Annotated in this window: 66 protein-coding genes (2 of these 66 cut by a window edge); 46 read left to right on the plus strand and 20 right to left on the minus strand. The window is 68.6% G+C overall.

The window, feature by feature from the left end:
* From A5759_RS19355 to A5759_RS19370, 4 genes are all read right to left on the minus strand, one after another.
* Window positions 1-764 carry the 5' portion of a DUF2993 domain-containing protein gene (locus tag A5759_RS19355; protein ID WP_068200501.1) on the minus strand. 136 nt of this gene lie to the left of the window's left edge, so only the first 764 of its 900 coding nucleotides appear in the window; it begins with the start codon at window positions 762-764; its stop codon lies off the left edge, out of view.
* Entirely contained in the window at window positions 761-1,576 is an 816-nt protein-coding gene (locus A5759_RS19360; RefSeq protein ID WP_068200503.1) for a carbon-nitrogen hydrolase family protein, read from the minus strand. The genes A5759_RS19355 and A5759_RS19360 overlap by 4 nt, the downstream gene beginning before the upstream one ends.
* A gap of 61 nt (window positions 1,577-1,637) precedes the next feature.
* Window positions 1,638-2,420, minus strand: coding sequence for a methylase (locus A5759_RS19365; RefSeq protein ID WP_068200505.1), 783 nt, complete (start codon window positions 2,418-2,420; stop codon window positions 1,638-1,640).
* 72 nt (window positions 2,421-2,492) lie between these two features.
* Window positions 2,493-2,999, minus strand: coding sequence for a DUF2505 domain-containing protein (locus A5759_RS19370; protein ID WP_068200507.1), 507 nt, complete (start codon window positions 2,997-2,999; stop codon window positions 2,493-2,495).
* Window positions 3,000-3,025: 26 nt separating this feature from the next.
* Here A5759_RS19370 and A5759_RS19375 point away from each other — a divergent pair, with 26 nt between their 5' ends.
* Both A5759_RS19375 and A5759_RS19380 read left to right on the plus strand, forming a co-directional pair.
* Window positions 3,026-4,081, plus strand: a complete 1,056-nt coding sequence (locus A5759_RS19375; RefSeq protein WP_068200509.1) for a UDP-N-acetylmuramate dehydrogenase — start codon at window positions 3,026-3,028, stop codon at window positions 4,079-4,081.
* 15 nt (window positions 4,082-4,096) lie between these two features.
* The gene (locus A5759_RS19380) at window positions 4,097-5,389 is read left to right on the plus strand and encodes an Ig-like domain-containing protein (RefSeq protein WP_068200511.1); all 1,293 of its coding nucleotides are present in this window, start codon (window positions 4,097-4,099) and stop codon (window positions 5,387-5,389) included.
* Window positions 5,390-5,425: 36 nt separating this feature from the next.
* On the opposite strand, the gene A5759_RS19385 is transcribed toward A5759_RS19380, so the two are convergent.
* Together A5759_RS19385 and A5759_RS19390 are read right to left on the minus strand one after the other, a co-directional pair.
* Entirely contained in the window at window positions 5,426-5,674 is a 249-nt protein-coding gene (locus tag A5759_RS19385; protein ID WP_068200513.1) for a hypothetical protein, read from the minus strand.
* A gap of 89 nt (window positions 5,675-5,763) precedes the next feature.
* Window positions 5,764-6,522 carry an SDR family oxidoreductase gene (locus tag A5759_RS19390; protein WP_068200514.1) on the minus strand — a complete coding sequence of 253 codons (759 nt, stop codon included), beginning with the start codon at window positions 6,520-6,522 and terminating at the stop codon, window positions 5,764-5,766.
* 190 nt (window positions 6,523-6,712) lie between these two features.
* Between A5759_RS19390 and A5759_RS19395 the strand changes: the two genes are divergently transcribed.
* From A5759_RS19395 to regX, 6 genes are all read left to right on the plus strand, one after another.
* Complete coding sequence (locus A5759_RS19395; RefSeq protein WP_068200517.1) at window positions 6,713-8,059, plus strand: ROK family protein; 1,347 nt, start codon at window positions 6,713-6,715, stop codon at window positions 8,057-8,059.
* Window positions 8,060-8,095: 36 nt separating this feature from the next.
* Complete coding sequence (gene mshA / locus A5759_RS19400) at window positions 8,096-9,424, plus strand: D-inositol-3-phosphate glycosyltransferase (protein WP_068200519.1); 1,329 nt, start codon at window positions 8,096-8,098, stop codon at window positions 9,422-9,424.
* Window positions 9,421-9,927, plus strand: coding sequence for a YbjN domain-containing protein (locus A5759_RS19405; RefSeq protein WP_064425348.1), 507 nt, complete (start codon window positions 9,421-9,423; stop codon window positions 9,925-9,927). The genes mshA and A5759_RS19405 overlap by 4 nt, the downstream gene beginning before the upstream one ends.
* 109 nt (window positions 9,928-10,036) lie before the next feature.
* Window positions 10,037-10,798, plus strand: a complete 762-nt coding sequence (locus A5759_RS19410) for a phosphoglyceromutase (RefSeq protein ID WP_068200521.1) — start codon at window positions 10,037-10,039, stop codon at window positions 10,796-10,798.
* Window positions 10,799-10,935: 137 nt separating this feature from the next.
* Complete coding sequence (locus A5759_RS19415; protein ID WP_068200523.1) at window positions 10,936-12,120, plus strand: cell wall metabolism sensor histidine kinase WalK; 1,185 nt, start codon at window positions 10,936-10,938, stop codon at window positions 12,118-12,120.
* Window positions 12,117-12,803: a two-component sensory transduction protein RegX gene (regX, locus tag A5759_RS19420; protein WP_068200524.1), complete on the plus strand. Its 687-nt coding sequence runs from the start codon at window positions 12,117-12,119 to the stop codon at window positions 12,801-12,803. The genes A5759_RS19415 and regX overlap by 4 nt, the downstream gene beginning before the upstream one ends.
* A 7-nt stretch (window positions 12,804-12,810) precedes the next feature.
* On the opposite strand, the gene A5759_RS19425 is transcribed toward regX, so the two are convergent.
* Complete coding sequence (locus tag A5759_RS19425; RefSeq protein WP_197506119.1) at window positions 12,811-13,125, minus strand: YciI family protein; 315 nt, start codon at window positions 13,123-13,125, stop codon at window positions 12,811-12,813.
* Window positions 13,122-13,919, minus strand: coding sequence for a hypothetical protein (locus A5759_RS19430; RefSeq protein ID WP_064419925.1), 798 nt, complete (start codon window positions 13,917-13,919; stop codon window positions 13,122-13,124). Before A5759_RS19430 ends, A5759_RS19425 begins: the two co-directional genes overlap by 4 nt.
* A gap of 12 nt (window positions 13,920-13,931) precedes the next feature.
* On the opposite strand from A5759_RS19430, the gene A5759_RS19435 reads away from it, so the two are divergent.
* The 9 genes from A5759_RS19435 to A5759_RS19470 all read left to right on the plus strand — a co-directional run bounded on the left by A5759_RS19435 (window position 13,932) and on the right by A5759_RS19470 (window position 21,709).
* A complete protein-coding gene (locus A5759_RS19435; RefSeq protein WP_064399693.1) occupies window positions 13,932-14,930 on the plus strand; it encodes a Ppx/GppA phosphatase family protein in 999 nt (332 codons plus the stop codon).
* A gap of 26 nt (window positions 14,931-14,956) precedes the next feature.
* Window positions 14,957-16,129: a hypothetical protein gene (locus A5759_RS19440; protein ID WP_068200526.1), complete on the plus strand. Its 1,173-nt coding sequence runs from the start codon at window positions 14,957-14,959 to the stop codon at window positions 16,127-16,129.
* A gap of 15 nt (window positions 16,130-16,144) precedes the next feature.
* Window positions 16,145-16,990 (plus strand): sugar phosphate isomerase/epimerase, encoded by an 846-nt coding sequence (locus A5759_RS19445; RefSeq protein WP_068200528.1) that lies wholly within the window; start codon window positions 16,145-16,147, stop codon window positions 16,988-16,990.
* Window positions 16,991-17,036: 46 nt separating this feature from the next.
* Window positions 17,037-17,909, plus strand: a complete 873-nt coding sequence (locus A5759_RS19450) for a thioesterase family protein (protein WP_064399690.1) — start codon at window positions 17,037-17,039, stop codon at window positions 17,907-17,909.
* Window positions 17,910-17,969: 60 nt separating this feature from the next.
* Window positions 17,970-18,851, plus strand: a complete 882-nt coding sequence (gene proC, locus A5759_RS19455; protein WP_068200530.1) for a pyrroline-5-carboxylate reductase — start codon at window positions 17,970-17,972, stop codon at window positions 18,849-18,851.
* Between the two features lie 127 nt (window positions 18,852-18,978).
* Complete coding sequence (locus tag A5759_RS19460; RefSeq protein ID WP_064351303.1) at window positions 18,979-19,239, plus strand: helix-turn-helix domain-containing protein; 261 nt, start codon at window positions 18,979-18,981, stop codon at window positions 19,237-19,239.
* 131 nt (window positions 19,240-19,370) lie between these two features.
* Entirely contained in the window at window positions 19,371-19,472 is a 102-nt protein-coding gene (locus A5759_RS25720; protein WP_003402602.1) for a 30S ribosomal protein bS22, read from the plus strand.
* Between the two features lie 31 nt (window positions 19,473-19,503).
* Window positions 19,504-20,604: an SDR family oxidoreductase gene (locus A5759_RS19465; RefSeq protein ID WP_068200532.1), complete on the plus strand. Its 1,101-nt coding sequence runs from the start codon at window positions 19,504-19,506 to the stop codon at window positions 20,602-20,604.
* Window positions 20,605-20,641: 37 nt separating this feature from the next.
* Window positions 20,642-21,709 carry a lysophospholipid acyltransferase family protein gene (locus tag A5759_RS19470; RefSeq protein WP_068200533.1) on the plus strand — a complete coding sequence of 356 codons (1,068 nt, stop codon included), beginning with the start codon at window positions 20,642-20,644 and terminating at the stop codon, window positions 21,707-21,709.
* A gap of 21 nt (window positions 21,710-21,730) precedes the next feature.
* Here A5759_RS19470 and A5759_RS19475 read toward each other — a convergent pair whose 3' ends face one another.
* Together A5759_RS19475 and A5759_RS19480 are read right to left on the minus strand one after the other, a co-directional pair.
* A complete protein-coding gene (locus A5759_RS19475; RefSeq protein WP_064425337.1) occupies window positions 21,731-22,264 on the minus strand; it encodes a MaoC family dehydratase N-terminal domain-containing protein in 534 nt (177 codons plus the stop codon).
* 105 nt (window positions 22,265-22,369) lie between these two features.
* The gene (locus A5759_RS19480; RefSeq protein WP_231984700.1) at window positions 22,370-23,179 is read right to left on the minus strand and encodes an HAD family phosphatase; all 810 of its coding nucleotides are present in this window, start codon (window positions 23,177-23,179) and stop codon (window positions 22,370-22,372) included.
* A 120-nt stretch (window positions 23,180-23,299) separates the two neighbouring features.
* On the opposite strand from A5759_RS19480, the gene A5759_RS19485 reads away from it, so the two are divergent.
* The 14 genes from A5759_RS19485 to A5759_RS19550 all read left to right on the plus strand — a co-directional run bounded on the left by A5759_RS19485 (window position 23,300) and on the right by A5759_RS19550 (window position 34,181).
* A complete protein-coding gene (locus A5759_RS19485) occupies window positions 23,300-23,554 on the plus strand; it encodes a glutaredoxin family protein (protein WP_068200536.1) in 255 nt (84 codons plus the stop codon).
* A 141-nt stretch (window positions 23,555-23,695) separates the two neighbouring features.
* Entirely contained in the window at window positions 23,696-25,039 is a 1,344-nt protein-coding gene (locus A5759_RS19490) for a glutamyl-tRNA reductase (RefSeq protein ID WP_068200538.1), read from the plus strand.
* Between the two features lie 3 nt (window positions 25,040-25,042).
* Complete coding sequence (hemC, locus tag A5759_RS19495) at window positions 25,043-25,975, plus strand: hydroxymethylbilane synthase (RefSeq protein WP_064399682.1); 933 nt, start codon at window positions 25,043-25,045, stop codon at window positions 25,973-25,975.
* Between the two features lie 22 nt (window positions 25,976-25,997).
* Window positions 25,998-27,656, plus strand: coding sequence for a bifunctional uroporphyrinogen-III C-methyltransferase/uroporphyrinogen-III synthase (locus tag A5759_RS19500; protein WP_068200540.1), 1,659 nt, complete (start codon window positions 25,998-26,000; stop codon window positions 27,654-27,656).
* Between the two features lie 24 nt (window positions 27,657-27,680).
* Window positions 27,681-28,661, plus strand: coding sequence for a porphobilinogen synthase (gene hemB / locus A5759_RS19505; protein WP_068200543.1), 981 nt, complete (start codon window positions 27,681-27,683; stop codon window positions 28,659-28,661).
* The gene (locus tag A5759_RS19510; RefSeq protein WP_068200545.1) at window positions 28,658-29,110 is read left to right on the plus strand and encodes a hypothetical protein; all 453 of its coding nucleotides are present in this window, start codon (window positions 28,658-28,660) and stop codon (window positions 29,108-29,110) included. Before hemB ends, A5759_RS19510 begins: the two co-directional genes overlap by 4 nt.
* Window positions 29,111-29,130: 20 nt before the next feature.
* The gene (locus tag A5759_RS19515; protein WP_068200547.1) at window positions 29,131-29,502 is read left to right on the plus strand and encodes a hypothetical protein; all 372 of its coding nucleotides are present in this window, start codon (window positions 29,131-29,133) and stop codon (window positions 29,500-29,502) included.
* Entirely contained in the window at window positions 29,499-29,981 is a 483-nt protein-coding gene (locus A5759_RS19520) for a DUF3093 family protein (RefSeq protein ID WP_068200549.1), read from the plus strand. The genes A5759_RS19515 and A5759_RS19520 overlap by 4 nt, the downstream gene beginning before the upstream one ends.
* Window positions 29,978-30,235: a hypothetical protein gene (locus A5759_RS19525; protein WP_068200551.1), complete on the plus strand. Its 258-nt coding sequence runs from the start codon at window positions 29,978-29,980 to the stop codon at window positions 30,233-30,235. Before A5759_RS19520 ends, A5759_RS19525 begins: the two co-directional genes overlap by 4 nt.
* A 115-nt stretch (window positions 30,236-30,350) precedes the next feature.
* On the plus strand, window positions 30,351-31,208 hold the full coding sequence (locus tag A5759_RS19530; RefSeq protein ID WP_068200553.1) for an oxygenase MpaB family protein: 858 nt from the start codon (window positions 30,351-30,353) through the stop codon (window positions 31,206-31,208).
* Window positions 31,195-31,887, plus strand: coding sequence for a TetR/AcrR family transcriptional regulator (locus A5759_RS19535; RefSeq protein WP_082962202.1), 693 nt, complete (start codon window positions 31,195-31,197; stop codon window positions 31,885-31,887). Before A5759_RS19530 ends, A5759_RS19535 begins: the two co-directional genes overlap by 14 nt.
* 44 nt (window positions 31,888-31,931) lie before the next feature.
* Window positions 31,932-32,255 carry a hypothetical protein gene (locus A5759_RS19540; protein WP_064419912.1) on the plus strand — a complete coding sequence of 108 codons (324 nt, stop codon included), beginning with the start codon at window positions 31,932-31,934 and terminating at the stop codon, window positions 32,253-32,255.
* 35 nt (window positions 32,256-32,290) lie between these two features.
* Window positions 32,291-32,773 carry a pyridoxamine 5'-phosphate oxidase family protein gene (locus A5759_RS19545; protein WP_068200555.1) on the plus strand — a complete coding sequence of 161 codons (483 nt, stop codon included), beginning with the start codon at window positions 32,291-32,293 and terminating at the stop codon, window positions 32,771-32,773.
* 49 nt (window positions 32,774-32,822) lie between these two features.
* Complete coding sequence (locus A5759_RS19550) at window positions 32,823-34,181, plus strand: cytochrome P450 (RefSeq protein WP_068200663.1); 1,359 nt, start codon at window positions 32,823-32,825, stop codon at window positions 34,179-34,181.
* On the opposite strand, the gene A5759_RS19555 is transcribed toward A5759_RS19550, so the two are convergent.
* The gene (locus A5759_RS19555; protein WP_066842172.1) at window positions 34,178-34,558 is read right to left on the minus strand and encodes a nitroreductase family deazaflavin-dependent oxidoreductase; all 381 of its coding nucleotides are present in this window, start codon (window positions 34,556-34,558) and stop codon (window positions 34,178-34,180) included. The two genes, A5759_RS19550 and A5759_RS19555, sit on opposite strands and share 4 nt — an antisense overlap.
* Before the next feature lie 95 nt (window positions 34,559-34,653).
* Here A5759_RS19555 and hemL point away from each other — a divergent pair, with 95 nt between their 5' ends.
* The 7 genes from hemL (at window position 34,654) to A5759_RS19590 (ending at window position 41,888) form a co-directional block, all read left to right on the plus strand.
* On the plus strand, window positions 34,654-35,970 hold the full coding sequence (gene hemL / locus A5759_RS19560; protein ID WP_068200666.1) for a glutamate-1-semialdehyde 2,1-aminomutase: 1,317 nt from the start codon (window positions 34,654-34,656) through the stop codon (window positions 35,968-35,970).
* Entirely contained in the window at window positions 35,967-36,602 is a 636-nt protein-coding gene (locus A5759_RS19565) for a histidine phosphatase family protein (protein WP_068200557.1), read from the plus strand. Before hemL ends, A5759_RS19565 begins: the two co-directional genes overlap by 4 nt.
* Window positions 36,599-37,249, plus strand: coding sequence for a TlpA disulfide reductase family protein (locus A5759_RS19570; RefSeq protein ID WP_082962203.1), 651 nt, complete (start codon window positions 36,599-36,601; stop codon window positions 37,247-37,249). The genes A5759_RS19565 and A5759_RS19570 overlap by 4 nt, the downstream gene beginning before the upstream one ends.
* On the plus strand, window positions 37,246-38,097 hold the full coding sequence (locus A5759_RS19575; protein WP_068200558.1) for a cytochrome c biogenesis CcdA family protein: 852 nt from the start codon (window positions 37,246-37,248) through the stop codon (window positions 38,095-38,097). The genes A5759_RS19570 and A5759_RS19575 overlap by 4 nt, the downstream gene beginning before the upstream one ends.
* Window positions 38,094-39,668, plus strand: coding sequence for a cytochrome c biogenesis protein ResB (locus A5759_RS19580; RefSeq protein WP_068200560.1), 1,575 nt, complete (start codon window positions 38,094-38,096; stop codon window positions 39,666-39,668). The genes A5759_RS19575 and A5759_RS19580 overlap by 4 nt, the downstream gene beginning before the upstream one ends.
* Window positions 39,665-40,684, plus strand: a complete 1,020-nt coding sequence (gene ccsB / locus A5759_RS19585) for a c-type cytochrome biogenesis protein CcsB (RefSeq protein ID WP_064425328.1) — start codon at window positions 39,665-39,667, stop codon at window positions 40,682-40,684. Before A5759_RS19580 ends, ccsB begins: the two co-directional genes overlap by 4 nt.
* Window positions 40,685-40,790: 106 nt before the next feature.
* The gene (locus tag A5759_RS19590) at window positions 40,791-41,888 is read left to right on the plus strand and encodes an AAA family ATPase (protein WP_369816242.1); all 1,098 of its coding nucleotides are present in this window, start codon (window positions 40,791-40,793) and stop codon (window positions 41,886-41,888) included.
* A gap of 10 nt (window positions 41,889-41,898) precedes the next feature.
* Here the strand turns inward: A5759_RS19590 and A5759_RS26160 are convergent, their stop codons facing one another.
* On the minus strand, window positions 41,899-42,060 hold the full coding sequence (locus tag A5759_RS26160) for a hypothetical protein (protein ID WP_094287833.1): 162 nt from the start codon (window positions 42,058-42,060) through the stop codon (window positions 41,899-41,901).
* A 52-nt stretch (window positions 42,061-42,112) separates the two neighbouring features.
* Between A5759_RS26160 and A5759_RS19595 the strand changes: the two genes are divergently transcribed.
* Together A5759_RS19595 and A5759_RS19600 are read left to right on the plus strand one after the other, a co-directional pair.
* Window positions 42,113-42,424 carry a DUF4229 domain-containing protein gene (locus A5759_RS19595; RefSeq protein WP_064419905.1) on the plus strand — a complete coding sequence of 104 codons (312 nt, stop codon included), beginning with the start codon at window positions 42,113-42,115 and terminating at the stop codon, window positions 42,422-42,424.
* 192 nt (window positions 42,425-42,616) lie between these two features.
* Window positions 42,617-42,961, plus strand: a complete 345-nt coding sequence (locus tag A5759_RS19600) for an ester cyclase (protein ID WP_068200566.1) — start codon at window positions 42,617-42,619, stop codon at window positions 42,959-42,961.
* Here the strand turns inward: A5759_RS19600 and A5759_RS19605 are convergent.
* From A5759_RS19605 to A5759_RS19635, 7 genes are all read right to left on the minus strand, one after another.
* A complete protein-coding gene (locus A5759_RS19605; RefSeq protein ID WP_068200568.1) occupies window positions 42,958-43,662 on the minus strand; it encodes a hypothetical protein in 705 nt (234 codons plus the stop codon). The genes A5759_RS19600 and A5759_RS19605 overlap by 4 nt on opposite strands.
* Entirely contained in the window at window positions 43,662-44,564 is a 903-nt protein-coding gene (locus A5759_RS19610; protein ID WP_064419902.1) for a hypothetical protein, read from the minus strand. Before A5759_RS19610 ends, A5759_RS19605 begins: the two co-directional genes overlap by 1 nt.
* Complete coding sequence (locus A5759_RS19615; RefSeq protein ID WP_068200570.1) at window positions 44,561-45,553, minus strand: hypothetical protein; 993 nt, start codon at window positions 45,551-45,553, stop codon at window positions 44,561-44,563. The genes A5759_RS19610 and A5759_RS19615 overlap by 4 nt, the downstream gene beginning before the upstream one ends.
* Window positions 45,544-46,017, minus strand: a complete 474-nt coding sequence (locus A5759_RS19620; RefSeq protein ID WP_066842149.1) for a hypothetical protein — start codon at window positions 46,015-46,017, stop codon at window positions 45,544-45,546. Before A5759_RS19620 ends, A5759_RS19615 begins: the two co-directional genes overlap by 10 nt.
* Complete coding sequence (locus A5759_RS19625; protein WP_066842147.1) at window positions 46,007-46,876, minus strand: DUF58 domain-containing protein; 870 nt, start codon at window positions 46,874-46,876, stop codon at window positions 46,007-46,009. Before A5759_RS19625 ends, A5759_RS19620 begins: the two co-directional genes overlap by 11 nt.
* Window positions 46,877-46,883: 7 nt before the next feature.
* Entirely contained in the window at window positions 46,884-47,885 is a 1,002-nt protein-coding gene (locus A5759_RS19630) for a MoxR family ATPase (protein WP_064425323.1), read from the minus strand.
* A gap of 97 nt (window positions 47,886-47,982) precedes the next feature.
* Window positions 47,983-49,146, minus strand: a complete 1,164-nt coding sequence (locus A5759_RS19635) for a sulfotransferase (RefSeq protein WP_082961618.1) — start codon at window positions 49,144-49,146, stop codon at window positions 47,983-47,985.
* Window positions 49,147-49,261: 115 nt separating this feature from the next.
* Here A5759_RS19635 and A5759_RS19640 point away from each other — a divergent pair, with 115 nt between their 5' ends.
* Together A5759_RS19640 and A5759_RS19645 are read left to right on the plus strand one after the other, a co-directional pair.
* On the plus strand, window positions 49,262-49,837 hold the full coding sequence (locus A5759_RS19640) for a TetR/AcrR family transcriptional regulator (RefSeq protein ID WP_064419898.1): 576 nt from the start codon (window positions 49,262-49,264) through the stop codon (window positions 49,835-49,837).
* Complete coding sequence (locus A5759_RS19645) at window positions 49,834-50,931, plus strand: DUF1214 domain-containing protein (protein WP_064427087.1); 1,098 nt, start codon at window positions 49,834-49,836, stop codon at window positions 50,929-50,931. The genes A5759_RS19640 and A5759_RS19645 overlap by 4 nt, the downstream gene beginning before the upstream one ends.
* An 82-nt stretch (window positions 50,932-51,013) precedes the next feature.
* Here A5759_RS19645 and A5759_RS19650 read toward each other — a convergent pair whose 3' ends face one another.
* The gene (locus A5759_RS19650) at window positions 51,014-51,883 is read right to left on the minus strand and encodes a 1,4-dihydroxy-2-naphthoate polyprenyltransferase (RefSeq protein ID WP_064427086.1); all 870 of its coding nucleotides are present in this window, start codon (window positions 51,881-51,883) and stop codon (window positions 51,014-51,016) included.
* A 44-nt stretch (window positions 51,884-51,927) separates the two neighbouring features.
* On the opposite strand from A5759_RS19650, the gene A5759_RS19655 reads away from it, so the two are divergent.
* The 4 genes in view from A5759_RS19655 to A5759_RS19670 are tightly spaced (at most 2 nt apart) and all read left to right on the plus strand, a layout consistent with a single transcriptional unit that may run on beyond the window.
* Window positions 51,928-52,152: a hypothetical protein gene (locus A5759_RS19655; protein ID WP_064399655.1), complete on the plus strand. Its 225-nt coding sequence runs from the start codon at window positions 51,928-51,930 to the stop codon at window positions 52,150-52,152.
* Window positions 52,153-52,154: 2 nt separating this feature from the next.
* On the plus strand, window positions 52,155-52,940 hold the full coding sequence (locus A5759_RS19660; protein WP_068200571.1) for an S-methyl-5'-thioadenosine phosphorylase: 786 nt from the start codon (window positions 52,155-52,157) through the stop codon (window positions 52,938-52,940).
* Window positions 52,937-53,968 (plus strand): NAD(P)-dependent oxidoreductase, encoded by a 1,032-nt coding sequence (locus A5759_RS19665; protein WP_066810726.1) that lies wholly within the window; start codon window positions 52,937-52,939, stop codon window positions 53,966-53,968. The genes A5759_RS19660 and A5759_RS19665 overlap by 4 nt, the downstream gene beginning before the upstream one ends.
* On the plus strand, window positions 53,968-54,091 hold the beginning of the coding sequence (locus tag A5759_RS19670; protein ID WP_064419893.1) for an alpha/beta hydrolase. Its footprint extends 683 nt past the window's final position; the window shows 124 of its 807 coding nt (coding positions 1-124); its start codon is at window positions 53,968-53,970; its stop codon lies off the right edge, out of view. The genes A5759_RS19665 and A5759_RS19670 overlap by 1 nt, the downstream gene beginning before the upstream one ends.

A 54,091-nucleotide genomic window follows, 5' to 3' on the forward strand; every position in this document is an offset into this window, starting at 1 on the left:
TCGGAGGTGAACGCGTCCAACGCCGGCTGGACAGCTTCGCGCGGCAGCGTGAAGCCGAGGCCGGTCAGCTCGATCACCTGCAGCGAGATTCCGCCGTCGGCGACCGTCGGCCGCGCCCTGATCGAGCCAAGTGCACCTTCCAACTCGATCGTGTCGTCGGACGGGTTGGTCGTGACCCCGCTGACGAATGCGCCGATGAGTGGGATCGAATCGGAGATGGTCTGCCGGATGCCCTCCGATGACCAGTTGATATCCGCGACGAGCGAGCCGACCGTGCCGCCCGAGGTGGCCGTGTCCTCGAGGCGGACGTCCTCGATCGTCAACTCGACCTTCATACCCTTGGCGTCGCGGATCTGATTGCCAGCGGTCTCGATGTGGATGTTCGTGTAGTGGCCGGACATGTGCTGGATCAGGAACGGCGGCATGACGCCGAACGATGCGCTGGCCTCGTCTTCGACGACGCATGACGTGACGCCCGCGACGACGTCGTTCGCGCGGTTGCGTGCGTACAGTTCTCCGGCCAGCACGCCCGCCAGCACCAGGGCCACCACGATGACGACCACCAACACGATCGACAGGGGGTCGCGCAACAGGCTCCTGAGTTTCGACTCGGAGCGCGGCGGCTCGCTCTGGCCCGGTTCACTGGGTCCCTGGGGTCCCGGCGGCGGGCCCTGCGGCGGCGGAGGCGGCTGGTCCTGCTGGGGTGGGGGGACCTGGCCCTGCTGCGGCGACGGCTGGTTCGGGCGGGCCCACGGGTCAGTCACGAGCGCGATTCTGCCTTACCGCGACGAGCGAAGTCCGCGCGGTTGCGCAGAACCGCGACCGTCTCGCGTACGTTGCGGCCGTCCTCCAGGTCGATGTCGGTCACCAGCAACTGCGGGTCGTCACCGGCGCTGACCAGCACGTCACCGGTCGGGGACGCCACCAGGCTGCCACCCACACCGGTCGGGCCGAGCGCGGCGACGTCGGGTTCGGGACAGCCCTGGTCGACGGCGGCGACGAAGCCGGTCGTGTCGATCGCGCGGGCCCTCGCCAGCAACGTCCACTGGTCGAGCTTGCCCGGTCCGCTGCCCCACGAGGCGTGCACGGTGATCAGCTGCGCACCACGTTCGGCCAGCTCGACGTAGAGCTCAGGAAACCGGATGTCGTAGCACAGCGTCAGCCCGACTCCCACGCCGTCGACCTCGATCAGGACCGGCTCCTGGCCGGGCGCGACCGTCTTGGACTCCTTGAACCCGAACGCGTCGTAGAGGTGGATCTTCTCGTAGTGCGCGTCGATGCCGTCGCCGGCGGCGATCAGCGTGTTGAGAACGCGCCCGTCACCGGAAGGCACGAACATTCCCGCCACGACGACGATGCCCGCCAGCTCGGCGATGGCCCGCACGGCCGAGGCCCACGGCCCGTCGAGCGGTTCGGCGACCGGGGCGAGCGGCACCCCGAACCGGCACATCGTCGCCTCAGGAAACAGCACCATGCGCGCGCCTGCGTCCGCGGCGCGGCGCGTGTAGTCCTCCACGACCGCCAGGTTCACCGACGGGTCGGTGCCGCTGAGGATCTGCGCGAGGGCAATCCGCATACGGCCCAGCCTACGGCGCTGCGCCGATACGACGATTTCGGACGAGTATCGGGGGCGAGTCTCAGACAGGCGCGACGGTCGGCCAGGGCACGGTGAGCACTCCGTCGCGCATCCGGCGTCGCGCGGGCACGACAGGAAAACCACTGTCGCGCAACAACTCCAGCATCGCGCGCCACCGCACCCGCGGACCGAACACCCCGTGGCCTGCGACGCTGGCCCACGCACGGTCGGCGGCGGTCAGCAATGAGTGCACGGGCTGGCCGTCGACGTTGTGGTGGATCAGTGCCTTCGGCAGCCGCTCGGCCAGGTCGGACGGCCGTTCGATCGCGAACGGGTCGCAGGCCAGCGTCAGGCTCAGCGGCCCGTCGGCGTCCAGCAGGATCCAGCAGGCTCTTCGGCCGACCTCGTCGCAGGTGCCGTCGACGATGAGGCCACCCGGCGCCAACTGTCGCTGCATCGTCGACCACGCATGGTGAACCGATTCGACCGGGTACTGCCGCAACACGTTGAACGCCCGCACCAGGACCGGCCGCATCCCCGCCAATTCGAAACCGCCGAGGCCGAACTGCACAGCGGGGGACCTCGCCGCTTGCGCCGCTTGCACGCGGTCGGGATCGATCTCCAGGCCGACGACGCGAATGTCGTTACGCACCACCTGTAGCCGTGCGGCGAGCTCGAGCGTCGTCACTGGCAAGGCGCCGTAACCGAGATCGATGACCAGCGGATCCTCGGCAGCCGCGAGGGCGGCGCGGACCCGCGGCGCGTGCACGAGCCAGCGGTCACTGCGGCGCAGCCGGTTGTAGCCCGTGGTGCCCCGCGTCAGCTGACCGATGGGCCCGATCATGATCCGAGTGTATGGCCACGCCGGCGGTTCTGCGTCACCGCCCTCGGCGGCACCACCTCTTGAGGTTGCGCCTCAAGCGTTTTCGGCGATCCACAGCGTCGTAAAGCGTTGTTCGGCGATGAGCAGGTCGACGAGCTGGCCGCCGATGAAGTTTTCGATCTTCCCGCCCACCAACGGAACTCGCACCTCCACCTCGACGGTGAACTCCAGCCGCGAGCCGCTGTCCGCCGGGCTCAGGACCGCAGTGCCCGACAAACTTGCCGGCGCCCCGGGAATCGACCCCTTGACCGTCGCGGTGGCCTTCCCGTCGAGCACCGGGCTCCACGCCTCCTCGCGCACAAAGCTCAGGTCTCCGCGGTGGAACTGGGTCACCACACCGGGCAGCCGGTCGGCGCGCAGCGTCTGCGTCGTGACGACATCGATGCCGCCCGGATCGTCGATGACCATCGAGTCCAGCGAGTACATGTCGGCGCCGGAATCGGTCAGCCGCGCGAGCCAGTACCGCTCGTCGCCGAACGCCCGGTGGACCTGCTCGACGGTTCCCCCGTACTCGGCGGCCATGTCGAATGAGCGCGGCATAGCTGGTCAGGCTACCGTTACCGCCCGTGGTCGGTTCGCAACTAGGGGGTGCCTCCGTTGAGGAGCGGGTGCCGCTTGCGCCGCTGACCACGCTGCGGGTCGGACCCGTCGCGCGACGGCTGATCACTTGCGACACCACGCAGAAGGTCATCGACGTGGTCCGCGCGCTCGGCCCCGGCGACGACGCGCTCGTTCTGGCGGGTGGCTCCAATGTCGTGTTGTCCGACGAGCTGACCGACCTGTCGGTGATCCATCTCGCCAACACCGAGATCACCGTCGACGGTGAAGTCCTGCGCGCCGAGGCCGGTGCGGTGTGGGACGACGTCGTGGTCACGTCGCTGGCGCACGGTCTGGGTGGCCTGGAGTGCCTGTCGGGGATACCGGGGTCGGCCGGGGCCACACCGGTACAGAACGTCGGCGCGTACGGCGCCGAGGTGGCCGACACCATCCGACGGGTGCGCCTGCTGGACCGTCGCACCGGCGAAGACGCCTGGGTCCAACCCGACGCGCTGCGGTTCGGCTACCGCACCAGCGTCCTCAAATACGCGCACGACGCGATCGTGCTCGAGGTGGAGTTCGCGCTGGACCCGGCCGGACGCAGCGCGCCGCTGCGCTACCGCGAACTGGCCACCGCGCTGGGCGCCGAACAGGGCACACGCGCCGATCCGCTCGAGGTTCGCGAGGCGGTGCTGGCACTGCGGGCGAGCAAGGGCATGGTGCTCGACGCCGACGATCACGACACCTGGAGCGTGGGCTCGTTCTTCACCAACCCCGTCATCACGACCGCGGAGTTCGATCGGCTCCGCGCCTCGGTCGACGGGCCGGTGCCCAACTATCCGGCCCCCGACGGGGTCAAACTGGCCGCGGGGTGGCTGGTCGAGCAGGCCGGCTTCGGCAAAGGCCATCCGGGCGAAGGTGCCGCCGCCCGGCTGTCGACCAAGCATGCGCTGGCGCTGACCAACCGTGGCGGCGCCACCACCGCCGACGTGATCGCGCTGGCCAGGACGGTACGTGACGGCGTCCGAACGAAATTCGGGATCGAGCTCACAGCCGAGCCTGTCCTGATCGGGTGCTCGCTGTAGGTACGCTCGATCCACGTGAGTACAGCAGAACCCCTACCGCCGGGGTTCAACCGGCGGCGCGCCCTGGCCGCACTGGCGGTCGGCGTCGTCGCGCCGGGCGTGCTGGCCGCGTGCGGCTCCAAGGACGACGGGTCTGCGGCGTCGCAGGACGGTGAAGCGTCCGGAGCCCCCTCGCTGGACTTCACGCCGGCAAACGCCGCGACCGACGTCCCGCCGACCGCGCCCGTCGGTGTCCAGGTCGCCGACGGTTGGTTTCAGCGGGTCTCGTTGACCAACCTCGACGGGAAGGTCGTCGCCGGTGCGCTCAACCGCGACCGCACCGAGTTCACGATCACCGAACCGCTCGGCTACGGCGTGCAGTACACATGGAAAGGCTCGGTCGTCGGCCGCGACGGCAAGGCGGCGCCTGTCGAGGGCTCGTTCTCCACGATCAGCCCCAGCACCCAGGTGAGCGGCCGCTTCCAGCTGGGCGACGGTCAGGTCGTCGGGGTGGCGGCGCCGGTCATCATCCAGTTCGACGGACCGATCAGCGACAAGGCCGCCGTCGAGAATGCGCTCAAGGTCACCACCGATCCGCAGGTGGAAGGCAGCTGGGCGTGGCTGCCCGACGAGGTCGGCGGGTCGCGCGTGCACTACCGCACCCGCGAGTACTACCCGGCGGGCACCAAGGTGAACGTCGACGCGAAGCTCTACGGGGTGCCGTTCGGCGACGGCGCCTACGGCGCGCAGGACATCTCGCTGCACTTCGAGATCGGCCGCCGCCAGGTGGTCAGGGCCGAGGCGTCGTCGCACCGCATCCAGGTGCTCGACGGGGCGGGCGCGGTGATCATGGACTTTCCCTGTAGCTACGGCGAAGGCGACCTGGACCGCAACGTCACCCGCAGCGGCATCCACGTCGTGACCGAGAAGTACGAAGACTTCTACATGACCAACCCGGCGGCCGGTTACGCCAACGTCCGCGAACGGTTCGCCGTGCGGATCTCCAACAACGGCGAGTTCATCCACGCCAACCCGGCCAGCCTGGGTTCGCAGGGCAACTCCAACGTCACCAACGGCTGTATCAACCTGTCGGAGTCCGACGCCCAGCAGTACTTCAACAGCGCGATCTACGGCGATCCCGTCGAGGTCACCGGCACGCGCATCCAGTTGTCCTACGCCGACGGCGACATCTGGGATTGGGCCGTGCCGTGGGAGGAGTGGAAATCGATGTCGGCGCTGTCGGACGCGAACGCTCCGGACCTGCCGAGCACCGCCCCCGCGACGCCGTCGGGCGCACCCGAGCCGGTGAGCGGCCGTCCGGGCGGGTGACGTTCACAATGTCAGCACGCCCGGCGGCTGACCCGCCTATTGACCGTCGGTGCTGAACAGATACCAGCCGCCGTCGCCCGGGGCGCAGAACCAATACGGGTAGGCCCGGTCGAAGTTCGGATCGTTCCAGACGATGGGGGCGTCCGACTGGCATTCGGCCTCGGTGGCCCAGAACCACGGCTGCCCGTTCGCGTCGGTCTCCAGGTAATCAACGGCATGGGCCGTTCCCGCTGCGCCCATCAAGCCCGCGAACGCCAGTGCAGCGACCGCGATTGCCTTCTTCATGTCATCCCACCCTGTCCAGTTGAATTGATTTCGAGTGGAAGATAACGTCCCGCGGCTCAATGATCGACGCGAACGTAGAAAGCAGATCTTCAGAGCCTTCGGTTGAACCGCGATCCGCTGGACCCGCTGACCTGATCGCGCGGCCGGACCACGATCAGATCGAGATCGACGTGCGACGGCCGGCTGGCGACGAAGCCGATGATCTCGGCGATGTCTTCGGCCACCAGTGGAGTGACGCCTTCGTACACCTTCGCGGCGCGGTCCTCGTCGCCCTCGAACCGGTTGAGCGAGAAATCCGTCTTCACCATGCCGGGCGCAACTTCGGTGAGTCGCACCGGCTTTCCGAGCAACTCGCTGCGCAGCGTGCGGTGCAGCACGCCCTGCGCGTGCTTGGCAGAGGTGTAGCCGCCGCCGTTGTCGTAGATCTCCACCGCCGCGATCGAGGTGACCGTGACGATCAGCCCGTCGCCCGACGCGACCAGCTTCGGCAGCAGCGCGCGGGTCACCAGCAGCGTGCCGAGCACATTGACCTCCCACATCCAGCGCCAGTGCTCGACATCGGCCTCGGCGACCGGATCGAGCCCGCGCGCCCCGCCGGCGTTGTTGACCAGCACATCCACCCGGTCCAGTGCAGCCGCCAGCGCCGATACCGCCTCGGTGGATGTGACGTCCGCCACAATCGCGGTGCCGCCGATTTCGTCGGCCAGGGCCTTGAGTGGCTCCTCACGCCGTGCCACGCAGACGACATGAAAGCCAAGGGCTGCAAGGGTTCTCGCGGTCGCTTCACCGATCCCGGCGCTTGCGCCGGTGACCACCGCGACACGACCGTCGGCTTGGAAAGTCGTCATCTGCCCAACCTTAGTTGGCGTGCTAAGTTCACCTCGTGTTGTCCAGTCAGGCCTGTATGCGGCGTGCGTGTTGTTGTTGTCGCACGCCTCGCCGCGCCTGACTGTTTCGAAGACGACATCGCTGTCCTTCTGAATCGCCGGGTGTGGCCCGCACACCGCCGCCGGCCGAATTCTCCCCAAGGACAAGCAGATGAGCACTCCCGTCACCACCCTCCCCGCGAACAACCCCGTGCGCAGCGCGCAGCGCCCCAAGCAGACGCTGACGCCCGTGACCGGTCGGCACCGCCAGGCCCGCACGCGGATCGTCGCGCCGTCACTGAAGGTCGCCGACGCGGCCGCCGCCTCGGTGTTCAGTGCGGCCCGCCTGCGCGGACCAATCGCCCGTGACGCGATCGCGCGGGTCACCGGGCTGAGCATCGCGACCGTCAACCGCCAGGTCACCGCGCTGCTGGAGGCCGGTGTGCTGCGGGAACGCGCCGACCTCGCGGTCTCCGGCGCGATCGGCAGGCCCCGAGTGCCTGTCGAGGTGAACCACGAGCCCTTCCTCACGCTCGGCGTCCACATCGGCGCGAAGACCACCAGCATCGTCGCCACCGACCTGTTCGGCCGCACCCTCGACGTGGTGGAGATGCCAACCCCGCGGGGCCCGCAGGCCGCGGCGCTGACGTCGCTGGCCGGCAGCGCCCGCCGCTACCTGAGCCGCTGGCACCGCCGACGCCCGTTGTGGGTCGGGGTGGCCGCCGGCGGTGTCGTCGACAGTACGACGGGATACCTGGACCACCCGCGGCTCGGATGGTGGGACGCACCGGTCGGGCCGGTGCTCGCCGAGGCGATCGGACTGCCGGTGTCGGTCGCCTCCCACGTCGACGCGATGGCGGGCGCCGAACTCCTGCTGGGGGCGCGCAGGCAACCGTCGACCGCGTGGCCGGAAACGCTGTTCGCCTCCGCGGGCACGAGCCTGTACGTCTATGCCCGCGAGACCGTCGGGTATGCGCTGTCCATCGGCGGGCGCGTGCACTCCCCGGCCAGCGGTCCGGGCACCATCGCCGCGCTGCCCGCACACTCCGAATTGCTCGGCGGCACCGGCCAATTGGAGTCGACCGTCAGTGACGAAGCGGTGCTGATCGCCGCTCGCAAGGCACGCATCATCCCGCTCGAGGGACCAGGCTCGACGATGCAGGCGCTGCTCAAGGCCGCGCGCCAGGGCAGCCAACCGGCGCAGGAACTGCTGGCCGAGCGTGCGCGTGTGTTGGGCGAGGCCGTGGCCCTGCTGCGCGACATGCTCAACCCCGACGACCTCGTCGTCGGCGGTCAGGCGTTCACCGAGTACCCCGAGGGCATGGCCACCGTGGAGGCCGCGTTCGCGCAGCGATCGGTGATGCCCGCCCGCGAGATCCGGCTCACCGTGTTCGGCAACCGGGTTCAGGAGGCCGGCGCGGGGGTGGTGTCGTTGGGCGGGTTGTACGCCGACCCGATCGGTGCCATGCGTCGCGCGCAACCGCGCGTGCCCGAAGCCAGGCCCGAGGTCCCTGCGTAACGGGGCGCTTCGGGCCGACGGTGTAGACATGTCTGTGTGCGCCTAGCAACGGATCCGTCCCGTTCTGATGCCGCCGGACTTCCGGTCCCCAGGCGCGTCGCCGTGCTGTCGGTGCACACGTCGCCGTTGGCCCAGCCCGGCACCGGCGACGCGGGCGGGATGAACGTCTACGTGCTCCAGAGCGCGCTGCAGATGGCTCGCCGCGGGGTCGAAGTGGAGATCTTCACGCGGGCGACCTCGTCGGCCGACCAACCCACTGTGCGGGTCGCGCCCGGTGTGCTGGTGCGCAACGTGGTCGCAGGCCCGTTCGAGGGGCTCGACAAGTACGACCTGCCCACCCAGTTGTGCGCGTTCACCGCGGGAGTGCTGCGCGCGGAAGCGACGCACGAACCCGGTTACTACGACATCGTGCATTCGCACTATTGGCTGTCCGGTCAGGTCGGCTGGCTGGCGCGCGACCGCTGGGCGGTGCCGCTCGTACACACCGCGCACACGCTGGCCGCGGTCAAGAACGCCGCCCTGGCCGAGGGTGACTCACCCGAACCGCCGCTGCGCGCGGTCGGGGAGCAGCAGGTCGTCGACGAGGCCGACCGGTTGATAGTCAACACCGAACATGAAGCGCAGCAACTGGTTTCGGTGCACAACGCCGATCCGACGAGGATCGACGTGGTGCACCCTGGCGTCGACCTCGAGACGTTCACACCCGGCGACCGCAACGCCGCGCGTGCCGCGCTGGGACTCGACACCGACGAGCAGGTGGTCGCGTTCGTCGGGCGCATCCAGCCGCTGAAGGCGCCCGACGTCGCACTGCGCGCCGCGGCCAAACTGCCGGGCGTTCGCGTGCTGGTGGCCGGCGGCCCCTCCGGCTCCGGACTACAGGCCCCCGACGGGCTGATTCGGCTGGCCAACGATCTGGGTATCTCGGACCGGGTGACGTTCCTGCCGCCCCAGTCGCGCGAACAGCTGGTCAACGTGTACCGGGCCGCCGACCTGGTGGCCGTACCCAGCTATTCGGAGTCTTTCGGCCTGGTCGCGGTCGAAGCTCAGGCATGCGGGACGCCGGTGGTGGCCGCCGCGGTCGGCGGATTGCCGGTCGCGGTGCGCGACGGTGTCACCGGGACACTGGTCGACGGGCACGACGACGGCGACTGGGCGCACGCCATCGGCGATGTGCTGGGCCGCGCCGACGCTCTGAGGCCCGCTGCCGCGGCTCACGCGGCGACGTTCTCGTGGGCCCGCACCGTCGACGCGCTGTTGGCCAGTTACGGCCGCGCCATCGCCGACTACCGGGCACGTCATCAGATGCGTGACGGCGCGCGCCGTACGGGTCGGCGGTTCTCGCGGCGGCGGGGGGTACGGGCATGACCAACGCGGCGAAGATCATCGAAGAGGCGTGCAAGGAGAACGGTCTGGTTTGCACGTATCACGAAGGTGCGCGCGGCGGGTTGGCCGGCATCATCGTCGAACTGCCCGGCGAGCGACGGCTCAAGACCAACACGATCCTGTCGATCGGTGAGCACTCGGTACGCATCGAGGCGTTCGTCTGCCGCAAGCCCGACGAGAACCACGAGGGCGTCTACCGGTTCCTGCTCAAGCGCAACCGCCGCCTCTACGGGGTCGCGTACACGCTCGACAACGTCGGCGACATCTACCTCGTCGGGCGGATGTCGCTGGAATCGGTGACCTCCGACGAGGTCGACCGGATCCTCGGCCAGGTGCTCGAAGCCGTCGACAACGACTTCAACACCTTGTTGGAGTTGGGATTTCGCTCGTCGATCCAGAAAGAGTGGGAATGGCGGGTGTCGCGCGGCGAGTCGCTGAAGAACCTGCAGGCGTTCGCCCACCTGATCGACGACGAGGACGACTGATCCTTCCGCCCAGACCGACGTTTTGGCGGGTTTTTTCGACCGAATTCCACCATTTCGTCGGTCTCGGTGCGGGGGGTGGGCAATCCGTCTGCCGTGAGAGGATTGGGCCATGTCTGATTCCCGGGGTGACTGCACGCTGATCCTGCTCCGCCACGGCCAGAGCGACTGGAACGAGAAGAACCTGTTCACCGGCTGGGTCGACGTCGACCTCACCGAGAAGGGCCGCACCGAAGCGGTGCGCGCGGGCGAGCTGATCTCAGAACTCGATCGCCAGCCCGACGTGGTCTACACCTCGCTGTTGCGCCGCGCGATCACCACCGCGAATCTGGCCCTGGACAAGGCCGACCGGCACTGGATCCCGGTGCACCGCGACTGGCGCCTCAACGAGCGCCACTACGGCGCGCTGCAAGGTCTTAACAAGGCCGAGACCAAGGAGCGCTACGGAGACGAGCAGTTCATGGCGTGGCGGCGCAGCTACGACACCCCGCCGCCGCCTATCGAACCGGGCAGCACCTACAGCGAGGACGGCGACCCCCGCTACGCCGACCTGCCCGACGGTCCGCCGCGCACCGAATGTCTCAAGGACGTCGTCGAGCGGTTCGTGCCGTACTACACCGAGACCATCGAGCCCGACCTGCGCGCGGGTAAGACCGTGCTGATCGCCGCGCACGGCAACTCGCTGCGCGCCCTGGTCAAGCACCTCGACGGGATGTCCGACGAGGACGTCGTGAACCTCAACATCCCGACCGGCATCCCGCTGCGCTACGACCTGGACTCCGACCTCAAACCGAAGGTCATCGGCGGCACCTATCTGGATCCCGAGGCCGCCGCCGCCGGCGCGGCAGCGGTCGCCTCACAGGGCGCCAAGTAGTCCGTCAGCCGTCCCAGGCGAACGGACGGTGAACAGCGGGGGTCCGGAGCCCGAATTTCGGTGTTTCGGTATGTGAGTTGTCCCGTTTTGGCCGCACGCTGCTGGGATGACGTTCACCGGGTGCGTACGATTTCGGCGTGAGTGTCGTTTGGGCACTGTTGCTGGCAGCGGTGGTCGCACTGCTCGCTCTGGGGGCCGGTATCGCGCTCGGGGCGCGTTTGAGCCCCCGCCTCACCGATCGCAGACAGCGTCGCACCACCGCGCAGACCGGGGTCACGGTCTCACAGATGCTCTCCCACATCGCATCGCGGGCGCCCACGGGAATCGTGGTGGTCGACCACTTCCGTGACGTCGTCTACGCCAACGACCGGGCCCGCGAGCTGGGACTGGTTCGCGACCGGCTGCTCGACGAGCGGGCCTGGCGGGCCGCCGAGCGCACACTGGCCACCGGCCAGCCCGGCGACGTCGACCTCAGGGCACACAAGCGCGTCAACCCCGGCCGGTCCGGCCTGTCGGTGCGCGGACACGTTCAGCTGCTGACCGACCAGGACCGTCGCTTCGCCGTCGTCTACGTCGACGACCACTCCGAATACGCTCGCATGGAGGCCACCCGCAGGGACTTCGTCGCCAACGTCAGCCACGAGCTCAAAACGCCGGTCGGGGCGATGGGGCTGCTGGCCGAGGCGCTGCTGGCATCGGCCGACGACCCCGAGACCGTTCGCCGATTCGCCGAGCGGATGGTCGCCGAGTCCAACCGGCTGGCCAACATGATCGGCGAGCTGATCGAGCTGTCGCGGTTGCAGGGCGCCGAGCGCCTACCCGACCTCGCGGCCGTCGACGTCGACACCGTGGTGTCCGAGGCGCTGTCGCGGCACAAGGTGCCCGCCGACAACGCAGACATCAAGATCACCACCGACGCGCCCACCGGTTTCCGCGCCCTCGGCGACCAAGCCCTGCTGGTCACCGCGATCGCGAATCTGGTCTCCAACGCGATCGCGTACTCACCGCACGGGTCGTCGGTGTCGATCAGCCGCAGGCGGCGCGGAGACAACATCGAGGTCGCCGTCACCGACCGCGGTATCGGCATCGCCCGCGAGGACCAGGAGCGGGTCTTCGAGCGATTCTTCCGCGTCGACAAGGCGCGGTCCCGGGCCACCGGCGGCACCGGGCTCGGGTTGGCCATCGTCAAACACGTGGCGGCCAACCACAACGGAAGCATCCGGCTGTGGAGTCAGCCGGGAACGGGATCGACGTTCACCCTGTCGATTCCGGCCTATCCCGATCACGAATCGGACGAACGAGAGGACCAGCGAAACCAATGACCAGTGTGCTGATCGTGGAGGACGAGGAGTCCTTGGCTGATCCCCTGGCCTTTCTTCTTCGCAAAGAGGGCTTCGAGGCCACCGTCGTCACCGACGGGCCCGCGGCCTTGGCCGAGTTCGAGCGCTCCGGCGCCGACATCGTGCTGCTCGACCTGATGCTTCCCGGCATGAGCGGTACGGATGTGTGTCGTCAATTGCGTTCGCGCTCAAGCGTTCCGGTCATCATGGTGACCGCCCGCGACAGCGAGATCGACAAGGTCGTCGGGCTCGAACTCGGCGCCGACGACTACGTCACCAAGCCTTACTCGGCTCGCGAGCTGATTGCTCGTATCCGCGCGGTGTTGCGGCGCGGCGCCGAGAACGACGACCTCGGGATCGGTGACGGTGTGCTCGAGGCCGGGCCCGTCCGAATGGACGTCGAGCGCCATGTGGTTTCGGTGAACGGACAGCCGGTCACGATGCCGCTCAAGGAGTTCGACCTGCTCGAGTACCTGATGCGCAACAGCGGCCGGGTGTTGACCCGCGGCCAGCTCATCGACCGCGTGTGGGGTGCCGATTACGTCGGCGACACCAAAACCCTTGACGTCCATGTGAAGCGGTTGCGGTCCAAGATCGAGGCCGATCCGGCCAACCCCGTGCATCTGGTCACCGTCCGCGGCCTGGGCTACAAACTCGAGGGCTGACGCCGGTCTAACCGGTAGTGCCGCCCATGATCTCGGAGACGTCGAACGTGTTGACACCGGCGGTGACCGAGGGGTCGCGCTCGGCGATCGCGAGCACCTCGGCGCGATCGGCGGCGCGCAGCACGCCCAGTCCCCATACGCCTTCGGGATCGGCGACCGGGCCGTAGACGACGACTCGGCCCTGCGCCAACAGTCTCTCCCAGTACTCCTGATGCGCCGCCATCGCCTGCTGCTCGACGGGCGTCATGGTCTGAGCGAAATCCGCTCGGGGCGGGATCAGCCGGAACAGGAACAGCGATGCGGCCCCCGAAGTATCGGTCATCCGGCCAGCCGGGTGGCGGGGTGCACGGCGATGAGCCCTAATCCGCTGCGCCGCTTGCACATCGCCGCGAGCTCCGCGTACGCCTTCTCGCCGAGCAGTTCGGTGAGCTCGGGGCCGTAGGACTCCCAAACCTGCCTGCTGCCGACGTGTGCGTTCGGATCGCCGGTGCAGTACCAGTGCAGGTCGGCGCCGCCTTCGCCCCAGCCGCGACGGTCGTACTCGGTGATCCACGTCTTGAGGATCTCGGTCCCGTCGGGCCGCTCCACCCACTCCTGCGTGCGACGGATCGGCAGCTGCCAGCACACGTCGGGTTTCATGGTCAGCGGTTCGACGCCGAGCTTGAGCGCCTTGCTGTGCAGTGCGCATCCGATACCGCCTGCGAAACCGGGCCGGTTGAGGAAGATGCAGGCGCCCTTGTACTTCCGGGTACGCAGGTTGGGCTTGTCGTCGTAGGAGTCCATCTCGAGGTAGCCCTTCTTGCCGAGCCCCTTCTCGCGGAACTGCCAGTCCTCGTCGGTCAGCGTCTTCACCGCGTCGTCGAGGCGCGCGATGTCGTCGTCGTCGGACATGAACGCCCCGTGCGAACAACACCCGTCATCCGGGCGCCCCTCCACAGTGCCCTTGCACGCCGGGGTACCGAACACGCAGGTCCACCGCGAGAGCAGCCACGTCAGATCGGCGGCGATCAAGTGCTCGGGATTGTCGGGGTCGTAGAACTCGACCCACTCACGGGCGAAATCGAGTTCGACCTCTCCGGGGTGCGGTGCAGTCACGATTCTCAACGGTAGACCCATTAAGTTGGATGAGTGCGATTAGGCGTGCTCGACGTGGGCAGCAATACCGTTCACCTTCTCGTGGTGGACGCGCGACGCGGTGGGCACCCGACGCCGATGAGTTCGACCAAGGCCTCGCTGCGCCTCGCCGAGGCCATCGACAGCGACGGCAAGATCACCCGCAGAGGCGCCGACAAGCTGATCGGCACCATCGACGAATTCGCCAAGATCGCCACGAGTTCCGGCTGCGCGGAGCTGATGGCGTTCGCCACCTCCGCGGTGCGCGACGCGAAGAACTCCGAAGAACTGCTCGCCCGAATTCTCGCCGAGACGGGCGTGGCGCTGCGCGTGCTCGCAGGCGTCGATGAGTCGCGGCTGACGTTTCTTGCGGTGCGACGGTGGTACGGCTGGAGCGCTGGACGGATCATCAACATCGACATCGGCGGCGGCTCGCTCGAACTGTCCAACGGCGTCGACGAGGAGCCGGAGGTTGCGCTGTCGCTTCCGCTCGGGGCGGGCCGGCTCACCCGCGAGTGGCTCCCCGATGATCCGCCGGGCAGGCGGCGGGTGGCGATGCTGCGCGACTGGCTGGCCACCGAGCTGGCCGACGCCGGTGCCGAGATGCTCAAGGCCGGCGCTCCCGACCTGGCGGTCGCATCGTCGAAGACGTTCCGGTCGCTGGCCAGGTTGACCGGCGCGGCGCCCTCGGGGGCCGGCCCGCGGGTCAAACGGACGCTGACCGCCACCGGCTTAAGGCAGCTCATAAATTTCATCTCTAGGATGACCGCGGCTGACCGTGCCGAACTGGAAGGGGTGAGTGCCGATCGGGCGCCACAGATCGTGGCCGGAGCGTTGGTCGCCGAGGCGAGCATGAATGCCCTCGGTGTCGAGAGCGTCGACATCTGCCCCTGGGCGTTGCGGGAGGGGCTGATTCTGCGGAGACTCGACAGCGAAGCCGATGGCAGCGGTCTCGCCGGCGGTACCCACAATCCGGCCTCAGTGCAGACGTTTGTGCGTAATGCTGGACGATAGATGACGAGGCCCGAAGGCAACACACGATGACAGGACCAGAAGACGACCACAGCAACACGCGACCCATCTCGGTCGCGGAGTTGCTGGCGCGCAACGGCACGATCGGTGCCCCGCCGGTCGGCGGGCGGCGCCGTCGTCGCCGCGGCGCCGACTCCGTGACCGTCGCCGAACTGACCGGTGAGATCCCGATCATCCGTGACGACGACGCACCCGCCACGGGGCGTTCGGCCGCCGCGACGGTCGAGGCCCCCGCCGAACCCGAGCCCGTCGCACCCGCCGAGGCCGTGGACGCCGAACCCGCCACCGAGGCTGCTGAGGCCGCCCCCGCCGAGACTGCCGAGACTGCCGAGGCCGCTGCCGCCAACGGCGCCGTCGACCACACCGAGGAGACGGTCGAGGAGGAAGCCCTCGAGGTCCCCGAAGACGAGCCTCTCGAGGCCTCCGACACCGAAACTTCCGACGTCGACTCCGAGGCCCTCGAGGACGAGGCCGGCGCCGCGGCCGGCGCGGACGAGGACAACGACTACGCCGACTCCGACTACCAGACCCACATCGAGCAGCGCGACGCCGACGAGGACCTCGACTTCTTCGCCCCGCCGCGGCGCTCGACCTTCGCGCGCCGGCGCTTCGGCATGCTCGGTCGCAGCGCACCGGCAGAACCCAGCGATGCCCAGGTCGGCGCCGAGGAGATGAGCCCGGATCCGGTCGACTGGGCCGATCCGGACGCCGACGAGGACGAGGCCGCCGACGCGGCGGTCGCCGTGACCGAGCCCGAGCAAGACGATGAGCGCGACGACAGGCCGTCCTACCTGCGTTCTCCCGACGACGCCCTGTTCGGCGGTCCCGACGTCGACGACGATGTCGCCCGGCCGAACAACGGCCTGAGCCCGGCCGACGTCGACCTCGACGAGGAAGACGTCCCGCGTTCGGGTGCGATGTCGTCGTTCCTGCGCGGGGCGATGGTCGTCGGGCAGTGCGTGGTCGCGGTCGCGTTCGGCGCCGGGCTGTTCATCGCCTTCGACCAGCTGTGGAAGTGGAACAGCATCGTCGCGCTGGTACTGGGCGTGCTGGTGATCCTGGGCCTGGTGGTCGGCGTGCGCGTGGTCCGCAAGACCGAGGACATCGGCAGCACACTGATCGCCGTCGCGGTCGGCGCGATGGTGACATTCGGGCCGCTGGCACTGATGCAGGCGGCTTGAGGCGCCCCATCACCCGTGCGTCCAGCCATTAAGGTCGGTCTGTCGACGGCCTCGGTCTACCCGCTGAGAACCGAGGCGGCCTTCGAATACGCAGCCAAGCTCGGCTACGACGGGGTCGAGCTCATGGTGTGGGCCGAGACGGTCAGCCAAGATGTCGACGCCATTGAGCAGCTGTCGAAGCGTTACGAAATGCCGGTGCTCTCCGTGCACGCGCCGTGCCTGTTGATCACCCAGCGGGTGTGGGGTGCCAACCCGATTCCCAAGCTAGAACGCAGCGTGCGCGCCGCCGAGCAACTGGGCGCCCAGACCGTCGTCGTGCATCCGCCGTTCCGCTGGCAGCGCCGCTACGCCGAGGGCTTCTCCGACCAGGTGGCCGAGCTCGAGGAGTCCAGCGAGGTGATGGTCGCCGTCGAGAACATGTTCCCGTTCCGCGCCGACCGCTTCTTCGGGGCGGGTCAGACCTCGATCGAGCGCATGCGCAAACGCGGTGGCAGGCCCGGCCCGGGCATCTCGGCATTCGCGCCGTCCTACGATCCGCTCGACGGCGACCACGCCCACTACACGCTCGACCTGTCCCATACCGCGACCGCCGGCTCCGACGCACTCGAGATGGCGCGCCGCATGGGCGAGGGGTTGGTGCACCTGCACCTGTGCGACGGCAGCGGCGCCTCGACCGACGAGCATCTGGTGCCCGGCCGCGGTACTCAGCCGACGGTGGAGGTGTGCGAGATGCTGGCCGCAAGCGACTTCAACGGCCATGTGATCCTTGAGGTGACCACATCGGGTGCGCGCACCGCCGCCGAACGCGAAGCGCTACTGGTCGAGTCGTTGCAGTTCGCGCGCAGGCACCTGCTTCGCTGACACACCCTGACCTCGTTCCCAACTCGCTTCCAGAAGGATTCACCAGATGGCCGGCTCCACCCTGTTCACCGACGCCATGGCGCTCACCCACGCCGGTGACGGCGTGTATCACGGTGAGCTGAACGAACATTGGACGATCGGGCCGAAGGTGCACGGCGGAGCGATGCTCGCGCTGTGCGCGAACGCCGCGCGGACGGAGCATTCCAGGGGGCTGGAAGGATCGGCCCACGCGCGCAGCGCAGGGGACGAACCGGGGGAGCAGGCGAGTGGTGGCGTGGAACCGATCGCGGTCTCGGGAAACTTCCTGTGGGCGCCCGACCCCGGCCCGATGCAGGTGGTCACAACCGTGCGCAAACGCGGGCGTCGCGTCAGCCTGATCGACGTCGAACTCAGACAAGGCGACCGTACAGCTGTGCGGGCCGCGATCACGCTCGGCGAGCCGGAACATCATGTGACGCCGCTGCTCTCGGTCAATCCCGTGATCCCGTTGATGCAACCGGATCCGCCGCCCGGTCTCGAGCCGATCGGTGAGGGCCACCCGATGGCCGACATCGTGCACCTCGCGCGCGGCTGCGACATCCGGCCCTCGCTGACCACGATGGAACCGCGGTCCGACGGCGGCCCGCCGGTGATCGAGTACTGGGTGCGGCCCAAGGGTGTCGCCCCGGACGTGCTTTTCGCCCTGCTGTGCGGCGACGTGTCGGCTCCTGTGACGTTCGGCGTCAACCGGTTCGGTTGGGCGCCCACCGTCCAGCTGACGGCGTACCTGCGCAGCAGGCCGGCCGACGGGTGGTTGCGCGTGCTCTGCACGACCGTGCAGATCGGCCAGGACTGGTTCGACGAGGACCACATCGTCGTCGACTGCGAGGGCCACATCGTCGTGCAGACCCGCCAACTCGCGATGGTTCCGCAGGGATAGGCGGCAAGCCGCGGAGGGTGGCCGCACACGCGGTGCCCGACCGTCTGCAATGCTTCCGGCATGGCCAGAATCGCGATCGTCGGCGGTGGAAGTATCGGTGAGGCACTGCTGTCCGGGCTGCTGCGGGCCGGACGGCAGGTCAAGGACCTGGCGGTGGCGGAGAAGGATTCGGACCGGGCCCAGTACCTGGCCGACACCTATTCGGTGCTGGTGACGACGGTGGCCAATGCGGTGGACCACGCGAGCTACGTGATCGTGGCCGTCAAACCCGCCGACGTGGCCGGGCTCGTCGACGAGATCGTCGATGCGGCGACCAATGCCGAAAGTGATACGGCCGAACAGGTTTTCGTGACGGTCGCGGCTGGCGTCACCACCGAGTACTACGAGAACAAGCTGCCTGCCGGCGCGCCGGTGATCCGCGTCATGCCCAACGCACCGATGGTCGTCGGCGGGGGAGTCAGCGCCCTGTCGGCCGGTCGCTTCGCCACCCCCGAACAGATGAAGGAGGTCTCGGCGATATTCGACGCGGTAGGCGGGGTGCTCACGGTGCCCGAGTCCCAACTCGACGCGGTCACCGCGATCTCCGGGTCGGGGCCGGCCTATTTCTTCCTGATGGTCGAGGCGCTCGTCGACGCCGGCGTCGACGCCGGGCTGTCGCGATCGGCGGCCACCGACCTCGTCGCACAGACCATGGCTGGGTCGGCCGCGATGTTGCTGGATCGCCTCGACCGGGCCGCCTCCGCGGGCGGTGCCGCCGGCAGCCCGTCGGGTGCCGGAATGGACACCACGCCCGCTCAACTGCGCGCGACGGTCACCTCGCCGGGCGGCACCACCGCGGCCGGTCTGCGCGAACTCGAGAGGGGCGGCCTGCGGGCGGCCGTTGCCAGGGCGGTCGAGGCCGCGAAAAAGCGCTCTGAGCAGCTCGGAATTACATCTGAGTAATTCTTTAAATTACCCACACCCGTCGCAGTAACACCATCTGCCACGCTATTCTCCTCGTGTAAGCACGGGTCGGTGCCAGCGGTGGGGAAGCCGCTGGAACTGCCCGTGCCTGAATGATTGGGTTGCGATGACGTCTATGAACGGGCCATCCTCGCGGGATTCGGCCAGTGGGAAGTCGGCTCGGGACTCCGGATCCGACGGTCAACAGCCACGGGCGCAATTTCTCACCGTCGCCGAGGTGGCGAGCCTGATGCGGGTCAGCAAGATGACGGTGTACCGACTGGTGCACAACGGCGAGCTGCCTGCCGTCCGGGTCGGCCGCTCGTTCCGCGTGCATGCGAAGGCTGTTCACGACATGTTGGAGAGCTCGTACTTCGACGCAGGCTGATCTCCACCGCGTTCCCGGCGCGACCGTCGCCGGCCGTTGGGCGCGTTTCGCGGTTACCTGCACAGCCCGGTAAAGTGGCCGGGTCAGTCAACGATGCTCATCGGGCAGGTAAGGCGTAGGTAGCGGAGTTCATGGGTTCAGTCATCAAGAAGCGGCGCAAGCGCATGTCGAAGAAGAAGCACCGCAAGCTGCTTCGTCGCACCCGGGTCCAGCGCAGAAAACTCGGCAAGTAATCGCCGCCCGCCGCCGCTAGGCTGACCGGACATGGATTCCGAGGGTCGTGCGAACGGAGACGTCAACGGAGCCGACCCGCGCGACGCCGTGCAGTATCCGAAGGTCGTGCTGGTCACTGGGGCGTGCCGCTTCCTCGGCGGCTACCTGACGGCCAGGTTGGCGCAGAACCCGTTGATCAACCATGTGATCGCCGTCGACGCGATCACTCCGAGCAAGGACCTTCTGCGGCGGATGGGCCGCGCGGAGTTCGTCCGTGCCGACATCCGCAATCCCTTCATCGCGAAGGTCATCCGCAACGGTGACGTCGACACCGTGGTGCATGCCGCGGCGGCGTCCTACGCACCTCGCTCCGGGGGCCGCGCGACGCTCAAGGAACTCAACGTGATGGGCGCAATCCAGCTGTTCGCGGCCTGCCAGAAGGCGCCCTCGGTGCAGCGCGTGGTGCTCAAGTCCACGTCGGAGGTGTACGGCTCGACCTCACGCGACCCGGTGATGTTCACCGAGGACACCAGCGCGCGGCGGCCACCGGGGGAGGGCTTCGCCCGCGACAGCATCGACATCGAGAGCTATGCGCGAGGACTGGGGCGTCGTCGGCCCGACATCGCGGTGACCATCCTGCGGTTGGCCAACATGATCGGGCCGGGCATGGACACCGCGCTGTCGCGCTACCTCGCCGGCCCGGTGGTGCCGACGGTCATCGGACACGACGCCCGGCTCCAACTGCTGCACGAGCAGGATGCGCTCGGGGCGCTCGAGCGCGCGACGATGGCGGGCAAGGCGGGCACCTACAACGTCGGCGCGTCCGGGATCGTGATGATGAGCCAGGCGATCCGGAGGGCCGGCCGGATCGCGTTGCCCGTGCCGCGATCGGCGCTGGCGGCGGTGGATTCGCTGAGGCGCGCGACTCGTTACACTGAACTCGATCGTGAGCAGCTGAACTACCTCAGTTATGGCAGAGTGATGGACACATCGCGGATGCGCAACGATCTCGGCTATAACCCGAAGTGGACGACGGTGGAGGCCTTCGACGATTACGTCCGAGGTCGCGGATTGACTCCGATCGTCGACCCACGGTGGGTACGCTCAATGGAGAGTCGCGCCGTTGCCGCGGCGCAACGGTGGGGGCGCTAGGCGCATCAATCTATCGGGTGGGGAGAAGGAAACGACCGTGGCGGGCGAGTCCAAGGCGAAAGTCATTCCGCTGCATGGCAATTCGGGCCGTGCAGCGGCTCAGCGGCGTAATGCCGCACGAGCGCAGGGCTCGCGCCGACATCCCTCGCAGCTGTCGGATCCGGTAGGTGGGGCCTCCGCCGAGGAGATCGCCGCCGTCGTCCGCGAGATCGATGAGCACCGCGGTGGCGTCACGGGCGCACCTCCGGCCGACGAGACGCCCACCGAACTGGCCAAGCAGATCGCCTCGGTCGGCGAGTTCGTGCGCAAGCGGATGACGGGCGAATACACCGTCGACGAGTTCGGGTTCGACGCCCACCTCAATAACGCAATCTTTTTGCCTTTGCTGAGAGTCCTCTTCAAGTCGTGGTTCCGCGTCGAGGTCAGCGGGATCGAGCATCTGCCCGAAACCGGCGCCGCGCTCGTGGTCGCCAACCACGCCGGCGTGCTGCCGTTCGACGGGCTGATGACGTCGGTGGCGGTGCACGACCACCACCCGGCCCAGCGCGACCTGCGCCTGCTCGCCGCCGACATGGTGTTCGACCTGCCGGTCGTCGGTCAGGCCGCACGCAAGGCCGGCCACACCATGGCCTGCACCGCCGACGCGCATCGGCTGCTGGCCGCGGGTGAGCTGACCGCGGTGTTCCCCGAGGGCTACAAGGGCCTGGGCAAGCACTTCAAAGACCGCTACAAGCTGCAGCGATTCGGTCGCGGCGGTTTCGTCTCGGCGGCGCTGCGCACCAAGGCGCCCATCGTGCCGTGCTCGATCGTCGGATCCGAGGAGATCTATCCGATGATTGCCGACGTCAAGCTGCTGGCCCGGTTGCTCGGCCTGCCGTACTTCCCGATCACCCCGTTCTTCCCGCTGGCGGGTCCGGCGGGCATGGTGCCGCTGCCGTCGAAATGGCACATCCAGTTCGGCGAACCGATCGAGACCGCGGACTACGACGAGTCGGCCGCCGACGATCCGATGGTCACCTTCGAACTCACCGACCAGGTGCGCGAGACCATCCAGCAGACGCTGTACCAACTGCTCACCCAGCGCCGGAACACGTTCTTCGGCTGAGCGCGCGAAAAGCCGCTAGCTCTACGAATTACTTTGCTTGGCAATCATTTTCGCGATTGCCTCGTCGCGTGCGGCCGCGATGCGCTGGCTCACCTCGTCGGCTTCGGTGTCCGACTGCGCCTCGCCCATAACCGTGACGACGCTCGTCAGGATGGGGTTGCCGTCGGCGTCGGTTACCTCGCCGCGCACCTCGGTGACGATGGCGCCATGCGATTCGGTGACCGAATCGAGGTAGGAGTCGAAGAACAGCTTGTCGCCGGCCAGGATCGGGCGGTGGAAGGTGATCTTCTGGTCGCGGTGCAGCACGCGCTCCATGTTGATCGGCACGTCGAACTGGTTGAAGATCTCCAGCTGAACGCGCCGACCGGCGACGGCCAGAAAGGTCAGCGGCGCGATCAGCGAGTCGTAGCCGTACTCGGCGGCGGCCTCTTCGGTGAAGTGCGCGGGATGCTCGTCCTTGACCGCCTGTGCGAACTCACGGATCTTCTCCCGGCCGACCTCGAAGTAATCGGGATACCGGTAGTGCGTTCCGATGATGTTCTCTGCGATTGCCATACCTGAACTGCTCCTCGGGTGCGCGCGCTGCCGTCTCTCCTCGTCGGAGTCAGCGGCGCGAGCCTATCAGCGGGTCTCGGCCACCGCCGCGACCAGAGCGGCCCGTCAGCGGCCCTCCTGCCGGCGGGAGACCACCGCCGCCAGCGCTCCTCCGGCCGCGCCGAGCGCCAGCGCCGACGGCACACCGATGCGCGCGGCCTTGCGGGCGGTGCGGAAGTCGCGGATCTCCCACCCCCGCTCACGGGCCAGGTCGCGTAGATCGGCGTCGGGGTTGATCGCCACCGCCGTACCCACCAGCGAGAGCATCGGCACGTCGTTGAAGCTGTCCGAGTAGGCCGTGCAGCGGCGCAGGTTGAGACCCTCGCGGATGGCCAGCGAGCGCACCGCGTGCGCCTTGCCCGTGCCGTGCAGGATGTCGCCGACCAGGCGCCCGGTGAACACCCCGTCGATGGACTCGGCGACCGTTCCCAGCGCCCCGGTCAGGCCCAGCCGCTTGGCGATGGTCGCGGCCAGCTCGTACGGGGTCGCGGTGACCAGCCACACCTGCTGTCCGGCGTCGAGATGCATCTGCGCGAGCGCGCGCGTGCCCGGCCAGATCTTGTCGGCGATGATCTCGTCGTAGATCTCCTCGCCGACCGCCATCAGTTCGGCCGTCGAGCGGCCCTCGATGAAGGCCAGCGCCTTGCGCCGGCCTGCGGCCACATCCTCGCTGTTCTCGCGGCCGGTCAGCTGGAACTTCGCCTGCGCGTAGACGAACCGTGCGACGTCGCCGTAGGTGAAGTACTTGCGCGCGGCCAGGCCGCGGGCGAAGTGCAGCAGCGACGAGCCGTGCACGAGGGTGTTGTCGACGTCGAAGAACGCCGCCGCGGTCAGGTCCGGGGGCGGTGCGGGTGGCGCCGTGGCAGCCTCGGCCATGAGGTCGGTGACGGCCGCCTCTGCGCTCGCCTCACCCGCAAGTTGCTGTTCAGCAGCTTCGCGGTCGCCATTTCGAGACACGGATCAACCCTAAGTCACGGAGGTGGAGATACTGGCGAGGTGGAGCACCAGGTGGAGTTGCTGACGCGCGACGGTTGCACGATCTGCACCGCGGCGGCGGCCCGGCTCGCGGCGCTGGCCGACGAATTGGGCTTCACGCTGGCCGTCACCGATGTCGACGCCGCCGCGGCCGCGGGTCATTCCGGGCTGCGCGCGGAATACGGCGACCGGCTTCCGGTCGTTCTGCTCGACGGCAGCGAGCACAGCTACTGGGAGATCGACGAGCCCCGCCTTCGGGCCGACCTGGCGAAGTGACCGTCCGTTTCTGCGCGAAATTGCGTTCCAGCAGGCCTCCACTCGTGATTCGGCTGCTGGAACGCAATTTCGGCGATAATGGTGGGGAATTTGGTGAGCTAACTGTTCAACGACTACCTTGGATGACGTGGTGATGAAGCCGTGAGCGTGTTGCTTTTCGGGGTTTCGCACCGCAGTGCGCCGGTGTCGGTGCTCGAGCAACTGAGCACCGACGAGTCCGATCAGGCCAAGATCGTCGACCAGGTGCTGCAGTCCTCCCTCGTCACCGAGGCCATGGTGCTGTCGACCTGCAATCGCGTGGAGATCTACGCCGTCGTCGACGCGTTTCACGGCGGGCTGTCGGTGATCGGCCAGGTGCTTTCCGAGCACTCCGGCATGAGCCTCAACGACCTGACCAAATACGCGTATGTGCGGTACGCCGAAGCGGCCGTCGAGCACCTGTTCGCGGTGGCCTCGGGCCTGGATTCCGCCGTCGTCGGAGAACAGCAGGTGCTCGGCCAGGTGCGCCGCGCGTACGCCGCCGCCGAGGCCAACCACACCGTCGGACGCACCCTGCACGAGCTCTCGCAGCGCGCGCTGGCCGTCGGCAAGCGGGTGCATACCGAGACCGGCATCGACGCCGCGGGCGCGTCGGTGGTGTCCGTCGCCCTGTGCACCGCCGAGTCCAAGCTCGGCTCGCTGGCCGGCCGCACCGCGGTGGTCATCGGGGCGGGTTCGATGGGCTCGCTGGCCGCCAAACACCTGACCCGCGCGGGCGTCGACCGCATCCACGTCGTGAACCGCAGCCAGCCGCGGGCCAAACGGCTCGCCGCCAACGTCCGGGAACTGGGCGTCGACGCGCACGCCTTCCCGTTCGATCACCTGCCGCCGCTGCTGACCGACGCCGATGTGGTGGTCTGCTGCACCGGAGCGGTGCGCCCGGTGGTCTCACTGGCCGACGTGCACCGCGGCCTCGCGCACGGCCAAGAGCCCAAGCAGCTGGTCATCTGCGATCTCGGCATGCCCCGTGACGTCGACCCCGCCGTGGCGGGCCTGCCCGGCGTCTACGTCGTCGACATGGAGCGCATCCAGCGCGAACCGGCGGCCCGCGCCGCGGCGTCCGACGCCGAAGCCGCCCGCGCGATCGTCGCCGCCGAGGTCGCCAACTACCTGGCCGGTCAGCGGATGGCAGAGGTCACCCCGACCGTCACCGCGCTGCGCCAGCGCGCCGCCGACGTGGTCGAGGCCGAGCTGCTGAGGCTGGACCACCGCCTGCCGGGCCTGGACGCCATCCACCGCGACGAGGTCGCCAAGACGGTGCGACGGGTCGTCGACAAACTCCTGCACGCGCCGACCGTGCGCGTCAAGCAGCTGGCGAGTGCGCCGGGCGGAGACAGCTACGCCGAGGCGCTGCGTGAGCTCTTCGAGCTCGACCAGCAGGCCGTCGACGCCGTCGCCGGGCCCGAATTGCCTTTGATCGCACCAGATCTCGATAAGGCCGAGTAACGCTTGACTGTAATTCGGATAGGCACTCGCGCCAGTCTCCTGGCGACCACTCAGGCCGGTACGGTCCGAGACGCGCTCATCGCGAACGGACACGCGGCCGAGCTCGTCCCCATCTCCACCGAGGGCGACCGCAACCAGGGCCCGATCGCCGAGATCGGCGTTGGCGTGTTCACCGCGGCCCTGCGCGAAGCCATCCACGACGGCCGGGTGGACGCCGCCGTGCACTCCTTCAAGGATCTGCCTACCGCGGCTGACGCCCGCTTCGTCATCGCCGCGAGTCCCCCCCGCGAAGACCCCAGGGACGCCCTGGTGGCACGCGACGGGCTGGTGCTCGGGGAGTTGCCGCCGGGTTCTTTGATCGGCACATCGAGCCCGCGCAGGGCGGCACAGCTTAGAGCACTGGGTCTCGGTTTGGAAATCCGCCCCCTAAGAGGCAACCTGGATACCAGGTTGAACAGGGTTAGCAACGGTGATCTCGACGGCATCGTAGTCGCACGGGCGGGACTGGCCCGCATCGGGCGACTGGCCGATGTCACCGAGACTCTCGAGCCGGTGCAGATGTTGCCAGCGCCGGCTCAAGGTGCGCTCGCGGTCGAGTGCCGCGCAGGCGACACCGAGCTCGCTGCGCTGCTGGCGGAGTTGGACGACGCCGACACACGCGCCGCGGTCACCGCTGAACGGGCCCTGCTCGCCCGACTGGAGGCGGGTTGTCACGCACCGGTGGGCGCGATCGCTGAGGTGGTCGAGTCCATCGATGAGGACGGCAACGTCTTCGAAGAGGTGTCGCTGCGCGGCTGCGTGGCGGCACTGGACGGATCCGACGTGATCCGCGCGTCCGGCGTCGGCACGACCGACCGGGCCCGGGAGCTGGGGCTCTCGGTGGCCGAGGAGCTGTTCGACCTCGGGGCGCGCGAACTCATGGCGGACGCCAACTGAGCTGTAGAGCGGAGTGACTGAGATGACAGGCCAGACCAGCGGGCGGGGGCGCAAGCCGAAGCCGGGCCGCATCACGTTCGTCGGTTCGGGTCCTGGCGACCCGGGACTGCTGACGACGCGGGCCCACACGGTGCTCGCCAACGCTGCCTTGGTGTTCACCGATCCCGAGGTGCCCGAAGCGGTACTGGCCCTGGTGGGTTGCGAACTGCCGCCCCCGTCGGGGCCCGAGCCGGCCGAGGCCGCCGACAACGGCGAAACCTCGGGTAAGGAAGCACCGACCCTGCCGGGCGGACCGGATATCCGGTCGGCCGTCGGCGATCCGGCCGAGGTAGCCAAGACGCTGATCACCGAGGCCCGCACCGGGGTCGACGTGGTCCGGCTGGTGGCGGGCGATCCGCTGTCGGTGGACGCCGTGATCACCGAGGTGTCGGCGTTGGCGAAGTCGCACCTGAACTTTGAGATCGTGCCGGGCCTGCCGGACACCACCGCGGTGCCCACCTACGCCGGCCTGCCGCTGGGATCGGCGCACACGGTGGCCGACGTCCGCGACCCCGACGTCGACTGGGCCGCATTGGCCGCCGCGCCCGGCCCGCTGATCCTGCACGCGACGGCGTCGCATCTGCCCGACGCGGCGCGCACGCTGATCGAATACGGGCTCACCGACACCACGCCACTGGTGGTCACCGCCAACGGCACCACCTGCCAGCAGCGTTCGGTCGAGACGACGCTGGCCGGGCTGCTGGACAAGGCCACCCTGGCGGGCTCCGAGCCGGCCGGTCCGTTGGCCGGACCGCTCGTGGTGACCATCGGCAAGACCGTGGCCAACCGCACCAAGCTGAACTGGTGGGAGAGCCGCGCCCTGTACGGCTGGACCGTGCTGGTGCCCCGCACCAAGGACCAGGCCGGTGAGATGAGCGAGAAGTTGGTGGGCCACGGCGCGCTGCCGATCGAGGTCCCCACCATCGCCGTCGAGCCGCCGCGCAGCCCCGCTCAGATGGAGCGCGCGGTCAAGGGACTGGTCGACGGCCGGTTCCAGTGGGTGGTGTTCACCTCCACCAACGCGGTGCGTGCGGTGTGGGAGAAGTTCAACGAGTTCGGTCTCGACGCCCGGGCGTTCTCGGGTGTGAGGATCGCCTGCGTCGGCCAGGCCACAGCAGACCGGGTGCGGGCGTTCGGCATCAATCCCGAGCTGGTTCCGGCGGGTGAGCAATCGTCGCTCGGCCTGCTCGACGAATTCCCGCCGTACGACGACGTTTTCGACCCGGTGAATCGCGTGCTGCTGCCGCGCGCCGACATCGCCACCGAGACGCTGGCCGAGGGTCTGCGTGAGCGCGGCTGGGAGATCGAGGACGTCACGGCGTACCGCACGGTGCGCGCCGCGCCGCCGCCTGCGCACACCCGCGAGATGATCAAGACCGGTGGCTTCGACGCGGTCTGCTTCACCTCGAGCTCCACGGTGCGCAACCTGGTCGGTATCGCGGGCAAGCCGCACGCGCGCACCATCGTCGCGTGCATCGGGCCCAAGACTGCCGAGACCGCAGCGGAATTCGGTCTGCGCGTCGATGTGCAGCCCGAGGTGGCCGCCGTCGGACCGCTGGTGGAGGCGCTCGCCGAGCACGCCGCCCGGCTGCGGGCCGAGGGCGCACTGCCGCCGCCGCGTAAGAAGAGCCGCCGCCGCTGACCGCAACACCGAAGGTGGGTTTGCATGGGCTTTCCTAGGCATCGCCCCCGCAGGCTGCGCACGACTCCGGCGCTGCGGCGACTCGTCGCCGAAACCACCTTGGAGCCACGGCAACTCGTGCTGCCGATGTTCGTCGCCGACGGTATCGACGAGCCACGCCAGATCTCGTCGATGCCCGGTGTCGTCCAACACACCCGCGACTCGCTGCGTCGCGCCGCCGAAGACGCGGTCGCCGCCGGTGTGGGTGGCCTGATGCTGTTCGGCGTGCCGCGCGACGCGGACAAGGATCCCACCGGCTCCGTCGGCGTCGCCGAAGACGGCATCCTCAACGCCGCCCTGCGCGACCTGGCCAGTGACCTCGGCGACGACACCGTGCTGATGGCCGACACCTGCCTCGACGAGTTCACCGACCACGGCCACTGCGGAATCGTGGACGCGTCGGGCAGGGTCGATAACGACCTGACCAACAAGCGCTACGTGGAACTCGCTGTGGCGCAAGCGGATTCAGGGGCACACGTGGTCGGGCCGAGCGGAATGATGGACGGCCAGGTCGCGGCGATCCGCGACGGGCTGGACGCCGCCGGGCACACCGACACCGTCATCCTGGCGTACGCCGCGAAGTTCGCCTCGGGTTTCTACGGGCCGTTCCGGGAAGCGGTGGGATCGAGCCTGCGCGGCGATCGTCGCACGTACCAACAGAATCCGGCCAACGCGCGCGAGGCGTTGCACGAGGTGGAACTCGACATCGACGAAGGCGCCGACATCGTCATGGTCAAGCCCGCGATGGGCTACCTCGACGTGGTGCGCGCGGCCGCCGACCTGTCGCCGGTTCCCGTGGCCGCCTACCAGGTCTCCGGTGAGTACTCGATGATCAGCGCCGCAGCCGCCAACGGCTGGATCGACTTGCAGACGGTGGCTCTGGAGACGCTGACCAGCATCCGGCGGGCCGGGGCAGACATCGTCCTGACGTACTGGGCGGCCGACGTCGCCGGTTGGCTGGCGTGAATCCCGAACCGCAGGGCCGACCGGATGAGGCCGGCCAGCAGCCCGAGTCGGGTGGCCGCCCGGACGACGTCGACACCGGCTTCTGGCTCTGGGTGGTCGCGGTCGTCCTGATGGTCGTCGGCCAGGTCGTCGACCTGCTGGTCAGCGAACGCGCCGACGGCCTGCCCGCACCGGTGCTGGCCCTCTCGGCGGTGTTCATCGTGATCCTCGGCGCCGTGGCGCTGACGTTCCAATTCCTGATGCGCCAGGGTTACCGGTGGGCCCGCACCGTGCTGACCGGCGCAGGTATCGCGGCGGTCGTGTACGCCGTGAGCAGCCTGTTCGGCGAGGAACGGCCACCGGCGGCCGCGCTCGCCTACGCCGTCACCGCCATCCTCGGTTCGGTGCTGATCGTGGGCGGTGTGTACCTGCTGCACCGTAAAGACGCCAACGACTACTTCACCCGGTGACCCGATAGGCTGACCCGACCATGACCGCTCCTGCGCCGCGAGCCCGCGTCGTCACTGCCGCCTTCTGGTGCTGGGTTGTCGCCGCGGTGATGTTGATGCTGGGCGGGCTGATCGCCGCCTCGGTCAATCTGCCGCCGCTGTTTCGCGGCGCGGGGGTCCTCACCGCCGTCGCCGGTGCGGGAATGGCGTTCCTCGCGGGCCGCAGCCGCGCGGGCGATGTCCGGTTCCGCCGCGCCGGCGTCGCGTTGGCGCTGACCATCGTCGTGTTCGTGGTGCTGCTCGCGATGCGCGGCGTCGTGCACATCGTGACGGTGCTCGGGCTGCTGCCCCTGATCGCGGGCGCCGTCCTGATCACCCGGCCCAGCGCGAACGCGCAAGAGGAAGCGACGTGACCGACAAGCAGACCGCGCCGCAGGTGCTGTTCTACGAGCAGGGGGCCAGTTGGTGGTGGTTGGCCGCCGGCCCCGGTGCGGCGATCGCGATGGGACTGATCCAGGCGTCAGCCGGCTACGGGTTCCAGTGGGTGGTTCCCGGGATGTTCCTGGTGCTCGTCAGCGGCTTCCTCGCGATACAGGTCAAGGCCGCCCGTATCCACACCTCGGTCGAGTTGACACCCGAGACGCTGCGGCAGGGCACCGAGCGCATCAGTACCGACGAGATCGTCCGCGTCTATCCCGAGGCCACCGGTTCGGAGCCGCCGAAATGGCAGTCGGCGCGGGCGCTGGGCGAGCTCACCGGTGTGCCGCGCGGCCGCACCGGTATCGGGCTGAAGATGACCAATGACCGCACCGCGCAGGCTTGGGCCCGCAAGCATCAAACGCTGCGGCAGACGTTGACCCAGCTCATCGAAGAGCGCATTCCGCCGGCATGACGGTCCGCGCAGCGCTCGAGCTGGTGCTGGCCGTCGCCGCCGCGGTGGGCAGCGTGCTGAGCTGGCTTGCGGCCCCGACGACGGTCGCGGTCCCGCCGGTGCTCGAAGGCGAACCGCAGACAACCTCGGTCGAGTACAGCGCGCCGATGGTGGGGCTCGCGCTGCTGCTGGCCGCGGTCGCCGGTGTGTTCGTGGTGCTGGCCATCGCGCATTGGCGCCGCGATCGGCGCGCTGCCCCTTCGCCCCGCGAGTGACCGCGTTTGCCGGTGACACGCCGAGCGATCCCGTGCAAAACAGGTCGCTCGCGGGAAGTGAGAGGCCGCTCACAGCCGCTTGGTACAAAGTGCAAAATTTGTAACACTGTGTCACATGACCGAATTGGTGGAGACAGACAGGCCCGTCGACGATGCGCTGCCGCTGGGCCCGCAGTCGCTGGTGTGGCGCTACTTCGGGGACAACCGGATGTACCTGATCGGGCCGCGCCCCGCGGTGCTGCAGAACATGCTGGCCGAACTCGGCCAAGGCGTCCTCGACCACTCGGTGTTCTTCGACGACACCGCCGCGCGGGTCAAGCGCTCGCTGCCGCCGATCTTCAACACGGTCTACGGCTCCGATGAGGACCACCCGGGCGCCCAGGTGCGCGACTTCCACACCGACATCAAGGGCAAGATGCCCGACGGGGCCCGGTACCACGCCCTGGATCCGGAGACCTACTTCTGGGCGCACGCGACGTTCGTCGAACAGGTGTTGTACTTCGCCGACACCTTCGTCAAGCGGCTGAGCCGCGAGGAGAAGGAGCAAATCTATCTCGAGTCCAAGACGTGGTACCGCCGCTACGGCGTGAGCGACCGGCCGATGCCCGCCACCTACGACGAGTTCGAACGGTACTGGGACCGCATGCTCGACGAGATCGTCGTCGCACACAAGACCGCGGTCTACGGCGTCGGCTACGTCACGAAGGGTTTCCCGCGCCCCAAGGGTGTCCCGGCGTGGGCGTGGAAGCTGATCGCGCCGGTGTTCAATCCGCTCGCGGCGTTCCTGACCACCGGCGGACTGCCGCCCCGCGCGCGCGAGCTGCTGCAACTGCCGTGGAGTGAACGCCAGGAGCGCCGCTACCAACGGTTCGCGGCGTTGTGGCGGTCGCGCCCGGTCAACTGGGTGTGGGATCGTCTGCCCATGAGTTGGCGCTACAACAGCTACGCCCAAAAGGGTTATGCCCGGGCCTGACCCGGCCAACGGGTCTGATACGTCGCCCGCGACGGGGCTTGATTCGTCGCCCGCGACGGGCCTTGATTCGTCGCCCGCGACGGGGCTTGATTCGTCGCCCGCGACGGAAGCCATCCTGGACGCCGCCGTCATCGAGTTCGAGCGGCACGGCTTCCGGCGGGTCGCACTCGACGACGTCGCCCGCCGCGCAGGCGTCAGCCGGACCACGATCTACCGGCGGTTCGCCAACCGCGACGAGCTCGTGGCCGCGGTGATCGAACGCGAGAACATCGCGCTGTTCGCCGACATCGCCGAAGAGGTCAAACGGGTTGGGCCGCAATCGAACTATTACGTCGAGGCGTTCACCCTGTCGATCCTGAAGTTCCGTCGCCACCGCGTGCTGTACCGGATATTGACCGACGATCCCGCGCTGCTGCTCGAACTGGCCCGCACGCACTACGACGCCGCGATCATCCGGATGGCCGCAGCGTTGCGGGTGATCTTCCCCGCTGGATTCGCCGAGCGGATCGGCGAGGAGGCCGTCGAGGAATTGGCCGACACGATCCTGCGGTATGCGGTGATGGTGTTGCTGCTGCCCAGCTCCCAGCCTCTGGAGTCCGCCGACGACATCCGCGCTTTCGCTCGCAAACACTTCCTTCCCAGCCTGCCCACCGCTTTGCGAACCGTGCCCACCGGTTAGGCGAACTGCGTTTCGTATTTCGGCTCTCCGGGCAGTCATGGTCCATGACCAGCGAACAAGGCCAGGAGAACGAAGGGTTCATCGAGGAGCAGCGCAAAGCCGAACCGGAGACCGACGAACACCACCAGGTCACCAGCGAGCAGGAAACGCCGCCGCCCACCGAGAAACCCGAAGTGACCGACGAGCATCGGGAAAAGGCCAAAGAGATGCACAAGGCCTACGAAGAAGAGAGGCCGACCACGAAGATGCCGGGCAGCGGTGGCGCCGTCGCGGGTACCGCGGTGAACGACTGGCTCGACGATGACGGAAACCCGAAGTTCAGCAAGGAATCTGCGGGCAGCGAAGCATCCGAGGGCAGCGGTACCTGATTGTCCGAGCGGTCGCGTGCCTACGCTAGGCAACCGTGACCTCTCTGGAACAGATCGCGCCGGCGTTCATCGACATGGCCCACTCGATTGTGTGGGCCTCGGTTGCCACTGTCGACGCGAACGGCCGGCCGCGCACTCGCATCCTGCATCCGTTCTGGGAGTGGGACGGGACCGATCTCCTCGGCTGGATCGCCACCGTGCCCTCTCCGGTGAAGAAGAACCACCTCGCGGTGCACCCGGAGGTCTCGGTGAGTTACTGGACCACCAATCACGACACGTGCAGCGCGGAGTGTCTGGTCGAGTGGTACGTCGACGACGAAACCAGGGCCGCGGTGTGGGAGAAGTTCGCCACCGCCCCTGCACCGGTGGGTTACGACCCTCGGATCATCCCGATGTGGCAGGACGGGCCGACCTCCGAGCAGTTCGCCGCGCTGCGGTTGGCGCCGTACCGCATCCGGGTCATGCCCGGGACGGTGATGACGAAAGGTGAAGGCGCACTGCTCACCTGGTCGGCGTGAATATCGCGTACCGGTGCCGAGCGGCCGCGACCTGGGCGATGATCTGCACATGACCACCACGCTCGACGTTTCGGCGTTGCCGCTGGTGCCGAAGAACCCGCTGCCGATCTGGCGGTTGGTCCGACTTCTCCGCAGGCTCGACATCGGCCAGGACGTCATCCGCGACGCCGGCGGACCGATCACGCGCATACAGGTCGCGCCGAAGTGGCTGTATCAACCGATCGTCGCCGTCATGTCGCCCGCCGGTATGCGCGACATACTCGGACGCCCCGATGGCTCGTCTGAGCGATGCATCTACCACGACGAAGTCCGCAACATGGCAGGCGACAGCCTGTTCGTGCTGCCCAACGAGCTGTGGCGGCCGCGCAAACGGGCTCTGCAGCCGGTGTTCACCAAGCAGAACGTCCGCAATTTCGGCGGCTACATGTCCGCGGCCGCCCAGGCATTCGTCGACCGCTGGCCCGAGGGCGGTGAGCTCGACCTCGACGTCGAGTGCCGCCGCGTCGCGATGCAGTCGTTGGGACATTCGGTCCTGGGTGTCGACCTCAACGAGCGCGCCGACACGATCGCCCGCTGCATGCACGTCGCGTCCTCCTACACCGCCGACCGCGCACTGCGGCCGGTGCGGGCGCCGCGCTGGCTGCCCACGCCTGCTCGGCGCCGGGCGCGCCGCGCGGTCGCCGAGATGAGGGAGATCACCGACGAGATGGTGCGCGCATGTCGCGACGACCCGACGCGCGACGCCCCGCTCGTGCGGGCGCTGATGGCGGCCAGGGATCCCGAGACCGGGGTGCCGCTCTCAGACGACGACATCTCCAACGACCTGCTGATCTTCATGCTCGCCGGGCACGACACGACCTCGACTGCGCTCACCTTCTCGCTGTGGGCGCTGGGACGTCATCCCGACATCCAGGACCGCGTCGCCGCGGAGGCCGCAGCCATCGGCGTGCGGGAGCTGACCCCCGACGACGTGCCCCGGCTGACGTACACCGTGCAGGTGTTGCACGAGGCGATCCGGCTGTGCCCGCCGGCGGCCGGGGTGGCCCGGCTGGCCACCCGCGACATCGCGGTCGACGGTTACCGCGTCGAGGCGGGCACCCTCGTGGCGCTCGGGCTCTACGGACTGCATCACGATCCAGCGCTCTGGCCCGACCCGATGGTCTTCGACCCCGAGCGGTTCAGCCCCGAGAACGCCGCGAACCGCGAGCGCTGGCAGTTCCTGCCGTTCCTCGCCGGCGGGCGCCCGTGCATCGGCGAACACTTCGCACGGCTGGAGACGACACTGGCGCTGGCCACGATCGTGCGGGCCGCCCGGATCGAATCGCTGGACAGCACATTCGAGTGCGACGTGCCGTTCACCACCATCGCCAAGGGCCCGATCCGGGCCCGCCTGTCACCGCGCGATTAAACCCGCGTCAGCAGGACGGCCTGGTCGAACGGCAGCAGCCCGAACAGGGGCCGCATCCACCCGGTGACCGACGGCGCCGCCTCGGCTTTCGTCACCACCCGGGGGTCACGGACGCCGAACGTCCGGCCATACCTTCTCATCCGCCCACCGCCCGCTGCGGTGATGTTCTTCAACCAGTCCCGGTCCGGGCCGTAGGTGAGCAGAACGGCCACCCCGTCAGCGGTCGGGAACACCGTCAGCGGGGTCCGGTACGGCCTACCCGATTTGCGCCCGGTGTGCTCGAGGATGCCCATCGACGGAGCCCACCCCGCCCACAACCGCTGGATCGGATTGGTGACCCGGCGGTTAAACCGGGCGAGCCACTGCGGGAGCTGCATGGCCCCCATCCAAGTCGGAAGCCGCACGCGGCTCAAGCGCGTGCCCACTACACCCTGTAGTTGACGGTTTGCACCCGGCTGGGACACTGGTGGCCATGCGTGCTGACCAGATCACCACCGAGGTGTCGGCGCGGTTGTTCGCCGAGGCGTCGGCCGTCATCCCGGGCGGGGTGAACTCACCCGTGCGGGCGTTCACCTCGGTCGGCGGCACCCCTCGGTTCATCACCTCGGCCAACGGTTACTGGCTGACCGACGCCGACGGCAACCGCTACGTCGACCTGGTCTGCTCGTGGGGACCGATGATCCTCGGCCATGCGCATCCGGACGTGGTCGCCGCGGTGCAGCGGGTCGTGACCGACGGCCTGTCCTTTGGTGCGCCGACCCCCTCGGAGTCGGAATTGGCCGCCGAGATCATCAGCCGGGTCGCGCCGGTCGAGCGGCTGCGGCTGGTGAACTCCGGTACCGAGTCCACGATGAGTGCGATCCGGCTGGCGCGCGGCTACACCGGTCGGGCCAAGATCGTGAAGTTCTCCGGCTGCTACCACGGCCACAGCGACGCGCTGCTCGCCGACGCCGGCTCCGGTGTCGCCACGCTCGGGCTGCCGTCCTCGCCGGGTGTGACGGGCGCCGCCGCAGCCGACACGATCGTGCTGCCCTACAACAACGTGGCCGCCGTCGACGAGGTCTTCGCTCGGTTCGGCGACGAGATCGCCTGCGTGATCACCGAAGCCAGTCCGGGCAACATGGGCACGGTGGCCCCGCAGGACGGTTTCAACGCTGCGCTGCGCCGCATCACGGCCGACCACGGTGCCCTGCTGATCGTCGACGAGGTGATGACCGGCTTCCGGGTCAGCCGGTCCGGTTGGTACAGCCTCGATCCCGTCGACGCGGACCTGTTCACCTTCGGCAAGGTGATGAGTGGCGGGCTGCCCGCGGCGGCGTTCGGCGGCCGCGCCGAGGTGATGGAGCGGCTGGCCCCGCTGGGGCCGGTGTATCAGGCCGGCACCTTGTCCGGGAACCCCGTCGCGATGGCGGCCGGTCTGGCGACACTGCGCGCAGCCGACGACTCGGTGTACGCCACACTCGACGCCAACGCTGAGCGCCTCACGGCCCTGCTCGAGCAGGAGTTGACCGAAGCCGGTGTGGCGCATACGGTCTCGCGGGCCGGAAACATGTTCAGCGTGTTCTTCACCGACCAGCCGGTCACCGACTTCGCCTCAGCGCGGGCCTCGGAGACGTGGCGGTTCCCGGCCTTCTTCCATGCGCTGCTGGACGCCGGTGTGTATGCGCCGCCGAGTGCTTTCGAGACGTGGTTCGTGTCAACGGCTTTGGATGACGACGCATTCGACCGGATCGCCGCCGCGCTGCCCGCCGCGGCGCGCGCCGCCGCCGAGGCGGTCAAACCGGCATGACCGACAAGCCGTCCGGGGCCGCCGAGGCCGTGAAGACAGTGGTGCACGTCATGCGCCACGGTGAAGTGCACAACCCCGACAAGATCCTCTACGGTCGACTTCCCGACTACCACCTCTCCGAGAGGGGTCGAGCGCAGGCCCAGGCCGTGGCGGACTGGCTCGCGATGCGCGACATCGTGTACGTGGTCGCCTCACCGCTGGAGCGGGCGCAGGAGACCGCGGCCCCGATCGCGGCGGGTCTGGGACTGTCCGTCGACACCGATGACGAGCTCATCGAATCGCTGAACATTTTCCAGGGACAACGGGTATCGCCGGGCGACGGCGCGCTGCGCGACCCGCGCAACTGGTGGCACCTGCGCAACCCGCGCATCCCGTCGTGGGGGGAGCCGTACCACGAGATCGCCGAGCGGATGACCGCTGCCGTGCATCGTGCCCGGGCCAAGGCGGCCGGCCACGAGGCGGTGTGCGTCAGCCATCAACTGCCTGTTGAAACGCTGCGCCGGTCGATGACCGGTCAACCGCTGCACCACTTCCCGACCCGGCGCCTTTGCAACCTGGCGTCGGTGACGTCGTTCTACTTCCACGGGGACACCTACGTCGGCTGGGGTTACGCGGAGTTGGCCGGGCAGTGAGTCGGTGGGTGGTGCTCGGCCGTCGGCTCTTCGCGCAGGCGGTCATCGCAGCCTGCGCGGGATGTGTCGCGCTGGCGGGCTGCTCCACCGGTGACGACGCCGTCGCGCAGGGCGGCACCTTCGAGTTCGTCGCCCCCGGCGGCCAGACCGACATCTTCTACGACCCCCCGCAGGATCGCGGCCGCCCCGGCCCGCTTCGCGGTCCCGATCTGATGGACCCCGACAAGACCATCTCCCTCGACGATTTCGCGGGCAAGGTGGTGGTGCTCAACGTGTGGGGCCAGTGGTGTGGTCCGTGCCGAACCGAGATCACCGAGCTGCAACAGGTTTACGACGCCACCAAGGACCTGGGCGTGCAATTCCTCGGCATCGATGTCCGGGACAACAACCGAATCGCGGCGCGCGACTTCATCGTCGACCGCGATATCACCTTCCCGTCGATCTATGACCCGCCGATGCGGACCATGATCGCGTTCGGGGGCCGCTATCCCACGACGGTGATCCCCTCGACGGTCGTCCTGGATCGCGAGCACCGCGTCGCCGCGGTGTTCCTGCGTGAGCTGCTGGCCGAAGATCTCCAGCCGGTGGTGGAACGCCTTGCGCGCGAGAAGGATGCGGCCGCCGAGCCCGAGAAGGCCGGCACATGAGTCTCGACCAGGTGGACCAGCTGATCGCCGGTGGTCCGGTCCTGTTGGCTCTCCTGGTCAGCGCGCTCGCCGGGCTGGTGTCGTTCGCGTCGCCGTGCGTGGTGCCGCTGGTGCCCGGTTACCTCTCGTACCTGGCCGCGGTTGTCGACGTCGAGGACGCTGCTGCCCCCGGGCAAACCCCCGTATTGGTTCGCCGGGACCGACGTTCTGGCGGAAATACGGGGGAAGAACCCGCCAAAACGTCGGTTTCGGCGAGAACTACCCGGCTGCGGGTCGCCGGCGCGGCCGCATTGTTCGTCGCCGGTTTCACGGTGGTGTTCGTACTCGGCACGGTCGCCGTGCTCGGGATGACGACGTCCTTGATCACCAACCAGCTTCTCCTGCAACGTATCGGCGGTGTGGTCACGATCGTGATGGGGCTGGCCTTCGTCGGATTCATCCCCGCGTTACAGCGGGAGGCCCGCTTCACGCCGCGGCAGATCTCCACGCTGGGTGGCGCCCCGTTGCTCGGCGCGGTCTTCGCCCTGGGCTGGACACCGTGCCTCGGCCCCACCCTGACCGGCGTGATCGCGGTCGCCTCGGCCACCGACGGCGCCAACGTCGCCCGCGGCGTCGCGCTCGTCATCGCCTACTGCCTCGGCCTGGGAATCCCGTTCGTGCTGTTGGCGTTCGGCTCGGCGCGCGCAGTGCAGGGTCTGGCGTGGTTGCGCAGAAACACCCGCACGATCCAGATCTTCGGCGGTGTGCTGCTGATCCTGGTCGGCGTCGCGCTGGTGACGGGGCTGTGGGGAGACTTCGTGTCCTGGGTGCGGGACGTCTTCGTCAGTGATGTGACGCTGCCGATATGACGAAAGTGTTTGCGCTGGTACGTAACACCTGGCGGACCCTGACGTCGATGGGCACCGCGCTGGTGTTGCTGTTCCTACTGGCGCTCGCGGCGATCCCGGGCGCCCTGCTGCCGCAGCGCAGCCTCAACGAGTCCAAGGTCGACCAGTACATCGCCGAGCACCCGACCATCGGGCCGTGGCTCGACCGGCTGCAGGCGTTCGACGTGTTCTCCAGCTTCTGGTTCACCGCAATCTATGTGCTGCTGTTCATCTCGCTGGTGGGCTGCCTCACCCCACGGCTGATCGAACACTTCCGCAGTATGCGGGCCAACCCCGTTCCCGCGCCGCGCAACCTGGGTCGGCTGCCCAAACACCACACCGCCGAGGTGTCCGGTGAGTCCGATGACCTGGCGGCCACGGTGAACGAGCGGTTGCGCGGATGGCGCAAGGTCACCCGTGAAGACGACGGAACCGTCGAAATCTCTGCGGAGAAGGGCTATCTGCGCGAGTTCGGCAACATCGTGTTTCACTTCTCGCTGCTCGGCCTTCTCGTGGCGGTGGCGGCGGGCAAGCTGTTCGGCTACGAGGGCAACGTCATCGTCATCGCCGACGGCGGCCCGGGGTTCTGCTCGGCCTCGCCGGCGGCGTTCGACTCGTTCCGCGCCGGAAACACCGTCGACGGCACCTCGTTGTACCCGATCTGCCTACGGGTCAACGACTTCGACGCCGACTATCTGCCGACGGGACAGGCCACCTCGTTCGCCGCCGATATCGAGTACCAGGCGGGCACCGATCTGGAGTCGGGCACCTGGCGGGCCTACCACCTGAAGGTCAACCACCCGCTGCGGGTCGGCGGTGACCGGGTCTACCTGCAGGGCCACGGTTACGCCCCCACCTTCACCGTGACCTACCCCGACGGGCAGACGCGCACGCAGACATTGCAGTGGCGCCCCGACGACCAGATCACCTTCCTGTCGTCGGGCGCCATGCGGTTCGACCCGCCCGCGGGCACCTATCCGGACGCCGACGAACGTCGCAAGAACCAGCTTGCGATCCAGGGCCTGTTCGCCCCCACCGAACAGCTGCACGGCACGCTGCTGTCCTCGAGTTTCCCGGCGCTCAACGACCCCGCCGTCGCGATCGACGTCTACCGCGGTGACACCGGCCTGGACAGCGGACGCCCGCAGTCGCTGTTCACCCTCGACGCCCGCCTGATCGAGCAGGGCCGGCTGACCAAGAAGGCGCGGGTCAACCTCGGCGCGGGCGAATCGACGCGGCTCGACGACGGCACGGTGGTGCGCTTCGACGGCGCCGTGCCGTTCATCAACGTCCAGGTCTCCCACGATCCGGCGCAGGTATGGGTGCTGGTCTTCGCGATGACCATGATGGCGGGCCTGTTGGTGTCGCTGGTGGTTCGCCGGCGCAGGATCTGGATTCGGATCAGCCCCGCCGGGCCGGGTACCGTAACCGTCGAGCTGGGCGGGCTGGCGCGCACCGACAACTCGGGGTGGGGCGAGGAGTTCGAGCGGTTGACGCAGCGCCTCCTTCCCGACGCGAGGCCGGCGCACGCCGCAGGAGAGAAGGTCACATGAACCCCGAGCAGATCGACGTCGGTTTGGCCCGCTACTCGGACTGGGCGTTCACCTCATCGGTGCTGGTCCTGGTCGGTGCGCTACTGCTGCTCGCGATCGAGTTGGCCTACAGCCGCGGCCGCAAGGCCGATGCCAGAGAGCTGGTGGGAGCGGCGGCGACATCGGGGCGGGGAGCCGCTTCAGCCGGCGGGGTGGGCGCCGACAGCACCGCACCGGGCGTCGTCACCGAGACCCGGCGCCGCCCGCTCGACGAACGGATCGGCGGTGCGGGTCTCGCGCTGACCTACCTCGGCATCGGTCTGCTGCTTGCCTGCATCGTGCTGCGCGGTGCGGCCACCTCGCGGGTGCCGTGGGGCAACATGTACGAGTTCATCAACCTGACCTGCTTCTGCGGGCTGGTCGCCGCCGCGGTGGTGCTGCGCCGCCGCCAGTACCGGACGCTGTGGGTGTTCGTGCTCCTTCCGGTGCTGATCCTGCTGACCGTCTCGGGTCGCTGGCTGTACACCAACGCCGCGCCGGTGATGCCCGCGTTGCAGTCGTACTGGCTGCCCATCCACGTGTCGGTGGTCAGCCTCGGGTCGGGGGTGTTCCTGGTCGCCGGCGTCGCCAGCATCCTGTTTCTGCTGAAGATGTCGCGGTTCGCCGACCCCGAGGGTCGCTCGGGCGACGGCATTCTCACCCGCGCGCTGGACAGGCTCCCCGACGCGCAGACCTTGGACCGGATCGCGTACCGCACCACGATCTTCGCGTTCCCGGTGTTCGGGTTCGGCGTCATCTTCGGCGCGATCTGGGCCGAAGAGGCTTGGGGCCGTTACTGGGGCTGGGACCCCAAGGAGACCGTGTCGTTCATCGCGTGGGTCATCTACGCCGCGTACCTACACGCTCGCTCCACCGCTGGGTGGCGCGACAAGAAGGCCGCGTGGATCAACATCGCCGGCTTCGTCGCGATGGTGTTCAACCTCTTTTTCATCAACCTGGTCACCGTCGGACTGCACTCCTACGCCGGCGTCGGCTGAGTCGGTACTTGGCTAAGATCGGCGACGAAATCTTGCTAAGCCTTGGGGGGCCGTCAGCGTGTCTGAACAACCGGTGCACCACGCCCAGGATGGTGTCGGCAAGGACGTGGCTTCTCCCGCGATAGTGCCTGAAAACGCCTATGCACCAGGGGGATTCCGCGCACAGAGCCGGTTCAGCGATCCCGCGGCCGATCCGCCGCCCGAATCGACCGCAACCACGCCGCCGCACGGCCTTCCGGTCGTCTCCCCAGCACCGACTACCGTCGAGGCCGACCCGGCGCCGTACCTCGACCTCTCGACCGTCGCGCTGCTCGGACAACCCAAACGCGCGCCTGCCGAGGGCTGGCGCAAGTGGCTGTACTACGGGTCTTTTCGATTGATCAACCTCGGTGACGGGCCGAAGGCGCGACGCCGACAGGCCCTCACCGCAGAGATTCAGCGCCCGTTGCGCGGGTGCCACCGCATCGCGGTGCTGTCGCTGAAGGGCGGGGTCGGCAAGACGACGATCACCGCGACGTTGGGCGCGACCCTGGCGTCGCTTCGCGGCGACCGCGTCATCGCCGTCGACGCGAACCCCGACCGCGGCACCCTGGGCGAGAAGGTGCCCCTCGAGAGCCCGGCCACGGTGCGGCACCTCCTGCGCGACGCGAAAGGCATCAAGGCCTACAGCGACGTGCGCGCCTACACGTCCCAGGGCTCGAGCCGGCTGGAGGTGCTCGCCTCCGAAAGCGACCCCGCGGTGTCGGAGGCGTTCAGCTCCGACGACTACAGCCGCACCCTCGAGGTGCTCGAGCGCTTCTACAGCCTGGTGCTCACCGACTGCGGCACGGGGCTGATGCACTCGGCCATGGCGGCGGTGCTGGCCAAGGCCGACACGCTGGTGGTGATCAGTTCCGGTTCGGTCGACGGGGCCCGCAGCGCGTCGGCGACGCTCGACTGGCTGGACGCCCACGGACATCAGGACATGGTGCGCAACTCGATCGCGGTGATCAACGCGGTGCGCCCACGCTCAGGCAAGGTCGACATGGACAAGGTCGTCGACCACTTCAGCCGACGGTGCCGGGCCGTGGTCGAGGTGCCGTTCGATCCGCACCTCGAGGAAGGCGCCGAGATCAGCCTCGACCGGCTCAAAGCGGAAACAAGGGCGGCGTTGCTGGAGCTCGCCGCCGAAGTCGCGGCCGGATTTCCTGGCGCCCGACGCTAGAACCGCGCGGTCACGGTCTCGGGTTGTCCTCCTGGCCGAGCCGACGCAGGAATTCAGGATCGTCGTCCGGCCCGATCACCCGGGTGCGCGGACGGCTCGAAGACACTCGGGTCAGCCGCCAGCCGACATACGCCAGCGTGCACACCACGAGAATCAGGAGCAGATACGCCACGAGAACAAAACCTCCTTGGTTCGAATATACGCGCCATCGGTAGGCTCGGTTCGTGTCCGACGGTCGCCAGGGAACTCGCCTCGTGGTGGACGTGCTGGCCTATGTGCTGGCACGGCTTCTGCTCGTCGCGGCGGTCGCGGCAGCGATTCTCGGCGCCGGACATCTGCTCGGACTGCGCGAATTCCCGCTCATCGTCGCGTTGCTCTTCGCCTTGGTGATCGCACTGCCGCTGGGCATCTGGCTCTTCGCCCCTCTTCGTCGCCGCGCCACCGAGAGCATCGCCGCCTTCGACGAACGCAGGCGCCGCGACCGGGAGCAACTCCAGGCCAGGCTGCGGGGCGAAGACCCGCCGTCTCGAGGATGACCGCAGGCATCCGCGCATCGGTGCGCGCCGGGGCCGTCCGCGCCGGATCCACCTCTACAACGACGAGAATGACCTCGATCGATTGCTCGACACGCTGGGCTGATGTGACGTTCCCCCAATTACCGCCCATTTGCCCATGTCGTACTCGTCGGTAGATTGCGTTTCTCGCCCCGGGCCGGGTAAGACACCAACATGATTTCGCCTAAAGAGCTATACACACGATGGATAGACGAATTGTGGGCGGGAGATCCCGTTGCGGCTGAGCTGGTCACCGAAGAATTCGTAGGACATTGGCCGGGCCGGGAGGTCCGAGGGCCTGCCGATCTGCAGGCGGTCGTCCGGGAGACCCATCAGATGCTCAGCGACCTGAAGTTCGTGATCGAAGTCGAGCCGTTCGTCGACGGCGACATGCTGGCGGCCAGGTGGATCGGCACCGGCGCGGCCCAGGACGGACCGAAGCGGTTCACGGGTAACGACATCCTGCGCATCGAAAACGGCCGCTTCGCGGAGTACTGGACCGGAACCAGCACCGGCTAACCCGCAGCGTCCTGCAGCACCTGCTGCAGCTTGTCCAGCGGATCCCCGGAACCGGGATCCAGCCGCAACGCGTCCCGGGGTGTGTCGGCGTCGGGTGCCACCGGGGCGGGGGCCGGCGCCGCCGGTGGTGGGGGCGGCGCCAGCGGCGGCGGAGCCGGAGGCGCAGCGGTCAGACCGGCCAGTTTGGCCTGCAGCCGCGGTGCGGCGTCGTTGCGTACGGCGCGCCGCTCGGGATCGGGGTCGGCGTTGCCGTCGAAGCACCCGTCGGGTGCGTTCTCGACGAGGCCCAGCGCGCTGAGGTACCGGTCGCGCGCCGCGTCGGGCCGGTTCTCCCACGCGTCGATGTCGCCGTGGCGCTCGCGCACGAGTTCCAGGTTGACCAGTACGGGGCAAGATCGATCCGGCGCAGTGCGGCTCAGCGCTTCGGAGAAGTGATCGTCGGCGTCGGCGAGGCGGTCGTCGAGGACCGCGAGAGTCCCCGCCGCGAACGGCGCCTTCGCGGGTTCGACGATGTTGAGCAGACCCATCACCGCGACATCGCCGCGCAGTGCATCGGCGTCGCGGTCGGCGAAGTTCGACACCGCGGACTCACCCACCATGACAGTGGAGATGAGCTTGAGCGCGATCGCCAGCGCCACGATCACGACGGGCGCCGAGAACAGCAGCAATCGGCGGCGCAGCCGCAACCGGGAAGGACGCATCAGACCACCTCGTCCCGCCGAGCCGCGCGACTGGTGCGGAACTCGCGCAGCGTGAGGTAGATCTCGAACAGCAACAGCACCGCGGCCACCATGGTGAAGAACCAGTACAAGTCCGTTCGATCGGAGGCGGTGGCGTCGGCCTGCGCCGACGAGACACCATCGACATCGGGGGCAGCCTCGGTGACCGCCTGCGAGGTGTCCCGGGCCACGAACGGCACGCCGAGCTGATCGGCGATGGCCCGCAGACGCGACTCGTCGCGGGTCGCCCCGTAACCGAACACCGCCCCGCCGTCCACCGACCCGGGCACCGGATCGAACTCGCCCTGCGGGGCCTGCGACCCGGGCGCCCCGGACCCGAAGTAGAACACCAGGTTGTCTGCGTCCGGGCTGCGCTGGCCCGCCGCGATCAACTGGTAACGCAGAACATTCGCGGCCGCGGCCGCGTTCACCTCGGCCCCGGCGGTGTCGGGGGCCACCGCCGCGACCACCGGCTTGAGGCTCCAGTTGTCTTCGGACAGCGGCCATTCCACCGAGGAGCGCCCGGCGAACGTGATGAGTGCAAACCGTGCTTGCGGGTAGTGGTCGATGAGCGCGGCGACGTCGTCGCGAATCTCGGCGATCGCCGATCCGGCGGAGGTGTCGACGATCAGGAACACGTTGGCCGTCGTGTCGCCGTCCGAGCCGGTCGTGACCGATTGCTCGGCGTCACCGCCGATGGCCGGTCTGGCCGCGGCGATCAGCATTAGCACCACGCCGAGCGTCAGCGCCGACCACCGCCACACGGTGGTCCATCGTTGGCCGGCACTGCGCGCGAGCTGGCGCATGGTGATGAGCCGCAGCACGATCGCGGCGACTGCGACCGCGATCAGCAGTACCGGCGGTACGACGGGGGAGAACGTCATCGTCGAAGCACCGCCAGCGACAGGCACAGCAGCGCCGACACCGCGACCGCGATCGCCAACGGGACGGTCGGGGTGTCACCCCGGAATCCTGCGAGGGTGGCGGCCCGGTCGGCCTCGGGCGGATGCGCTCGGATCCCGTCCAGTTGACCCGCCAGGTCGGGCCCGATCGGTGCGTATCGCCCGCTCGTGGCCGATACGACGGACCGCACCGGACCCGGTGACGACACCAGCGCGTTGACCTGGATTCCGCGCTCCTGCACCAACTCGGCGACCTGTTGGTCGGTGTAGAGCGACGGGCGGGCCTCGTCCGGGGCCCGAAGTTCACCGGGCCCCAGGTAGATGATCGAACGGCGGCGCTCACCGGGGGGCTCGTGGGAGGGGAAGCCCGCGGCGCACAGCGCGAGGACGTCGGCGACGCTGGTCGCGTAGTCCACGTATGTCACGGGCGCGGCGAACGACGCGAGGCTGTTGCGCTGGGCGGGCGTGAGCGCCGAATCGTCGGGCAGCCCGGCGAGACCAGCTGCCTCCCCGAGCCTTTCGACCGCGAACTGGTAATCGCGGGTCAGCGGGATCACCCGGCGGTTGACGGAGGTCAGCCCGATCCGCTGCGTGCCGAACGCTCCGGTGCGCTGCGCGAAATAGGACAGGAACGCGCCTGTGCTGGGATCGTCGATCGGTTCGGCAACACACAACATGACGTCCTCGGGTACCTCGGACGTCTGGAGCGACCACCACAACCCGCTGGGCCGGGCGCTGGCCACGACGGCTGCGCCGAACAACAAGACGAGCAGCGCGATCGTGACGACCATCGACACCGTTCGCGCCCGCGCCACCCGCGCGTATTCCGGCAGACGGGTGAGACGTGTGGTGTTCGCCAACGGCCGCAACTGTCGCTGCAACTGCTTGGTCGGCACGAGGACCGCGAGCGCGACAGCGCCTGCCAGACAGGCGAATCCAATGACTGCGATCGGCCACCAGGTCAGGGCCACGAGCGGATCAGCTCCTCGGTCGTCGCGCCGACCTCGTCGACCTGAACCGGTGAGGCCGCATTGAACTGCGCGTCGTCGAGTGCGGCGAGCATCGGCGCGGCGGGCGCCAGCTCACCGGATGCGATGTCGTCGAGCTGCATGTACTGGGCCCGTGTTCCGGTCGCCTGGTGCAGGAAACTGCGCAGAGTGCGGCTCATCGCGGCGCCCGCCTCGGCATCGGTGAGCTCGCCGTCGCGGTGGCCGGCCGCAATGCGTTGCACGCAGCGCGCGAAGCGACGGCGCAGCAGCCGGGCATGCAGGGATCGCACCACGGGAAGACGCCGGAGCTGCTGCGCCGGCAGCGTCCACACGAAAACACCGATGTACCAGGCGATTACCAATAGCACGATCAGCAGGCCGAGCCACAACCACCCCGACGAGTACGGCATCGGCCCACCGACGAACCGCAACAAGTCATCCGGCACGGGCGAACACCTCGGTCAGCGCGACGAGCCGGGTGCGGATCTCACCACTGCCGCCGATCCTGGTATGCGGGACGGCGCGGGCGGTCATGAACTCGTCGAGTCGCTGCGCCCGCGCCTGCTCGGCCTTGCGGTACGCCGCGACCACCCGCGGACCGAGCGTGGCGGTGTCGAGCACGAACCGGTCGGTCGACACGTCGAATCCGGCCCGGTCGTCCTTGGCGCCGATGGCGGGCATGTCGGAGACCGTCGCCCACAGCACGTCGTGGCGGGCGGTCAGCCGGGTGACGGCGTCGGTCAGCCGGTCGTCGACCTCCGGCTCATCGGAGACCACTACGACCAGCATCGGGTGGCGGTAATGCGTTGCCACGTAATCGAGTTGGCAGACGATGTCACTGCGGCCCGTCCCGAGCGACGCGTGACCGTAGTACCTGTGCAGCAGGCTTTCGATGTGGGTTTCGCCGCGGCGCTGCCGGATGTTGACGCACCCGCGGGTGTCGCCGAACACCATGCCGATCTGGTCGGACCGCCCGAGCGTGATGAGCCCGAATGCACCCAGGATGTTCACGGCCACATCGCGTTTCAACTCCCCGCTCGGGGTGAGGGCCGCCATATTGCGACCGGCGTCCGCGACGAGCAGCAGCTTGTGGTGCTTCTCGGACACGAACCGCTTGATCAGCACATGACCCGAACGCGCCGAGGCCTTCCAGTCGATGTCGCGGACGTCGTCGCCCGGTACGTAGGGCCGCAGATCGTCGAATTCCAGGCTGCGGGTGTGCAGCAACGCGTAGCGACCGCCTTCGAGCATGCCGCGGGTGTCGGTGCCGAAGTGCGTCCTCGCCGTGGTGAGGTGTCTGCCCATACCGGCCCTACGGCACTCGAACCGCTTGCAGCACAGCGTCGATGATCAGCTCGGGGGTGACGTTCGCGCTGGCGGCCTCGAAACCGAGGATGAGCCGGTGCCGCAGCACCCGATGGGCGAGCTTGGCGATGTCGCCGGGGATGACATGCCCGCGGCCGGACAGCAGGGCCAGCGCCCTGGCGGCATTGCAGAAGGCGATGGTGGCGCGAGGGCTGGCGCCGTACTCGATCAACCGGGCCAGTTGGCGCGGAAGATACTGCTCGGGTTCACGGGTGACGGTGACCAGTTGGCTGGCGTAGTGCATCAGCGCGCGGTCCATGTGGACGTGGCGCACGACCGCGCGCAGCCGGCGGATGTCGTCGAGGCCGGCGACCGGCCTGCTGCGGTGCTCTTTGTCGTAGAGCCCCGCGTCCATCCGGGACATCATCTCCACCTCTTGCTCGGGGGTGGGGTAGTGCACGACGTCCTTGAGCATGAACCGGTCGGTCTGGGCTTCCGACAGCGGATAGGTGCCCTCCTGGTCGACGGGGTTTTGCGTCGCGATCACCAGAAACGGCTCGGGAATCGGATACTCGGTGCCCGCGATCGTGGTCTGACGCTCCTCCATCGCCTCGAGCATCGCGCTCTGCGTCTTGGCGCTCGACCGGTTGATCTCGTCGAGCAGCACGATGTTGGTGTGCACCGGCCCGAGCTGGGTGACGAACGAATTGGTCGCGGACTCGTAGATCTGGGTGCCGATGATGTCGCTGGGCAGCAGGTCGGGCGTGCACTGGATGCGTCGGAACCCGCCGTCGATGGCTTCGGCGATCACGCGCGCAGCCGTCGTCTTGGCCAGCCCCGGAACGCTCTCGATGAGGATGTGACCGCCCGCGAGCAGGCCGATCAGCAACGACTCGCGCAGGTTCTCCTGGCCGACGACCTTGGCCGAGAATGCGTCAGAGACCGCGGCGACGACGCGTCGCGCTTCGGCGAGATCGCGCTGGTCGAGTTGAGTTCGTGCTGCGGTCATGGATGCCTCTCGTCTCCGGCTGCCGGATGCGGATACCCGGGCCAGGGTATTCACACACCGCTGATCGGGCGAACAGCCGCGGCGACCCGCGCGAGGGCTAGGCCAAAAAGCGTTCGACGTACGGGGCGAAGCGGGCCGCCAATTCGTTCGGGTCGAGTCCGAACATCTCCGGCGAGGTCGCCACCCGCCCGAGGCGGCCCCGCTGGTGGCCCGCGAGGTAGTCGGCCATGGCCGAGCGGGCGTCCCCGCTCATCGCCTCGTCGGCAAGCGTGTAAATCGCTGCTGCGGTGCCCATTTCGTCGGCCATGAAGTCGTCGAACCTGACGTCGATCGAGCGTTCGGCCCCAATGACGTCGCGATCGCGGATCAATGCGGCCAGCATCAGCTCGAGACGGTCGATCCAGCATGCGGCGATGTCCTCGACCGGAACCGGTGCGCAGTGCATGCGCGCGGAGTAGGTCAGCATCGCGAGCATCGACAGCACGACGGGGACCGGATCGCGGTGGGTCGTGATCACCACCACACCGGGAAAGACCCGGTCGAGCACGGGCAGCTGCTCGAGGTGCTGCGGGGATTTGAGCAGCCACCGTCTGCCCCCGCGCAGGAACTGCAACGCCTTCAACTGCAGCGCCAGGTGCTCGTAGTGGGGCGTCTGGTCATGTGAGAGGTAGTAGTCGCGCCACCGCGGCACATACGCCAACGTCTCGAACAGCATCGAGCTGAAGTCGTTGGCCAGCAGCTGGATCTCCTCGTGCACGTGGTCGGTCGTCATCTCGTGCATGAGCGCGAAGTGCGGCATCACCGCGTTCATGAACTCCACCGCGGCATCCATCCGGGTGCGCCGGGGATCCGGGTCGATACCGGCCTCTGAGGGCAACGGGAACGGTTCGTTGCTCTCGAAGTACGGAAGGGTGCGAAAGGTCGGACCCGCGGCCAGCAGGTTGTGCAGGTGGGTGGTGCCGGTGCGTGGCAGCCCGGCGATGACGACCGGCGGCGCCAGTTCGATGTCGTGGATCTCGGGATGGCTGGCCAGGAGGTCGGTGAGCAGCAGGCGGTTCTTCAGCAACTGGACCAGCTGGGCGTGGAAGTTCACCACTCCGGCGTCGCTCAGTCCCGGAATCTCCTGCAACGCAGCCAGATACACGTCGAGGCGGTCGCGGTAATCGTCGGGGCCGAAGTCGTCGAGCCCGGTCTCCGCGCTGGCCTTTGCGTGCAGGACGTCGGCGTCGAGCGGACACTCGGGCGCCATCGCCGCCATCATGTCGCGAATCGGCTGGATCTCCACGGGGAAGCGCGGCTCGGCGAGGTCGTCGAGGACGACGGGCGGCGCAGGTGAGATGTCGGTCACAGTGAGTTATGTTACTGTCGGTTTCGTAATGACGACGGAAATTGGCCGACCCCGCGACAAGCGCATCGACGACGCGGTGCTCAGCGCGACGGTCGACCTGCTCGGATCCACCGGTTACGCGGACCTCACCGTCGACGCGATCGCCCGTCGCGCGGGCACGAGCAAGCCTGCCATTTACCGCCGCTGGCCGGGAAAGGCCCATCTCGTGCACGAGGCGGTGTTTCCCCTCGGCACGGCGACCGAACTCCCCGACACCGGGTCGCTGGCCGGCGACATCCGCGAGATGCTCAGCCGCACCGTCGGCGTGCTGACCACCCCTGCCGCGCGCGCCGCACTACCGGGCCTGGTCGCGGAGATGGCCGCCGATCCCGCGCTGCACGCCGCGCTGCTGCAGCGCTTCTCGCACGTGCTCTCGCGCGGGCTGACCGAACGGCTCGACGCGGCCGCGGCCCGCGGCGAGGTACGGCCGGAGGTGTCGGCCGCCGACGTCGTCGAGGCCATGGCGGGCATGACGTTTCTGTGCCTGATCACCCGAGCAGATCGACTCGACGACGCGTGGGTGGACCGGACCGCCACTTTCATCACGAGAGGAATCAGCGCATGACGCACGAATCGACGAGCGCGTGGCGAGAACTGCTCGACACCCTCGGCGGCCTGGACCGCAGCTTCCTCGAAGGGGACCGCGCCGTCTCCGACGACCGTCACATTGCCGACGGCTACCGCATGCTGGCCACCACGCTCGGCGTCGCGTTCGACACATATCTCTTCGCCGAGCCGAGCCGGCCCGTGTGGGTCGAACTCAACACCCCGTTCCGTCGCGACCGGCGCTGGGGCGGGGACAACACCGACGCCTTCTACTTCATGTGCCCGGTCGACCCGAAGCGCCGCTACCGCATCAGCGGTAACAGGGGCGACAGCGTCTACTTTTCGGTGACCGCCTACAACGAGCCGTCCCCCGGCGCGTGGTCGGATCGGATCGTCGCGCTGGTCCGCGACGACGACCTCGAGTTTGATGCCGACGGCAACTTCTCCTTCGAATACGGCCCGACCGACGGCGGTGTGGTGCTGGTGACCCGCGACTACCAGGCCGACCCGCTGACGGGGCGCCCAGTGTCCTGGCATATCGAGGCGCTCGACGAGCCCGACCCGATCCGGCACGGCGACGCCGAGACCGCAGCGGCGCTGCGGTCCAGCGCGGCGTGGCTGCGCACGATGTTCGCGATCCTGCCGCTGGCGGTCGGTGTGCGAGTCGACGACGCCCACACGCTCGGTCACGAGATCGCCCAGGCCGCAAACGAATTCGCCGAGCCATACCAGGTGCCCGACGCGAACTTCGGGTGGTCGGCACGCGACGCGTGCTACTCCTACGGCAGCTTCGTGCTCGAAGACGACGAGGCGCTCGTCGTCACCCACCGGCCGCCGGCTTGCCGGTTCTGGAACCTCGTCGTGTGGAACCAGTTCATGGCGGGTGTGACCGACGCCAGGACGTCGATCAACGGTTACAGCGCGGTGCCCAACTCCGACGGTTCAATCACCGCCGTCATCTCCCGCGGTATGACCGCGCACCCGAATTCCATTACCACCGTGGACTATCCGCGCGGCAACCTGGCGTTCCGGTGGTTCCTCGCCGATGCGGTACCCGCCAAGCCGGAGGTGACGCTGGTGAAGGTGACCGACGCCCCGACCGACGTCACCTAGTCATCTTCAGCGCGAGCGTGCGTGTTGGCACACGACACGTCGCGAAATCCCGACATTTCACGCACGCTCACGCGGCGTGAGATCACCCGAGCGCCAGCGCAAGCGCCACAGCGACCGCCCACACCAGCATCGTCAACCCCGTGTCACGCAGAACCGGGATCAGGTCCTTACCGCCACGGCCTCGACGCACCGGTGCCGCCGCGCGCACCGCGAGCGGCAGGGCCACCAGGGCGACAGCCGCCCACGCCGTCGCAAGCATCAGCGCCAACGTCAACGCGAATGCCACCACCAGCAGCAGCTGATACAGCAGCCGGGTCCGCGCGTCGCCGAGTCGTACGGCCAGCGTGATCTTCCCTGACTCCGTGTCGGTCGGGATGTCGCGCAGGTTGTTGGCCACCAACACCGCCGACGACAGAGACCCCATCGCCACCGCGATCGCGGCGCCCACCCAGTCGATCCGCAGCGCCTGGGTGTACTGGGTGCCCAACACGGCCACCAACCCGAAGAACACGAACACCGCGACCTCGCCGAGTCCGAGATAGCCGTACGGCTTCGACCCGCCGGTGTACAACCACGCCCCGGCGATGCACACCGCGCCGACCGCGATCAGCCACGGGGCGCTCACCACCGCCAGCACCAGACCCGCGATCGCCGCCATGACCAGGCTCACCACCGCGGCGGTCAGCACGGCGCGAGGCGTGGCGACCTTCGAGCCGACCAGCCGCAGCGGCCCCGCGCGGACGTCGTCGGTGCCGCGGATGCCGTCGGAGTAGTCGTTGGCGTAGTTGACCCCGACGATCATCGCGACGGCGACCGCCAATGCGAGCAGCGCCTTCCACCAGCACGCGGCCTGCAGCCACGCCGCGGCACCGGTGCCCGCGATCACGGGTGCGATCGCGTTGGGCAGCGTGCGCGGCCGAGCGCCCTCGACCCATTGCGCGAATGTCGCCACGAGCGCCAGTCTCGCACGGCGGCAGGCCGTGGCAGACTGAGCGCATGGAGGACCGACTCAGCAAGGCGGAGATCCGCAAGGACGCCGTGCAGGAGATCTTCGACTCCGGCGTATCGACCGTCGGCGAGGTGGTGTCGATCGTCACCACCGCGGTCAAGGACGTCGCCAATGCGATCGGCGGTTTCGCGACCGACGCGTTCGAGATCCGTGACACCGTGCGGCGCGCGTCGCAACAGGTCGACGAGACCGACGACCAACCGCCCGCGTAGACGTGCTGGGAGTCATCGGCGGGAGCGGTTTCTACAGCTTCTTCGGGCCCGACGCCCGCAGCGTCACCGTCGACACCCCCTACGGCGCGCCGAGCGCCGCGATCACCATGGGCGCCGTGGGCGCGCACGAGGTGGCGTTCCTGCCGCGCCACGGCGCCGACCACGAGTTCTCCCCGCACACGGTGCCGTACCGGGCCAATATGTGGGCGCTGCGCTCCCTCGGGGTGCGACGCATTTTCGCGCCGTGCGCGGTCGGCAGCCTCACCCCCGCCCTCGGGCCCGGGGCCATGGTGGTGCCCGACCAGCTCGTCGATCGCACCCGCGGGCGCGTCGACACCTACTTCGACTCCGGCGGCATCCACGTCGCGTTCGCCGACCCGTACTGCCCGAGCCTGCGCGCGGCGGCCACCAACCTGCCCGGCGTCGTCGACGGCGGAACCATGGTGGTGGTGCAGGGGCCGCGGTTCTCCACCCGCGCCGAGAGTCGGTGGTTCGCCAACCAGGGCTTCACCCTGGTCAACATGACCGGCTACCCCGAGGCGGTGTTGGCTCGTGAACTCGAGATGTGTTATTCACCAATCGCATTGGTGACTGATCTGGATGCCGGCATCGACAGCGGTACGGCCGTGCGCACTGTCGACGTGTTCGCCGAGTTCCAACGCAACCTGGTGCCGTTCAAGAAGCTCGTGCACGACGCCATCGAAAACACTGCAAACACGGCCGAGGTGAATTCCTGTACGCACTGCCTGGCGCACGAGGGTGTCCGACTGCCGTTCGAACTCCCGTGAGAGTCGTGCTGACCGGCGCGGCCGGATTCATCGGGGCCCGGATCCACGAGGCGCTACGCGACGCGGGACACGACGTGATCGCCGTCGATGCGATGCTCCCCGCCGCCCACGGGCCGGGTGCCGAACCGCCGCCGGACTGCCGGATGGTCGACGTCCGCGACGCGTCCGCGCTGGCGCCGCTGATGAAGGGCGTCGAGGTGGTGTGCCATCAGGCGGCCGTGGTCGGTGCGGGTGTCAACGCCGCCGACGCGCCCTCGTACGGCTCGCACAACGACTACGGGACGACGGTGGTGCTGGCCGAGATGTTCGCGGCGGGCTGCCAACGACTGGTGCTGGCGTCGTCGATGGTGGTCTATGGGCAGGGCCGTTACGACTGCGCCGAGCATGGACCGGTCGACCCCCATCCGCGCACGCGCGCCGACCTCGACGCCGGCGTGTTCGAGCACCGGTGCCCCGTGTGCGGCGAGATCGTCCAGTGGCGACTGGTGGCCGAGGACGCGCCGCTGCGGCCCCGCAGCCTGTACGCCGCCAGCAAAACGGCGCAGGAGCACTACGCGCTCGCGTGGGCGGAGGCCGTCGGGGGCGCGGTTACCGCGCTGCGCTACCACAACGTCTACGGCCCCTACATGCCCCGCGACACCCCGTATTCCGGCGTGGCCGCGATCTTCCGCTCCGAGCTCGAATCCGGCGATGTGCCACGCGTTTTCGAGGACGGCGGGCAGATGCGTGACTTCGTGCACGTCGACGACGTGGCGGCGGCCAACGTCGCGGCCGTGGAATTTGAGCGGGGAGGATTCGACGCGTTCAACGTGTGCTCGGGACGACCGATCTCGATCCTCGAGGTGGCCGCCGCGCTGTGCGAGACCCGCGGCGACGCGCCGCCGGTGGTCACCGGCCAGTACCGCAGCGGAGACGTCCGCCATATCGTCGCCGACCCGGCGCGCGCCGCCGAGGTGCTCAGGTTCTCCGCGGCGGTGGACCCGCTCGACGGGTTGCGCGAGTTCGCGTTCGCGCCGTTGCGGACCTGATGCGCCGCACCGTCCGCGTTGTAGTTATCGTCACGCTCGTGGCGTCCGGTCTGATGGGTCTGCTGTGGTCTCAGCAGCGGCGGTTGGTCTACTTCCCGTCGCCGGGTCCCGTGCCGTCCGCCG

It is taken from the genome of Mycobacterium sp. 852014-52144_SCH5372336 (assembly GCF_001665615.1).
GTDB classification, from domain to species: Bacteria; Actinomycetota; Actinomycetes; order Mycobacteriales; family Mycobacteriaceae; genus Mycobacterium; species Mycobacterium neumannii_A.

Bases quoted from the DNA above. Each gene is read 5' to 3' on its own strand.
- A5759_RS19555 (WP_066842172.1), bottom strand. From the start codon at position 34,558: ATGCAGCTCCCGCAGTGGCTCGCCCGGTTTAACCGCCGGGTCACCAAT.
- A5759_RS19575 (WP_068200558.1), top strand. From the start codon at position 37,246: ATGAGTCTCGACCAGGTGGACCAGCTGATCGCCGGTGGTCCGGTCCTG.
- A5759_RS19365 (WP_068200505.1), bottom strand. From the start codon at position 2,420: ATGATCGGGCCCATCGGTCAGCTGACGCGGGGCACCACGGGCTACAAC.
- hemL (WP_068200666.1), top strand. From the start codon at position 34,654: ATGCGTGCTGACCAGATCACCACCGAGGTGTCGGCGCGGTTGTTCGCC.
- hemB (WP_068200543.1), top strand. From the start codon at position 27,681: ATGGGCTTTCCTAGGCATCGCCCCCGCAGGCTGCGCACGACTCCGGCG.
- A5759_RS19430 (WP_064419925.1), bottom strand. From the start codon at position 13,919: ATGGGTCTACCGTTGAGAATCGTGACTGCACCGCACCCCGGAGAGGTC.
- A5759_RS19630 (WP_064425323.1), bottom strand. From the start codon at position 47,885: ATGACCGCAGCACGAACTCAACTCGACCAGCGCGATCTCGCCGAAGCG.
- A5759_RS19550 (WP_068200663.1), top strand. From the start codon at position 32,823: ATGACCACCACGCTCGACGTTTCGGCGTTGCCGCTGGTGCCGAAGAAC.
- A5759_RS19390 (WP_068200514.1), bottom strand. From the start codon at position 6,522: ATGACGACTTTCCAAGCCGACGGTCGTGTCGCGGTGGTCACCGGCGCA.
- A5759_RS19475 (WP_064425337.1), bottom strand. From the start codon at position 22,264: ATGGCAATCGCAGAGAACATCATCGGAACGCACTACCGGTATCCCGAT.
- A5759_RS19605 (WP_068200568.1), bottom strand. From the start codon at position 43,662: ATGCGTCCTTCCCGGTTGCGGCTGCGCCGCCGATTGCTGCTGTTCTCG.
- A5759_RS19565 (WP_068200557.1), top strand. From the start codon at position 35,967: ATGACCGACAAGCCGTCCGGGGCCGCCGAGGCCGTGAAGACAGTGGTG.
- A5759_RS19425 (WP_197506119.1), bottom strand. From the start codon at position 13,125: ATGACCGATACTTCGGGGGCCGCATCGCTGTTCCTGTTCCGGCTGATC.
- A5759_RS19370 (WP_068200507.1), bottom strand. From the start codon at position 2,999: ATGCCGCGCTCATTCGACATGGCCGCCGAGTACGGGGGAACCGTCGAG.
- A5759_RS19655 (WP_064399655.1), top strand. From the start codon at position 51,928: ATGGAGGACCGACTCAGCAAGGCGGAGATCCGCAAGGACGCCGTGCAG.
- A5759_RS19635 (WP_082961618.1), bottom strand. From the start codon at position 49,146: ATGATGGCGGCGATGGCGCCCGAGTGTCCGCTCGACGCCGACGTCCTG.
- proC (WP_068200530.1), top strand. From the start codon at position 17,970: ATGGCCAGAATCGCGATCGTCGGCGGTGGAAGTATCGGTGAGGCACTG.
- ccsB (WP_064425328.1), top strand. From the start codon at position 39,665: ATGAACCCCGAGCAGATCGACGTCGGTTTGGCCCGCTACTCGGACTGG.
- A5759_RS25720 (WP_003402602.1), top strand. From the start codon at position 19,371: ATGGGTTCAGTCATCAAGAAGCGGCGCAAGCGCATGTCGAAGAAGAAG.
- A5759_RS19360 (WP_068200503.1), bottom strand. From the start codon at position 1,576: ATGCGGATTGCCCTCGCGCAGATCCTCAGCGGCACCGACCCGTCGGTG.
- A5759_RS19610 (WP_064419902.1), bottom strand. From the start codon at position 44,564: ATGACGTTCTCCCCCGTCGTACCGCCGGTACTGCTGATCGCGGTCGCA.
- A5759_RS19530 (WP_068200553.1), top strand. From the start codon at position 30,351: ATGACCGAATTGGTGGAGACAGACAGGCCCGTCGACGATGCGCTGCCG.
- A5759_RS19625 (WP_066842147.1), bottom strand. From the start codon at position 46,876: ATGGGCAGACACCTCACCACGGCGAGGACGCACTTCGGCACCGACACC.
- A5759_RS19580 (WP_068200560.1), top strand. From the start codon at position 38,094: ATGACGAAAGTGTTTGCGCTGGTACGTAACACCTGGCGGACCCTGACG.
- A5759_RS19440 (WP_068200526.1), top strand. From the start codon at position 14,957: ATGACAGGACCAGAAGACGACCACAGCAACACGCGACCCATCTCGGTC.
- A5759_RS19515 (WP_068200547.1), top strand. From the start codon at position 29,131: ATGACCGCTCCTGCGCCGCGAGCCCGCGTCGTCACTGCCGCCTTCTGG.
- A5759_RS19410 (WP_068200521.1), top strand. From the start codon at position 10,037: ATGTCTGATTCCCGGGGTGACTGCACGCTGATCCTGCTCCGCCACGGC.
- A5759_RS19640 (WP_064419898.1), top strand. From the start codon at position 49,262: ATGACGACGGAAATTGGCCGACCCCGCGACAAGCGCATCGACGACGCG.
- A5759_RS19525 (WP_068200551.1), top strand. From the start codon at position 29,978: ATGACGGTCCGCGCAGCGCTCGAGCTGGTGCTGGCCGTCGCCGCCGCG.
- A5759_RS19600 (WP_068200566.1), top strand. From the start codon at position 42,617: ATGATTTCGCCTAAAGAGCTATACACACGATGGATAGACGAATTGTGG.
- A5759_RS19450 (WP_064399690.1), top strand. From the start codon at position 17,037: ATGGCCGGCTCCACCCTGTTCACCGACGCCATGGCGCTCACCCACGCC.
- A5759_RS19540 (WP_064419912.1), top strand. From the start codon at position 31,932: ATGACCAGCGAACAAGGCCAGGAGAACGAAGGGTTCATCGAGGAGCAG.
- A5759_RS19395 (WP_068200517.1), top strand. From the start codon at position 6,713: ATGAGCACTCCCGTCACCACCCTCCCCGCGAACAACCCCGTGCGCAGC.
- A5759_RS19645 (WP_064427087.1), top strand. From the start codon at position 49,834: ATGACGCACGAATCGACGAGCGCGTGGCGAGAACTGCTCGACACCCTC.
- A5759_RS19385 (WP_068200513.1), bottom strand. From the start codon at position 5,674: ATGAAGAAGGCAATCGCGGTCGCTGCACTGGCGTTCGCGGGCTTGATG.
- A5759_RS19405 (WP_064425348.1), top strand. From the start codon at position 9,421: ATGACCAACGCGGCGAAGATCATCGAAGAGGCGTGCAAGGAGAACGGT.
- A5759_RS19460 (WP_064351303.1), top strand. From the start codon at position 18,979: ATGACGTCTATGAACGGGCCATCCTCGCGGGATTCGGCCAGTGGGAAG.
- A5759_RS19465 (WP_068200532.1), top strand. From the start codon at position 19,504: ATGGATTCCGAGGGTCGTGCGAACGGAGACGTCAACGGAGCCGACCCG.
- A5759_RS19535 (WP_082962202.1), top strand. From the start codon at position 31,195: ATGCCCGGGCCTGACCCGGCCAACGGGTCTGATACGTCGCCCGCGACG.
- A5759_RS19480 (WP_231984700.1), bottom strand. From the start codon at position 23,179: ATGGCCGAGGCTGCCACGGCGCCACCCGCACCGCCCCCGGACCTGACC.
- regX (WP_068200524.1), top strand. From the start codon at position 12,117: ATGACCAGTGTGCTGATCGTGGAGGACGAGGAGTCCTTGGCTGATCCC.
- A5759_RS19500 (WP_068200540.1), top strand. From the start codon at position 25,998: ATGACAGGCCAGACCAGCGGGCGGGGGCGCAAGCCGAAGCCGGGCCGC.